Here is a 55,378-nt window from a genome sequence, read left to right as displayed (position 1 = left end):
GCCAGCCAAATGCAGGCCAGACCCATGAACAGCACGAAAGCCACGAAGATCGCGCGCCAGCCCCCATGCGAGATCAGGTAGGCCCCGACCAGCGGCGCCAGAGCGGGCACGATGGTGAAAACCATCATCACGAACGACATGATCTTGGCCATGCCGCGCCCTGCGTAAAGATCCCTAATCACCGCAAGCGCCACGATCCGCGGCCCTGCGGCCCCCAGCCCCTGAACCAGTCGTGCCGCAAGCATCAGTTCCAGCGATTGCGCGGCCCATGCGACCCCGGAGGCCAGAACGTAGACACCCGCGCCGACCAGCATCACCGATTTGCGGCCAAAACGGTCGGACAACATGCCGGTGAACAGCGTCCCCACACCCATGCCCAGCAGGAAAAACGTCAGGATCAACTGCGCCCGGTTTTCGGACCCCGCGCTAAGCTCCCCTGCGATCTCTGGCAGGGCGGGCAGCATCGCGTCGATCGAAAAAGCGATGGTGGACATGATCATTGCCATAAGGGCAACAAATTCGATCTGGGAAAGGCGGCGAGGCATTGAACAGTCCTGAACTTTTTGGAAAAGAGCCTGGTTTGCGGAAAATGCCGCGCGGCCCCTCCCGTGTTGCGTATGCCCATTGCGTGCAATTGGCCAGTCCGAAGGTCCGGCAAATCGGTGGCTTTAAAGTGCGTCAGCGCACAGCGCTATGTGCATCAGGGCCGGTCGGTTCTTTTTTCTTCGGCGTCGTCGGGGCTGCGGTCCTCGTTCGCCGGGTCTGCTTCGGCTTCGCCAAGACGTCCGATCAGCCATTCGGTGTGTTCTTCACGCTTTCGCATCGCAAAACTGCCAAACTGCTGAATGGCGACGGCAAAGACGCCCAGCCCAAGCAGGATGAAGATGGTTGTTCCGATCTTTCCGATGGCCGTTGCGGGCACCAGCTCGCCGTAACCGACAGTTGACAGGGTCACGACGGTGAAGAAGTAGGAATCCAGCCAGCTCCATCCCTCGACATGGTGAAAGAACACCGTGCCGATGGCGATGATCAAGGCGACGGTCGCCAGCAGGGTCAGGATGCGCAGCCCCCTCACGTCGCCGGGGCCCGTTGCCGCCACAGCAGATAGAACGCTGTCGCCCAGATCAGCATTTCCAGCAGGAAAACCGGGTGCAGGATGAAGTTCAAAACCCAATGCGGCCGGATTGCCGGAATTTCAATTAGTCGGAAGAACGTGTTCTGCCACGGCCAAAGCCACTTGATGTCCTCGGCAATCGTGTCGAGGCACAGATGGACAAAGATGGCGGCAAAGAAGGCCAGCGCGCAAAGCAGCCAGCCTTTCCTGAGTGCAGCGATCAGCGGCAGGGTCAAGGCCGCAACGACAGCCCAGAAAAAGGGGATGTGAACCCAGTAGTGATGGTGATGGAACGCCCGGTCGTCGACCAAGTAGAACCAGATCATGTCAAGATCAGGGAATACACCGCCCAACGTTGCCGCCAGTATGACAGGGCGCGATGCGGTGATGCTGCGCCCCGTCAGATATCCGGCGGGAAGGTGGGCGGTTATCATCGCTCAGGCCTGCTGGGCCAGCTCTTCGATGACCGTGGCCCACAGCTCTGGCGGTTGCGCGCCGGGCACCGCATGTTTGCGGTCAACGATGAAGGTGGGAACCGATGTGACACCCATCTCGCGCGCTGCGGTGTCCCTGTTGCGGATCTCTTCGATATCGGCATCCGAGTCCAGCAGCCGCAGGATGATCGCGGCATCCATTCCGCAACTATCGGCGATATCGGCCAGAACCTCGCGGTCGCCAATGTCACGACACTCGTTGAAATACGCCCGGAAGAGCGACGACACGATGGCCGTCTGCCGCCCTTCGATGGCCCCCCAGAGGATCAGCCGGTGGGCGTCCAACGTGTTGGGCGTGCGCTTGATACCATCAAGGTTCATCTCCAGCCCGGCGGTTTTGGCATGTTCGACCACGGGCATGTAGGATTTGACCGCACCCTTCTTGCCGCCGAACTTGCCCTCAAGATAAGCGCGCCGGTCCATGCCGCCTGCAGGCATGTCGGGGTTGAGCTGGAAGGGATGCCACTCGATCTCGAACGGATGGTTGGGATGCGCCTCCAGAGCGCGGTCCAGATAGGTCTTGCCGATGTAGCACCAGGGGCAAATCGGGTCGGACATGATGTCGAGCTTAACCATTCAACGGGCCTTGAATTGGTCGCGCAGCGCGCGACGCAGGATCTTGCCATTGGCCCCGGTGGGAAGCGCGGCCATATGCCTGTACAGACGCGGCTGCTTGTACCTTGCAAGTCGGGTTTGCGCAAACGCGGCCAATGCGGCGTCTGGTAGCGGGGCAGGACCGGTGTAAAACGCGGCGATCACGCGCACCCCGGGTTTGATTTCGACATCCGTCGCAGCCAGTGCATCAATGCCGGGGTAATTATGCAGCGCCGCTTCAACCTCGATGGGCGAGACGCGGTAGCCGCCTGCATTCATCATGTCGTCAGCGCGACCCAGATAGGTGATCAGGCCAGACTGATCCATCGAACCCAGATCGCCGGTCAGAAACCAGCCGTCGCGAAATTTCGCCGCCGTGGCCTCTGGCGCGTTCAGGTAGCCCAGCATTAGGCCGGGATCGCGCGCATCAATGGCAATGACGCCGGGTTGGGACAGCGGCACCGGGCCGTCATCGCCCAGAATGGCGATGCGGCGCCCGATCTGGGGCCGCCCGAGGCGGTCTGCGGGGGCGGGCTGGTCCGGCGAGGCGGAAATGAAGGTAGAGCATTCGGACATGCCATAGGCCTCGAAGATCGGTCGCCCGGTCGCTTTTTCCCAATCCTCGCGGATCTGGGGCGAGAGTTTCTCGCCTGCGGACAGGCCATGCCGAAGCTTTGGCAGATCAAAGGGTCCGTGCTTGAGGATATTGCGGTAAACGCCCGGTGCCGCTGCGAAAATCGTGGCATTGTGATCCCTGAGGAGGGCCGGGAGTTGCGCATGATCCGTTCCCGGTGCCGGGATCAATGCGGTGGCGCCCATGGTCCAGGGATCCATCAGCCCGGTGCCCAGCGTGTAGGTCCAGTTGAACGCGCCCGCATGGCACAGCCGGTCCTCTTCGCGCAGCCCGTACCAGCCCTGCATCATCATCTGGCGCGCCCAGATTGCACGGTGGGCATGTGCAACCGCACGAGGTGTGCCCGATGTGCCCGATGTGTAGATCACATATGCCATACGATCCGGGGTGCCGATGTCGGGGGTAGCTGCAGGCAGGTCGGACCAACCCGCGATGGCATTTGCGGGGATCACGCGGCAGGCTGGTTGCTTGGGGCAGGGGATCGCTTCGGCGTGCAGAACGGCGGTCGGGCGCAACGTCCCGAGGATATGGGACACTTCCGCCTCGGTCAGTTGGGACGATGTCGGCACCGGGACGATGCCCGCTGCGATAGCACCCAGATAGGCGATTGGAAAATCGACGGTATTTCCAACCCGCATCAACAGGGTATCGCCCGGACTTAAGCCTTCACGCAAAAGGCCGGTGGCCGCTCCCAGCACATGCGCGCGCAGCCTGCCGTAGCTCCAGCGCTCCACCTCCTGCGCGCCGATGATCTCCAGCGCGGTCTTGTCAGGATATGCGCGGCCACGCTCCAGCACGTGGGCGGCTAGGTTGAATGGCGCAGGGCAGGCGGGCGGGGCGCCTTTATCGAAGATTGACAGCATGAGGGAATGGGTAAGCCGGCCGTCGCCGTGGCGCAAGGCCCGGCACCGCACCTCAGGCCCTGTTGCGTGCTGCGAGAGATTGTGCAGACCGCTCGCGGCGCTTATAGAGCTACGTCATGACTGATCATGATCCCAAACGGCTGATCCGCATTGCCCGCGAGGGCGGCGGAGACGACAGCCCGGAGCCGTTGAACCTGGGCGAACGCGTGCGGGAATTGCGCAAGGCGCAAGGGTGGACGCTGGAACAGGCGGCAAAGCGCGCGGGGCTTGCGCGGTCGACCCTGTCGAAAATCGAAAACGGTCAGATGTCCCCGACCTATGACGCGCTGAAAAAGCTGGCCCTGGGGTTGGAGATCAGCGTGCCGCAGCTATTCACCCCGCCGGAGCGGGGGCAGGTCAACGGCCGTCTGGCGCTGACCCGGAGCGGTTCTGGCCATGCCCACGCAACAACGACCTATGAACACGAGTTGCTGGCAGAGACGCTGACCAAGAAATCGATGCTGCCCTACCGTGCCCGCATCCGGGCCCGCGCGATGGAAGAATTCGAAGGCTGGGTGCGCCATGACGGCGAAGAGTTCCTTTACGTGCTGACCGGTGTGGTGCGGCTTTATACGGAATTCTACGAGCCCTTCGAAATGCGCCGTGGCGACAGCGCCTATTACGACGCCACCATGGGGCACAACGTCATTTCCATCTCTGAAGAGGACGCGACGATCCTTTGGGTGACGTCGCTGACGTGAGGCGGCGCGGATCGGTCCGCGCCGGTCTCTGTGAATGCGCGGCTGCGCTGACGCCACGAGGGTGGGCGGCGAAGACACGGCCCCAGGCTTGCGTCTTCACCTGCCTTTCAGATCGCGACAGCGCCTATCAGAACCAGCTTTGGACATTGCGCGCGCCGGAAGAGATATCCTGCCCCACGCCGTCAACCGTGGCACAGCCCGCAAGCAGGGCCAGTGTCAGAAGGGCCAGTACGGCGGATTTTTTCGTTCTTGTCATGCTCAATTCTCTTCATACCACCAGACGTCGGGATTCCACCCGATCCAGTCGCCATACATCGGGATAGTTTCGGGGAATTTCAACTCTTTCGCATGTGCGATGCGGCTGATGTTCCATTGATAGATCGGGATGACATAGCGCCCGGTCGTCAGCACGCGGTCCAGCGCCTTGGATGCGGCCAGAAAATCCTCGCGGGATTCTGAGGTCAGAAGCCGGTCGATCATCGCATCTGCGGCGGCGGATTTCATGCCCATCAGGTTGCGCCCGCCGGGTGCGTCGGCCTCGGCCGAGCCCCAATAGAGCCGCTGTTCGTTGCCGGGGCTGAGCGACAGACCCCGGCGCATGTAAGTCATGTCGAAATCATAGGCATTCGTACGTTCGTTGTACTGCGCGCTGTCCACCACCGTGATCTGGGGGGTGATGCCCAGCCGTTCGAGCGCACGGGCGAAAATGTCGATGATCGCCTGTGCCTCACCCCCCGATTGCTGGAGGAGGATTTCAAAGGTGAGGGGCGTGCCGTCGGCATTTTTCATCTTGCCGTCCTGAACCGTCCAGCCGGCCTCGGCCAGAAGGTCCATCGCGCGGGCGATGTTGCGGCGGTTGCGCTCGGATCCATCGCCTTCGGGCAGGGTGTAGCCCTCCAGCGCGCCGGGCAGGAGTTCGTCCTCGAAAGGCTCCAGGAATTCACGCACGCGGCCTTCGGCGGGGCCGTGATCCATCGCCAGTACCGAATTCGAGAAATACGAAGAGATGCGCGGCTGCTGCGAACCGGTCATGGTCTCGTTCACATATTCAAAGTTGAACGCGTGCAGCATCGCGTCGCGTACGCGCCAGTCCGCAAAGATGTCGCGGCGGGTGTTCATCACGTAGCCGGTGATGCCCGAGGGGCGCTGATGCGCGACCACCGATTTGACAACATCCCCACTGGTGATCGCAGGGAAGTCGTATTGCGTTTCCCATTTCTCGACGTTGAATTCACGCGTCATGTTGAGCTGACCGGCCTTGAACGCCTCGAACATCACAGAGCCGTCGCCGTAGAATTCCATTCGGATTTCATCAAGATTGGCCTGTCCCGCCATGAAGGGCAGGTCCTTGCCCCAGTAATCGGGATTGCGGCGCAGCGACACGAAACGCCCCGCCTCGAAATCGTCGATCACATAGGGAGAGGTGGCGATGGGGATGATGTCGAGCCCGGATTCGCCGAAATCCTTGCCATCCCACTGCGCCTTTTTCAGGATCGGGCGCATGCCGATAATCAGCGCCAGTTCGCGGTTTTCTTCGTTGAAGGTGAAGCGCAGGCTGCGCGGGCCGGTCTGCTCCATGCTGGCAACCTGTTTCCAGCTGCCAAGATAACGCGGGTGGCCCTGGGTGCCCAGGGTCTCGTAAGACCACATCACATCCTCGACAGTGACGGGGGAGCCATCGGAAAAGGCAGCCTCCGGACGCAGGGTGAATTCCGCCCATTCCCGATTCGGCCCGACCTCTATCGATTCGGCCAACAGCCCGTACAGGGTGAAGGGTTCGTCCCAACTCCGGCCCATCAGGCTCTCATACCCGAGGTAGCGCAATTGCCACGGCGGCGAGCCTTTGAGGATATGCGGATTGAGGCTGTCAAAGCTGCCTGTTTCGCCGGTGACCAACCGCCCGCCCTTGGGCGCGTCGGGGTTGGCATAGGGCAGGGACACAAAATCCGGTGGTAGCGCGGGATCGCCATACATAGCTATGCCATGTTGCGGTTCAGCGATGACTGACGTTGCGGCAAGGCAAAGCGCGATTGCCGCCCCCTGACGCCGCAGAGAATGGAAAAAATCTGGTCCCATATTGGCAACAATCCTCGACTGCCCTTGTTTTATGGAACCGGACCGTAGCGATGGATTCACGCCTTTTCAAACTTTTAGCTTGGATGCCGGCGCAGGATTGCTTATAAAGAAGCCACTGCTCGATAGGTTTCTTGCCTGTATGAAACCTGCCTCAATAACTCAACGCCCGCTTCGCGCGGGCGTTTTTTTCTTTGGGACGGGCCTTGTATCCAGAGCCGTAGGTCCGTGCCCTGATCAACGCCATCGGGCTTGTGGGCAATATCCGGTGGGGTCTGATGGAATTGGCATCGCTCCGGGCACCGGTTTCCGGCCAACGCATGAGTGTGCGGCGGATGGTTCCGTCGGGTTGAGCGAATCAACCGTTCGGACCGGCGCCTCAGGACCGGCCATCGATCATCGACACGCGCGTTTGTCATGAGTTTTCACAAAAATCTCATTTGCCGCTGTAACTCCGCACCCCAGCAGCTAGATTGCTGCAAGACAGCATATCGCGGCCACACGAATCCACGGAGATCACGACATGAGCTTGAAGGGCAAGACCGCAATCATCACCGGATCGAACTCTGGTATCGGTCTGGGGGTTGCACGCGAACTGGCACGGGCAGGCGCGGATGTGGTGCTGAATTCATTCACCGACAATCCGGAAGATCACGATCTGGCCAAAGAGATCGCTTCGGAATTCGGGGTCAAGGCGCGCTACATTCAGGCGGACATGTCCAAGGGCGATCAGTGCCGCAAACTGATAGAGACCGCCGGTGTGTGCGACATCCTCGTGAACAATGCGGGCATTCAGCACGTGGCACCGATTGACGAATTCCCCGTCGAGAAGTGGGATGCGATCATCGCCATCAACTTGAGCTCTGCCTTTCATACGACAGCGGCTGCGTTGCCATTGATGCGCAAGGCGGGCTGGGGACGGGTGGTCAACATCGCCAGCGCCCACGGGCTGACGGCGTCGCCCTTCAAATCGGCCTATGTCACGGCAAAGCACGGCGTTGTCGGCATGACCAAGACCGTGGCGCTGGAAACCGCGCGCGAAGATATCACCTGCAACGCGATCTGCCCCGGCTACGTTCTGACCCCGCTGGTGGAGGCGCAGATCCCGGACACGGCCAAGAAATACGATATGACGGAAGACGAGGTGAAGCAGAAGGTGATCCTTGAACGCCAGCCGTCCAAGGAATTTGCCACTGTCGAGCAGATCGGCAGCACCACGGTCTTTCTGTGCTCTGACGCCGCCGCCCAGATCACCGGCACGACAATCAGTGTGGATGGCGGCTGGACAGCGCTGTGACCGGCGACAAGGAGTTCCGCGACCGCGACATGTCGGGCGCGGTGTTCGGCAATGTCGATCTGTCGGGGGCCAGTTTCCACGACGCCAAGCTGGCCGGGGCGCGGTTCACGAATGTGAACCTTGCGGGTGCTGCGTTTTCTGACGTCAACCTGTCGGATGTCGCGATTGACGATGCCAACCTGACCGGGACGACTATCAACGGCATCCCGGTAGAGGACATGCTGGCCCTATGGCAAAGAAGGTGAAAAAACGTATCAACCTTGCGCTTCAGGGCGGCGGTGCGCATGGCGCCTTTACCTGGGGGGTGCTGGACCGTTTGCTGGAAGAGCCGGAGCTGGAGATCGCCGCGATCTCTGGCACATCGGCAGGGGCGTTGAACGGTGCCGCGCTGAAGGCCGGTCTGATACGCGGTGGTGCACAGCAGGCCCGCGACAATCTGGAATGGCTCTGGGGGCAGATCGGGGCGGTCAAGGATTTGCGGATGCCTGCCTGGATGGGTCTGGCCGCGCCGGACCCCCGGATGATCTCTGGCGCGCTGGAATGGTCCTTGCCCTACATGATGGCGGATTCCTTCACGCGAATGGTGTCGCCCTATGTCTGGGGGCCGTTCTACCGCAACCCGCTGGACCCGATCGTCAGCCGTTTCCACTATGAGGATGTCTGCGAAGCGGGCGGCCCGGCGCTGTTCATCTGCGCCACCAATGTGCGCGACGGCAAGGTGCGCGTCTTTTCGGGCGAGGGCATCAACAAGGATGTGGTGATGGCTTCGGCCTGCCTGCCGACCCTGTTTCAGGCGGTCAAGCTGAGGGACCCACGCTCGGGCGAGATCGAGCCGTTCTGGGACGGTGGCTATACCGGCAACCCTGCGCTGTTTCCGCTGTTTGACAAGTTATTGCCCGCGGATCTGGTCATCATCAACATCAACCCGATCATTCGGGAAAAGCTGCCGGTGACACCGCCCGAGATCCAGAACCGCATCAACGAGATCAGCTTCAACTCATCTCTGCTGCGCGAGCTGCGGGCGATCAATTTTGTTCAGCGGCTGATTGCGTCCGGGTCCGTTTCGGACGGGACGATGAAGAACGTGCTGGTGCATATGATCGCCGATGACGAGCTGATGAACAGCCTGTCCGTGGCGACAAAGAATATTGCAATCCCCGCGGTTCTGACAACGCTGAAAGCGGCCGGCCGTGCGGCGGCAGAGGGGTTCCTGAACGACCATTGGGACGATCTGAACGTGCGTCAGACGGCGGATCTGCGCGAGATGTTCGACTGATTGCCGATCCGCAAGACGCTTGAGAACAGGGGCGTCAGGCGCTCAGGCGCTGTTTTTCTTCCTTGCGCAGCTTGGACTTCAGCACTTGTGCGGCGTCCTTGCCATTGGGATAGACAAGACCGGCCGAAATCACCAGCTTGGCCGCGTCCTCGACCGTCATGTCAAGCTCGACCACATCTTCGCGCGGGAAGAACAGCAGGAAGCCAGAGGTCGGGTTCGGCGTGGTTGGCACGAACACACTCATCAGATCGCCCGCAACCTCGGCCCGTGCGGCCACCTCGCCCTTGGCCTGGGTGGATACGAAGCCGATCGCCCAGATGCCTTTGCGTGGGTACTGGATCAGGCAGGCCTTTTCGAAGCTGCGATCGCTTTGGGCAAAGACGGTTTCGGCAATCTGCTTCACGCCGGAATAGATCGACCGCACCACGGGCACGCTTTCCAGCAGGCTTTCGGCAAAGCGCAGGATGGATCGTCCGATCAGCCCCTTTGCAATCCAGCCGACGATGATGGTGAAGATCAGGAAGATGATCACACCAACACCGCGCAGGTTGATGCCGATGTATTTTTCGGGCTGGAATGTATAGGGCACCAAGGGCAGGACCACGCCATCGACCCAGCCGATCAGCGTCCAGATCAGCCAGACGGTCAGGCCGACAGGCGCGATCACCACGATCCCGGTCAGAAAGCTGGAACGCAGGCTGGCGAACAGGCCGGGGCGGCGCGGGTCTTTGTCGAACGGGCTGGTCATAGATACATCCGCAAGGTCGGTCTCCCTGAAACTAGGGGGTCCGTGACGGCGCTACAATGGGTGGCACGGATTAAGAGGGCGCATTCGCGTGCTGTTTGCTCATTTCCTGCGCAATCCGGGCGGCAAGCCGGGCATTGTTGCGGACAAGTGCGATATTCGCCTCCAGCGACCGGCCCTCGGTAAGCTCGTAAATCCGTTGGAGCAGGTAGGGCGTGACGGCCTTGCCTGAGATGCCGTGGCGCTGCGCGTCGGATGTGGCCTGTGCGATGACGGGCTGAATTTCGGCCAGCGGAATCTCGGCGTCGGCAGGGATGGGGTTGGCCACCAACTGCCCCCCCGGCAGGCCAAGCGCGCGGCGCGTCAGGTGGGCTCTGGCGATGGCCGCGGGGTCATCCATGCGCAGCGGGGCGCGCAGGCCGGAATTGCGCGACCAGAAGGCAGGGAACCCATCCTGACCATAGGCAATGACGGGCACGCCATGGGTTTCAAGCACCTCAAGCGTCTTGGCAAGGTCGAGGATTGCCTTGGCACCCGCACAGACCACGGTGACCGAGGTCATGGCAAGTTCGTTGAGATCGGCAGAGACGTCAAAGCTCATCTCGGCGCCCTTGTGCACACCGCCGACACCACCGGTCGCGAAAACCGCGATCCCGGCCTGCGCGGCGCCGATCATTGTCGCGGCAACCGTGGTGGCGCCCGTACCGCCCTGAGACATGCAGACGGCCATGTCTGCGCGGCTCAGCTTTGCCACGCCCTTGGCCTGTGCCAGCTGTTCGAGCTGTGCTTCGGTCAGACCGACATGCAGAACACCGTCCAGCACGGCAATGGTTGCCGGTTCGGCGCCGTTATCGCGCAGCTCCTGTTCAACCTGACGAGCGGTTTCGAGGTTCTGTGGATAGGGCATCCCATGCGTGATGATGGTGCTTTCCAATGCTACGACGGGGCGGTTTTCGGCCAACGCTTTTTCAACGGCGGGCGACAGGGTGATCGTGGCGGTCATAGCGGTGTTTCTCCTGAGACGTAGTCGGCGGCAACCTGAAGGGCAGAGGACAGCGCCTCTTGCCTGTCAGCGCCGCGGCGTTCTGCGGCCATATGGGCGGCCATGAAAGTATCGCCCGCGCCGGTCACGCGGGTCACCAGCACCTCGGGCGGCATCTGCCGGATCAGCCCGGCGGGCGACGCGTCAGAGGCCATCTGCCCGCCATTGGTCACCAGCGCCCGCACGGCACCAAGTTTTACCAATGCCTGCGCTGCAGTGGCACTGTCGTCAAAGCTTTGATGGCAAAGCAGGCCGGCCTCTTCAAGGTTGACGTAGAGCATGCCGCGCCCTTTCAGAAGGAAGCTCCGCAGCCGTTCGGCCTTGCCCGGCGAGGCGGGTGCGATGCGCAGGTCGGCCTTTGAAAAGGCGGGGTCCTTGGCGATGTCTTCCAGAAGGGTCGTGGTCAGATTGCCGTCCAGCGCGATGATCCCGTCATAGGGCGCCGCGCCGCTGCCCAGTGTTCCGTCACGCAAGGGCGCAAGGATACGCGCGCCCGCGGCCTCCAGCGAATGGGCGTCAGCGATGGCTGCGATCAGCCCGTTTGCCCCCTCGACCGCCATATAAACATCGGTCGGCAGGTCTTCGGACCGGTAGAGGTGATCCGTCACCAGCCCGCGAGCGGCACAGGCGGTGACCAGCTCGTCACCCTCTGCGTCACGGCCCACGGCGGATAGAAGAACCGGGCGCATGTCGAACTGCGCCAGTGTCATCGCGATGTTGAGCGCCACACCGCCGGGCAGGCGGGTGATGCGCCCCGGCACGTCAGAGCCCTGACGCATATGGCTGGCGGCGCGGCCGATCACGTCCCAGAGGACGGAGCCGATGCAGAGGATGGTTCTGGACGCAGGTGTTGTCATGCAAGTCTTTTGACCGGTTCACAGCGCGGGTGCAACATCGCAAAGACGGGCAGCAGTTTGTGCTTGATCAACCCGGCCCCTGCAATACCTTGCGACCATAGTGTTTCCGGAGGGGTCATGCCGAAATTGTTTTTCCGAGTCCACCTGTTGGCGATTGTCGCGTGGTTTTTCGCCTTCGTGGCTGCACAGGCCCATGAGGTGCGTCCCGCCATTGGCGATCTTGTCACCCGGGATGGCACTCTTGAATTGTCGCTGACATTGAACGCCGAGGCGCTGGTTGCGGGGGTGAACCTTGACGGGGTGATCGACACGGATCAGCTTGACGCATCTGACGCCGTGGATGCACTGCGCGCGCTGGCCCCCGAAGACCTGTCCGAACGCATCAGGGCCGTCCTGCCTGAAGTGGTGAATGCACTTGATATACGCACGGGCGACGTGCGCCTTGACCCACAGGCGACGGAAATCGAGGTCGCACCGATCGGAAACACCGATTTGCCGCGTGACACTCGTATCCTGCTGCGCGCTGCATTGCCGCCGGGTGCGCAGACAGTAGCGATGTCCTGGCCTGCTGAATACGGCACGCTTGTGCTGCGTCAACAGGGGGTGGAAGACCCCTATACCGAATACCTTTCGGGCGGGCAGGGCAGTGGCCCGATCACGATCTCTGGCGGAGATGAGCGGAGCGGGCCTGCAACCTTCCTTGGCTATGTGCCGGTCGGGTTCGATCATATTCTTCCGCTTGGTCTGGACCACATCCTGTTCGTTCTGGGGCTCTTCTTCCTGTCGCCGCGTTTGCGCGTGCTGGTCTGGCAGATCTCGGCCTTCACGCTCGCCCATACCCTGACATTGGCGTTTGGCGCGTTGGGGGTGGTGACTGTCCCCCCCGCCATCGTAGAGCCGCTGATCGCCGCCTCCATCGCCTATGTCGCGTTCGAGAATATCCGCTCGCCCGAAATGACACGCTGGCGGCCGCTGCTGATCTTCGGGTTCGGGCTGCTGCACGGGCTGGGCTTTGCCTCTGTCCTTGGCGAGTTCGGGCTGCCGCAGGACCGTTTTCTCTGGGCGCTCGTGGGGTTCAATATCGGGGTGGAGCTTGGCCAGCTGACCGTGATCGGTGCGATGTTCCTGCTCGTCTGGATGGCTCTGCGCGTGGATGAAGGCCGGGCGCGGGTCGAGATCGGGCAGGGCGTCTATGCGGTCCTGATCCTCCTCTTTCTTGGTATCGCCTACGCTGTCGGTCAGCCCGGCTGGGCGGCCGGGCTGGAGGTTGATCCCATCGTCTTTCTCGCCCCGCTTGCGGTTCTCTCGGCACTTTGTCTTGCATCGGTGACGCTTGTCGACGATCTGGACGCCTATCGGCGCTATGTCGAGATCCCGGCCTCTGCCGTGATCGGGTTGATCGGCATCTACTGGGTGGTGGAACGCGTCTTTCTGTAGATGCCTTTGCAGGGCGGTGGCGCAAATATTCGCAACACCTTTGAGGGTCGCACGCCGTGCCACGCTCTGCTGACCCGGCAGGGGTTGCGCGTGTCTGAAAAGCGGTCTATACGCGCGCCACTCAATCCGCAGGTATGGGCGGGCTGATGGGGGAGAAATCCTCATCCGTCCACCGGTTGGCGCATTCCGCGCTGCACCCCGTACCAAGGCGAAAACCGGAAAGGATAAAGACATGGCTCTTCCAGAGTTCACCATGCGCCAACTGCTTGAAGCAGGCGTACATTTCGGCCACCAGACGCAGCGCTGGAACCCCCGTATGGGCGAGTTCATCTACGGTGCGCGCAACGGCATCCACATCATGGACCTGACGCAGACCGTCCCGATGCTGGACCAGGCGCTGAACGTCATCCGTGAGACCGTTGCGAAAAACGGCCGCGTTCTGTTCGTCGGCACCAAGCGTCAGGCAGCGACCCCAGTCGCCGAGGCCGCAGACAAATGCGCACAGTATTACATGAACCACCGCTGGCTGGGCGGCACGCTGACCAACTGGCAGACCGTTTCCAAGTCCATCAACCGTCTGAAGCATATCGACGAACAGATGGAAACCGGCGCCGAAGGCCTGACCAAGAAAGAGCGTCTTGGCATGGAACGCGAGCAGGCGAAGCTTCAGGCATCGCTGGGCGGCATCCGCGAAATGGGCGGCCTGCCTGACCTGCTTTTCGTCATCGACGTCAAGAAAGAAGCGCTGGCAATTGCCGAAGCCAACAAGCTGGGCATTCCCGTTGTGGCCGTGGTTGACACCAACTGCTCGCCCGATGGCATCGACTACATCATTCCGGGCAACGACGACGCGGCCCGCGCGATCAACCTGTATTGTGACCTTGCCAGCCGCGCCGCGCTGGACGGCATGCAGGCACAGCTGGGCGCCGCAGGCGTCGATCTGGGCGCGATGGAAGAAGCGCCTACCGAGGAAGTGCTCGCCGAAGAAGCGGCTCCTGCCGAAAGCTGAAGCCGCGCCGGTGTCGTGAGAACGACATAATCGCTTGATACCGGGGCGCGGCACCAGCCGCCCCCGACCCCCAAGAACATGAGGAGAGCCGATATGGCGATCACAGCATCCCAGGTGAAAGAACTGCGCGAAATGACCGGCGCAGGCATGATGGACGCCAAGAAGGCGCTGACCGAGACCGATGGCGACATGGAAGCCGCGATCGACTGGCTGCGCACCAAGGGTCTGGCCAAAGCCGCGAAGAAATCCGGCCGTACCGCCGCTGAAGGCCTCGTTGCCGTCAAGGTGGATGGTGGCAAGGGCGTCGCGATCGAGGTGAACTCCGAGACCGACTTCGTTGGCAAGAACGCCGAGTTCCAGGGCATGGTCGCTGCGATTGCAGATGCCGCGCTGAACGTGTCGAATGTCGAAGAACTGTCCGGCGCGGATCTGGGCGGCAAGACCGTCGCGGAAACCCTGACCGACAAGATCGCCACGATCGGCGAAAACATGACCCTGCGCCGGATGGCCTCTGTCGAAGCCGACACGGTTGTGTCCTACGTGCACGGTGCCGTGACCGAAGGCATGGGCAAGATCGGTGTTCTGGTTGCGCTGAAAGGTGACAACGCAGATTTCGGCCGTCAGGTTGCCATGCACATCGCAGCGGCCAACCCGCAGGCGCTTGACGAAGAGGCGCTTGATCCGGCCGTGATCGAAAAGGAACGTCAGGTCCAGATCGATATCGCGCGCGAATCGGGCAAGCCCGAGCAGGTGATCGAAAAGATGATCGTCGGCCGCATGAAGAAGTTCATGGGTGAAGTGACGCTGATGGGCCAGGCTTTCGTGATCAACCCTGATCTGACAGTAGAGGCTGCCGCGAAAGAGGCAGGCGTCGAGATCGTCGGCTACCAGCGTCTCGAAGTCGGTGAAGGCATCGAGAAGAAGGAAGAGGATTTCGCAGCCGAGGTGGCCAAGGCCGCACAGGGCTGATCCTGCCTTTCTTCGCCGTAAGGTGATTGCATAAAAAAATGGTGCCGCAGTGAAAGCTGCGGCACCATTCCGTTTCGGCCTCCCCATGACTGGGAACAGGTAGGGAGCACCGATGACATTCGGGCGAGCCAGTGAAAATGCGCTGGTCTCATCCGAACCGGCGGGGAGTGCCGGTTGGGACGACAGGGCCCAGTAATCGCCGGGATGCCGTCCCTTGTTCCTTTGGCTAAAGCCACCACTCACGGAACACCATCAGCATGCCCGCTAACCTTAGGTCAGGGAAGTCAGGTTTTCCCCACCTATGCGCAATGTCCGGCATTTGGTATGGTGAGGATATTGTTGTTTAGTGATTGTCAGGTTTGAACATCCAGAATGAACATCTGGTTCTGGAAGGAAGCCTTAAGTACGGCCTGCGCTGTAGTCTCCACGCTCAGTGCAGCGCGGGCCAATCTCAGGTGCTTTTCCACCGTTGCGGTGGTCAGCCCCATGAGGATCGCAATATCCTGCATTGTCTTTCCATCCCCGACCCATTCCAGCGCCTCGCGCTGGCGCGGTGTCAACGTGCGGTTGGGGGCCGAATAGGGCAGCGTCAGGATCTTGAGATGGGCAAGATTGTTCATGATCGTGATATCGTCGCCGTGGCGCTTCCAGATATCGTCGACCTCGTCCTGGGTCAGGCCTTTGCGCGCCGTCAGGGCGATGGCACCTTTGGAACGCGCAGAGACTGATTTGAAACTGAGCGTATAGCCCGCCGTGACACCCTGCGAGAGGTTGAAGTCAACCACCCGGCGCTCGGCCTTGCTCAGCGCATCGGCGCGCGCCATATCTGCGATCACACGCCAGCTGCAATCGCCTTCATTTTCCAGCGCCCAATTCACCATAGGCGCGTGATGATAGAATCCCTGACCGATGAACACATCCGTGTAGGCCTTGCTGTGATTGGTCAGCAGCAAGAAGTCATTGGGATCCCCCAAAGAGCTGGCACTGCGAAAACGGGTAAAGCCATACATGATCCGGTCAAAGCCGAACTCCGCCATGCGCTTGGTGTGCATGGACCAAAGCTCTTCGATACTGGGGGAATTGGTCAGGTCGATCAGGTACTTTTTATCGCCGACGTTCATGTCTGCCTCTTGTCATTTCGGATCAGCCGAGGTGCCGGATCGGTCCGTGGAGGCGGGATCTGGCAGGTCTCCTGAATCCGAACACTTGTGACTTGGATGCCTGCCGGACGGCACCCTTACAAAAATCGGATATAAACGGCATCCTTGATGGATGCGCATGAGCGTGACAGGTGGATTGTTGCCTGTCCAGTGCGATTTTTGATCAGAAGTTCAAATCGACGGTACTGTTTCCCTAAGGTCGCGTGTCGTGGCGGATGAACCGCCACAACAGCCAGGCCAGTACGCCAAAGGCCAGAAATCCGGTTGCGTTGCCAAGCGTTTCCGCGATCAACGACACGTAAGTCCCAAAGACATATCCCAGCCCCAGATAGGCCGTGACCCAGACGACTTCGCCCGCGATGTCATAGGGGGTAAACTGACGCATCGGCATGGCCACCGCGCCCGCCACGTAATTGACGCCCGGCCCCAGAGGCGCAAGCAGCCAGCGGGTCAGGAAAACGGCCGCGCCGCCGCGTTCTTCCAGCGTGTAGCGGGCGCGGTCCATCAGCGGAATGCGCCTGCGTTGCAGGTAGGGCCCGCCCCAGCGGCCAAGCGAATAGCCCAGATGGTCGAACACGATAGCGGCCAGCAGGCTTGTCAGGTAGACCGGTACTGCCTCGAAATCGCCTGATGCGATCAGTGATCCACTGATCAAAAGCGTCAGCGATGCCGGGGCAGGTGCGCCCAGGCAGCCCAGGCCGATGATCAGCACCAGCACCGGAAGCCCGTAGACTGGCAGCCATTGCAAAGCCGTCTCGGTCATTCAGCTACGGCTTTCTCCTGCAGGATCGTCTGCATGACGTCCTCTGCATAGGCGTCGAATTCCATGTTCCGGTCGTGGGCAAGCTGGCCAAGGCTCGATTTGTGGTCCGGCGCCGGGCCAAGCTCCAGCGCCTCGCGCAGGCTGCGCCGGTCTATGTCCCAGGATCGGGCGACGTAGCCAACCGTCATCCAGGGTTCGAGCTGCTGGTCATGGTGCCGGGGATCGTTCCAATAGACCATGTCAGCGGCCAGTCGAACCGCGAAAAAGACCATCGCCGCCAGCGACAGGCCCAGAAGCCAGCGTGCGGCGCGGCGATTGCGTTCGCGATTCTTTCCAAAGCGTCCCAAGCACGGCCCTCCGCAGTTTCGCACAGTTTGACGGATTGAAGGGCAAGGAACAATGGTGGCACGCGCAGGGCAGGTTCGCGGGCGTCAAGCGGGCGATCCATTGAATGGGATTGCACTTGGTGCCAGTGCCGCGCAGGTTACCCACCAAGGGGCGTGTCTGCATTCAACCGCGCCCAGTCGTCAGAGGGAGGAGAAATTCATGCAGATCGACAGTAGCAGGGTGGCTGTGGTCACAGGCGGCGCATCGGGGCTGGGGGCCGCCACGGCGCGGGCGCTTGCCACTGCCGGGGCGACGGTCGTGCTGTTTGACATGAACGACACGTCCGGCCCGGAGATGGCGAAAGAGCTGGGCGGCGCCTTTCACAAGGTCGATGTCAGCGATGCCGACTCCGTTCGTTCCGCCCTGGCGCAGGTCGAGGCAGAGCAGGGGCGGCTCGACATTCTGGTCAATTGCGCAGGCGTGGGCCCGGCGGCGAAAACCGTGGGACGCGACGGCGCACATGATCCTGCCATGTTCGCAAGGACGATTGGGATAAACCTCATCGGAAGCTTTAACTGCGCAAGCCAAGGCGCTGCATTAATGTCGAAAAATGAACCCGGCATGGCGGATGGAAGCCGGGGCGTGATTATCAATACCGCCTCTGTGGCTGCGTATGAAGGGCAGGTTGGACAAGTGGCCTATGCCGCCTCCAAAGGGGGGGTCGTGGGCATGACCCTGCCAATGGCACGCGATCTGGCGAGCCTTGGGATCCGGGTGTGCAGCATCGCGCCGGGTCTTTTCCTGACGCCGATGTTGCAGGGCCTTCCGCAAGAGGTTCAGGACAGTCTTGGCCAACAGGTGCCATTCCCGTCGCGTCTGGGGGATCCGGCCGAATATGCGGCGCTGGCCATGCATATCATCGAGAATCAGATGCTCAACGGCGAGGTGATCCGCCTTGACGGTGCGATCCGCATGGCGCCGCGCTAGGGGGGCATCTGTGGCGATATGGTAGGCCCGGCAGGACTTGAACCCGCAACCAAAGCGTTATGAGCGCTCTGCTCTAACCAATTGAGCTACAGGCCCGCCATGGCGCTTTGACTAAGCAGCCGCGTTCTGCCCGTCAAGGGGGGATGGAGAGGGGCCGCGGTAGCCTTTGGCGTTGAGATTGCCCCGCCAATCCAGTAAGGCGCGCGGAAGGCGACGTGGAGAGCAGCGATGAGCGACGGCAAGAACGGCATTACCTACGCGGATGCGGGTGTGGATATCGACGCGGGCAACGCGCTGGTGGACAGGATCAAACCGGCCGCCGCGCGGACGAAACGACCCGGCGTGATGTCCGGGCTTGGCGGGTTCGGCGCGCTTTTTGATCTCAAGGGCGCAGGCTATAGCGACCCGGTGCTGGTCGCGGCCACGGATGGTGTTGGCACCAAGCTGCGCATCGCGATTGACACTGGTCACGTCTCTGGCGTGGGGATCGATCTTGTCGCCATGTGCGTCAACGATCTGGTCTGTCAGGGTGCCGAGCCGCTGTTTTTCCTTGATTATTTCGCCACGGGCAAGCTGGACACCGATACTGCCGCGCAGGTGATCGAAGGCATCGCCGAAGGCTGCGCGCAATCCGGTGCCGCCCTGATTGGGGGCGAGACGGCCGAGATGCCCGGCATGTACCCGGCGGGTGATTTCGACCTCGCGGGCTTTGCCGTGGGCGCGATGGAGCGTGGTCAGGACCTGCCTTCGGGCGTGGCAGAGGGTGACGTGCTGCTTGGGTTGGCCTCGGACGGGGTGCATTCCAACGGCTATTCGCTTGTGCGCAAACTTGTGGACGTTTCCGGCCTTGGCTGGGAGGCCGATTGCCCCTGGGCCGAAGGCTCGGTGGGCCAGGTTCTGCTGACGCCGACGCGGCTTTACGTGCGCCAGGTGCTTGAGGCCGTGCGCGCGGGCGGCGTACACGCGCTGGCGCATATCACCGGCGGCGGGCTGACCGAAAACCTGCCGCGCGTGCTGCCCGAAGGCATGGGCGCCGAGATTGACCTTGATAGCTGGGAGCTGCCCGCCGTGTTTGGCTGGATGGCCGATACGGGCGGAATGGCAGAGGCCGAGCTGCTCAAGACCTTCAACTGCGGCATCGGCATGATTGCGGCCGTCGCCCCGGACCGTGCCGATGAACTGACTGCCATCCTGACCACTGCGGGGGAAACCGTCACCCGGCTTGGCACTGTGACAGCGGGGCAGGGCGTCACCTATTCCGGATCGCTTCGTTGAAACGAGTCGCCATCCTGATTTCGGGCGGCGGATCGAATATGCTGCGGCTGGTCGAGGACATGACCGGCGATCATCCTGCGCGCCCTTGCCTTGTGCTGGCCAATGACCCGGATGCGGGCGGGCTGGTCAAGGCCGCCGCCTTGGGCGTACCCACCGCGGCCATTGATCACCGCCCCTACAAGGGCGACCGCGCCGCGTTCGAGGCCGCTTTGCAGGCCCGACTGGAAGAGGCGGCCCCCGATATCCTGTGCCTTGCCGGTTTCATGCGGGTGCTGACCGCGCCTTTCGTGAATGGCTGGAAGGGGCGGATGCTGAACATCCACCCGTCGCTCTTGCCGAAATATCGCGGCCTGCACACCCATGCCCGCGCGCTTGAGGCGGGTGATACCGAACATGGCTGCACCGTGCATGAGGTGACGGCAGAGCTGGACGGTGGGCCAATCTTGGGACAGGCCCGTGTACCGGTCAATTCCGGCGACACCCCGGACGATCTGGCCGCCCGCGTTCTGCAAATGGAACATCGGCTTTACCCTGCTGTGCTGCGCCGTTTTGCGGCAGGCGACAGGACGCCTGTGCAGATGCCCTGACCGGCTGGCAATCCCCCGGATTGCCGGCTAACGTCGTAGTCCTGAGCGGACAAACCGCCACCCAAGCAGGAAGCTGAAGACATCGAATGCAGACCTTGACGACGACGCAGGCGCTTGCGGAATTTTGCGCCAGAGCACGGCAGAAGCCCTATGTCACCGTTGATACAGAATTTCTGAGGGAGCGGACCTATTATTCAAAGCTCTGTCTGATCCAGCTCGCTTTTGCCGGGGACGAAGAGGATAACGCGGTCCTCGTCGATCCTCTGGTCGATGGGCTTTCACTGGACCCGTTATACGAGCTGTTCCGCGACACCAATGTGGTCAAGGTCTTCCACGCGGCACGACAGGATCTGGAGATCTTCTATGTCGATGCAGGCGTGATCCCCGATCCGCTGTTTGACACGCAAGTGGCGGCCATGGTCTGCGGGTTTGGCGACCAGGTCGGGTACGAAACGCTGGTGCGCAAGATCGCCAAGCAGCAGCTCGACAAATCTTCACGCTTCACCGACTGGTCGCATCGACCCCTGTCAGAGGCGCAAAAGACGTACGCGCTGGCCGACGTCACCCATCTGCGCGAGATCTATGAATATCTCGCGGCGCGGCTGAAAAAGAGCAACCGGCAACATTGGGTGGCGGAGGAGCTCAAGACCCTTACCAGCCCGGAAACCTATGTCACGCGCCCCGAGGATGCCTGGGCGCGGATCAAGACGCGTTCCAATTCGCCACGTTTCCTGGCAATCGTGCGCGAACTTGCCACCTTCCGCGAGGCCTATGCCCAGCAGCGTGATGTCCCGCGCAACCGTGTGATCAAGGATGATGCGCTGGTCGAGCTGGCCTCGACCAAGCCCACCAACATGGCAGAGCTTGGCCGGTCGCGTCTGCTGCTGCGCGAGGCGCGCAAAGGCGAAATCGCCGATGGAATCCTCAAGGCGATTGCTGCGGGTGTGAACTGTCCGAAGGACAAGTTGCCCGAACCCGACCGCAGTCGTGACAAGCTGCAGGTCAACCCGGCGCTTGCGGATCTCCTGCGCGTCCTTCTGAAGGCCAAGACCGAAAGCTCGGGCGTCGCGTCCAAGCTGATTGCACCTGCCTCTGACCTTGACGCGCTGGCCGCGGGTTTGCGCGATGTGGACGCGCTGACCGGATGGCGGCGGGAAGTTTTCGGCGCTGATGCGCTGAAGCTTTGCGAAGGCCGTATCGCGCTGGCGGCGAAGGGAAACTCGGTCAAAGTGATCGAAATCTGATTACAGCGCCCCGGAGATAGCCGGGGCGTCAGCCTATCGGAAACCCTTGGTAGCCCGTCGTAAATTTCAGATGTAAATCATCGCGCGGGGTCCGTAATGCGGATCCTTCGCTGTCCTGCGACTGTCAAACTTGGCAGCTTCAGGGTGCCTCAGGCGGGATTACCGTCTGCTGGTCCGTACGTTGCGCGCCGCGTTGACCCGGATCTCGCGGACGTCGCGCAGCTCTTGATCGGTTAGGTGGACAGCGACGGTCACCGTGCGCGGCCAATCGCTTTGCGTGGTCGGGTTTGGCGGTTGATAGGCGCGCAGATCATAGGCCAGGGTGCCCGCCTGGCTTTGGTCTTCATTCTTGACCAGGCGCGCCTCGAACGGGCCCAGCCGGTCTGCAACACCGGTGACACGGATCACGGCGCCGCCGGGCCGGCGCTCGATCAGCAATTCGGAGACCTCGCCAAGAAGCTGCCCCGAATAGGCTGGCGCATCCGGCCGGAAGATTGACGCACGGCGTTGGGGGATCAGCGGATTGGCGGCACCCGTGCCGTCGGATGCAACGGCGGTGGATTGGCTGCGCCCGAACCAGTTGAATGGGTTGAGGCGCGAGTCGCGGATCGTTCCGCAGCTTGTCAGAACCAAAGCCGAAACCACCAGAGCCGAGAGTGCCTTTTGCATGCGCCGCCTGCCTTCATTGCCGTCTTCCTCCCGGTTATCGCATTGCGGGGCGCTTGAAAAGCGCGAAGGCGGGCTGGACCTTTGCCCGACAGCGACTTAGGTCTCGCCAGACACTAGCAGACAAGGGGTTCGCCATGGCGCAGGCCGCATTCGAGGATATCGCCGGGGATTTCGAATTTCTCGATGATTGGGAAGACCGCTACCGGATGGTGATCGATCTGGGCCGCGACATGGAGCCGCTGGCCGACGAGCTGAAAGTGCCCGCCACGAAGGTCGAAGGCTGCGCTAGCCAGGTCTGGCTATACCCGCGCTGGCAGGATGGCGTCTTTCACTTTGAGGGTGACAGCGACGCAATGATCGTGCGGGGGCTGATCGCGCTGCTGCGGACGCTTTACAACGGCCTGACCCCGGCAGAAGTGCTTCAGGTCGATGCCCGGGCAGAGCTTGGCCGTCTTGGCCTGAACGACCATCTCTCGGCGCAACGCTCCAACGGGTTGCGCGCAATGGTCGAGCGCATCCGGTCGGTCAACGCCGCCGAGGTTTGACCACGTCCTTGGGCCTGTCGGGCCTGTCGCGTTTTATGGGCAGGGGCTGTCATTCCAGCTCTGCCCGGATTTCGTGCGCGCTCTTCGGCCTGTCTGGCCAAGCGTTATAAGCCGACGCCGTCCCGGCGCGACGGTTGGTCGCAATCCTCTTTCGTTTTCAAGAGGATATTAATATTCAACTTACATTATGTATTGCGACGCCTATCTAGTGATCATCAGACCTGATGCCCTGTGAGGCGCGATGTTGCCTGACCCGTCCGCCGCATCCGACCAGTGCGTGACATGTCCAGACGGCGTTGGAACGGCATGGCGGGTGAGGGAGTTGCCCAAAGGGGCGGCCCGGTTTTTCGCCTTTGCGGTGATGTCGGGTGTCCAACCATTAAACCAGAACCGAACGGAGCAGACCGATGAGCAACCCTGTCGTGAAATCCTTCTGGGATGAACCCACCGGAAGCTGGCAATATGTGTTCCACGACCCTGATACGATGAAGGGCGCGGTGGTTGACCCGGTTCTGGATTTCGACCCGCTTGCGGGTGCCACCTCTACCGCCAATGCGCAGCGGCTGCTGGATTACATCAACGCCACAGGGATCGAGCTTGTCTGGATCCTTGATACGCATCCGCATGCCGATCACTTTTCTGCCGGCCCATGGCTCAAGTCGCAGACGGGTGCCACCACGGCGATTGGGGCAAAGGTGACGGCCGTGCAAGAGCTGTGGAAGGAGATCTACAACCTGCCCGATGATTTTGCGACCGATGGCAGCCAATGGGATCACCTTTTTTCAGACGGCGATGGGTTCATGGTGGGCAATGTGCCAGTGAAGGTGATGTTCTCGCCGGGGCACACGCTGGCCTCGATCACCTATGTCGCGGGTGACGCGGCCTTTGTCCATGACACGCTGATGATGCCGGACAGTGGCACGTCGCGTGCGGATTTCCCTGGCGGCAGTTCCAAGGCGCTTTATCACAGCCTTCAGGCGATCCTCGCGCTACCGGATGAGACGCGGGTCTTTGTTGGTCACGACTATGCGCCAGACGGGCGCGATGCTCAATGCGAGGCGACGGTGGCCCAGCACAAGGAAAGCAACATTCACCTCAAAGGCGCGCCGACAGAGGCCGAATACCGGGCCGTGCGTGACAAGCGGGATGCCAGCCTGCCATTGCCAAGGCTGATGCTTGCAGCGCTGCAGGTGAATATTCGCGGCGGTCGTCTGCCAGAAGCAGAGGAAAACGGGCGGTCATATCTGAAGCTGCCGCTGAACTATTTCGAAAGCAGGTAGCTGCCTGCGAGGCGCCTGACGTCAGTCCTGCGCCCATCGGGCCATGGTGGTTGCCAGATCGCCATAGCCCGTGGCCCGACGCTCAAAGCTCAGCCCCAGCCGTTCAGCGCAGTCGCGGGCGGTTTCGGTCAGGGCGGGGTCGTCGGTTTGCGCCAGATAGACCAGCTTTTCGTAATGGCCGAAATAGCTGTCGCGCAGCTGTGGATGGCGGTCGAGCCCGAGTGGGCGCCAGACGAAGGCGTCGAACTGACGGGTCAGGAAATCGGTCAGATAGAAGGCGGTGAATTCGTCCTCTGCCTGGGCCGAGAAAGCCTCATTCCCTTCAAAGAAACTGTAGCAATGCGGTCCTGCGATCATCGTCACACCCATGTCTTCACAAGCGGCCTGTAGCTGTCCGCCCGTTCCGCAATCGGCATAGGCAACATGGATCGTGCGGTAGTTTTCGCGGTGCCGTTCGACCGCCTGTCGCACGGCGTCCGTTATGCGCTCTGGATGGTTGTGCAGGATCGCGGGCAGGCATTGCAGGTCCACGTGGTCCCAGCCATTGAGTCGCGTCAGGGCAAGGATCTCTCGGGCCAGAGCACCGCAGGCAATAACCAGAACGCGGCCATTTCCCGATGCGGGCAGGCCGCCTTCGGTCAGGGTGTCGTCGCTGGGGAACGTGTCAGTCATAGCGGTGTGCCGTTCAGCCCGCCCCGGGATGGGACGGGCATAATCTCAATCAGCCCGCTGCCATCTGGTTGTGCTTGCGGGCCATGAATTCCTTGGCGGTCTCCACCGCGACGGCAGCATCGCGACAATAGGCATCGGCGCCAATGGCGCGGCCGAATTCCTCGTTCAGCGGCGCACCGCCAACCAGCACGATATAGTCGTCACGGATGCCCTGTTCGACCATCGTGTCGATCACGACCTTCATGTAGGGCATCGTCGTGGTCAGCAGGGCCGACATGCCGACAATATCCGCACCTTCGGTTTTCGCCGTGTCAAGATACGCGTCCACGGCATTGTTGATGCCCAGATCGACAACTTCGAAACCCGCGCCTTCCATCATCATGCCGACAAGGTTCTTGCCGATGTCGTGGATGTCGCCCTTGACCGTGCCGATCACCATCTTGCCGACGCGCGGCGCGCCGGTCTCGACCAGAAGCGGCTTGAGGATGGCCATGCCGCCCTTCATGGCATTGGCGGCGAGCAGCACCTCGGGGACAAAGAGGATCCCGTCGCGGAAATCGCGCCCGACGATGGTCATCCCGCCGACCAGCGCCTCTGTCAGGATGCGGTAGGGTTCCCATTTGCGTTCCAGCAGGATGTTGACGCCCTCTTCGATCTCTTCCTTGAGACCGTCATAGAGGTCATCGAACATCTGTTGGACCAACTCGTCGTCGTCGAGTTCCGACAGGATGATATCGTCTTCTTCTTCCGACATGGGTTATTCCTTGTACGCATCGGCGGGGCGTCTGCCCCGTAGTTTCAAGTTATCAATTCTGCTGTATTGCGGGTGTTTGACTACGCGATTTCCGACATGCGCCGCCATGCTACCGACTTGCAGGCGCGAATCTACGCAAGGGCAATTGCGGATGTTCCGCTTATGTTCTATTTTGGCGGCATGGAGCATAGCCAACCGAAGATCGCGCCAGAGCAGCGGCGCGGGCGCGCTGCGCCAAGCTGCGAAACGGGCCGTTTCGAGCGGCATTCCCGGCATGCGGAATGGGATGGCTGGGACATGGCCGAAGACCTGCCGGTCATCCGCACGCAAATCAGCGATGAACGGCCACGCAGCCTGATCATCTATAACCGCTCGCCCGACTTGCCCTTCGACCGCTCGATCAACCCCTATAGGGGGTGTGAACATGGGTGTATCTACTGTTTCGCGCGGCCCACTCATGCCTATCTGGGCCTGTCGCCGGGACTGGATTTCGAGACGAGGCTGGTGGCGCGTCCCGATGCGCCAGACATTCTGGCGCGTGAGTTGCGGTCCAAACGATATCGCGTTGCCACGCTTGCGATCGGCACGAATACCGACCCGTATCAGCCGGTCGAGAGGTCGCGCGAGATCATGCGCGGCTGCCTTGAAGTGTTGCGCGCCTTTCGCCATCCCGTTGCTATCGTCACAAAGGGCACGCTGGTGGAGCGTGACATCGACATTCTGTCGGACATGGCGGCGGATGGTCTTGCGCGGGTCGGGATTTCGGTCACGACGCTCGACCGCGTGCTGTCGCGCAAGATGGAACCACGCGTCCCGGCACCAAAACGCCGCCTTGCGACGATCCGCAGGCTGACAGAGGCGGGCATTCCGGTGCGCCTGATGGTGTCGCCGGTTGTCCCTGCGCTCACGGATCCGGAGCTGGAGGATATCCTGGAAGCGGGCGCAGAGGCGGGGGCGGATGCCGCAAGCTGGATCATGCTGCGCCTGCCGCTTGAAGTCTCGCCGCTTTGGCAGGAATGGCTGGCAGAACATTACCCCGGACGCGCCGCGCGGATCATGGCCCGGCTGCGAGAGATGCATGGGGGCAAGGATTACGACGCGCGCTGGGGGCGCCGGATGCGGGGCGAGGGGCCTTATGCCGAGATCATCGCGCGCCGGTTTGTGGTGGCCGCCAGACGGCTGGGGCTGGACCGCAAAACGCCAGCCCTGCGCTGCGACCTCTTCCGCGCGCCACCGCGCGCCGGGGATCAGCTCGACCTGTTCTGAAGCGATGTTCGCGGTCATGACCATTCTGCCGCCCGATCCGAAAGGGAAGGGCGCTCCTGCTTGTCTTGTCGTCTTTTAGCTGCGTCAGCTACGGGCGCGGCGCCTGCGCGGACGATCAGGCTTTGCCGCATCGCTGCCGGTGCCGTCGCTATCGGATGAGAAACCGCCCAATGTCCCGGCGATCACCTCCAGCGAGGGGCGTGGGCCGCGTGGCCGGGTTTCCAGCGCAACGCGCATGGCGCGAAGGTGTTCCGGCATGGTTCCGCAGCAGCCGCCGATGATTCGTGCGCCGCAATCGCGGGCCAGCACGGCGTATTCCGCCATCAGCTCGGGTGTGCCGTCGTAATGGATATGGCCTTCCTCGAACCGCGGGATACCGGCGTTGCCCTTGGCGATGATAGGCCGTTCGGTGCCCTGCGCGGTAAAGCCCAGCGTGGTGCGCAGCAGATCCGATGCGCCCACGCCGCAATTCGCCCCGAAAGCGATGGGCGGGTTGGGCAGGCTGTCGACAAGCTGAACCATGCCGGCGGAGGTCAGCCCCATCATCGTGCGCCCGGCTGTGTCAAAGCTCATCGTGCCGCACCAGTCCATCCCGGCATTGGCAAAGCCTTCGGCGGCGGCGCGGTATTCTTCGGGGGCAGAGATCGTTTCCAGCCACAAGACATCTGCGCCACCAGCCTTCAGACCCTTGGCGGTTTCCTCGAACATGGCAACGGCATCGGCATGGCTCAGATCGCCCACGGGCTGCATGATCGCACCCGTCGGCCCGACAGAGCCTGCAACGATCACCTTGCGCCCGGCCTTGTCGGCAACCTCGCGGCCGATCTCGGCTGCGATGCGCGACAGTTCGAAGGCGCGATCCTCCGCCTTGTGCAGTTTCAGGCGCGAGGCATTGGCACCGAAGCTGTTGGTCAGGAAGATATCGCTGCCCGCATCAACGGCCCCCTGATAAAGCTTTATGATCTTGGCGCGTTCATCGACATTCCAGAATTCCGGCGGCTCGCCCGATTCCAGCCCCATGTTGAAGAGGTTCGTGCCCGTCGCACCATCGGCCATCAGCCAGTCGCGTTCGCTCAGAAGCTTCGTCAGGGGATTTGTCATTGAACAGGGTACTCGTGGGTCAAGAGGAATGCGCCCATGTCCCATATTGCCGGGGTTGACGCAAATTCATAATCCTCATCTTCATTATGAGGATCGAGGCTAAGCCGTGCGGGACGGCAAGGGTGAACCGAAATGCCAAGCGCCCCGAACCGGTCGGGCCGGTGGGGCGCGTTGCAATCGCTTCCAACCCGCGTGACGGGCGGGTCGCTCAGGCTTCCTTGAGCAACTGGCCTTTGGCGACGATCAGCAGATCGGCCATTTTCGCGCGGATCTCGTCGGCGGTGGCAATGTCGCCCAGATCGCCTGCAACCTTGCGCACGACATCTTCGTGGCCTGCTTCCTCGAAATCCGCCTTGATCACTTCGCGGGCATAGGCGTCGGCATCGGCGCCGGTCTTGCCCAGCAATTCAGCCGCCCAAAGGCCCAGAAGCTTGTTGCAACGCGCCTCGGCACGGAACTTCATTTCCTCGTCATGGGCGAACTTGTTTTCGAAGGCGCTCTCGCGATCGTCAAAGGTGGTCATTGGGGCTGCTCCCTGATGCAAATCCGATTTATCCTGATATGCGTGACAAGAGGTCCAAGGGCAAGAGGGTTGAGCCATGCTTGCGACAATGCCGCCCATGCACTAAGAGGGCGCAATGCGGCGGGGACTCGGCCCTGCATGGCAAAGAAAGAGACAAGATGGCGCGGCGCAAGAAAATCTACGAAGGCAAGGCAAAGATCCTTTATGAAGGTCCGGAGCCGGGCACCATCGTTCAGTATTTCAAGGACGACGCGACCGCTTTCAATGCGCAGAAGAAAGACGTGATCGACGGTAAGGGCGTGCTCAACAACCGCCTGAGCGAATATTTCATGACCGGTCTGAACAATATCGGCGTGCCCACGCATTTCATCCGTCGGCTGAACATGCGCGAACAGCTCGTGCGCGCCTGCGAGATCATTCCGCTGGAAATCATCGTGCGCAACTATGCCGCGGGCAGCCTGTCCAAGCGGCTGGGGATCGAGGAGGGCACCTCGTTGCCGCGCCCGATCGTCGAATATTGCTATAAAGATGACAAGCTGGGCGATCCGCTGGTCACCGAGGAACATATCGCCGCCTTTGGCTGGGCCAGCCAGCAGGACATGGATGATATCCTGAGCCTCGCGCTGCGGGTCAACGATTTCATGTCGGGTATCATGATGGCGGTCGGCATCCGTCTGGTCGATTTCAAGATCGAGATCGGGCGCGTGTATGACGGCGATTTCCAACGCCTGATCATTGCCGATGAAATCAGCCCTGACAGCTGCCGCCTTTGGGATATCGAGACCGGGCAGAAGCTTGACAAGGACGTGTTCCGCCGGGATCTGGGGTCGCTGACTGACGCCTATACCGAGGTCGCGCGACGTCTGGGCGTGATGCCCAAGAACGCCACCCAGATGACAAAGCCGACATTGATCAACTAAGCCGCGCGCCCGGTGCGGGCGGCGGCTATCCATCATTGCAAGAAAAGGGGCAGGGCGCGGGTCTTGCCTCATTGACGACCGGAGAGCGAGATGAAGGCACGGGTTCATGTGATGCTGAAGGACGGGGTACTCGATCCGCAGGGAGAGGCCGTGCGTCATGCGCTTGGCTCGTTGGGGTTTGAGGGCGTCGACAAGGTGCGCCAGGGCAAGGTGATCGAGCTGGATCTGGCCGATGGCACCCCCGAAGAGACCGTGCGAGAGATGTGCGAAAAGCTGCTTGCCAACACGGTGATCGAACGCTTCGATATCGAACTGGTCTGAGGAGAGCCCGGACATGCGCGCAGCCGTCATCGTTTTCCCCGGCTCCAACTGCGACCGGGACATGGCCACCGCCCTGACAGCGGCTGGGCTGGATGTCACCATGGTCTGGCACAAGGACACGGATCTGCCTGCAGGTCTGGATCTGGTGGCACTGCCGGGCGGCTTTTCCTTTGGCGATTACCTGCGTTGCGGCGCAATTGCCGCCAATTCCCCGATCTGTCGGTCTGTAAAGGCGCATGCCGAACGCGGCGGCTTTGTCCTTGGGGTTTGCAACGGCTTTCAGATCCTGACGGAAACGGGTTTGCTTCCGGGGGCGCTGCTGCGCAATGCCGGGTTGAAATACATCTGCCGCACGACGCCGCTGAGCGTTGCGACGACGGACAGCGTCTACACCTCCGCCTATGAAAAGGGTGCGCAGATCAGCATCCCGATTGCCCATCACGATGGCAATTACACTGCCGATGCCGACACAGTCGCGCGTTTGCAGGGCGAGGATCGCGTGGCCTTTACCTATGCCGAGAACCCCAACGGATCGATGTCCGACATCGCGGGCGTCCTTTCTGCCAACCGCCGGGTGCTGGGTATGATGCCGCATCCCGAACGGGCGGCGGATGAACGCCATGGCGGGACCGATGGTGCGCCGTTTTTCGCTCATCTGACGCAGGCGCTTTCTGACGCCTGACTTGAGGAATTGCCGCCGGAAGCCTACTCTGGTCGGCATGGTCACGCGCGCCCCAACAGTTGAAAACAAGAAACGGTCCGCCCCGCTGAGCTGGCGGGTGCGGCTGGCGCTTGTCAGCCTGTTCATTCTGGCCGCCGTGACGGTCTATTTCACCAACCGTTTGCTGACCGACCGGTTCACCGAATCGACGCGCAACCGGGCGGAGCTGCGGCTGGCGCTCTATTCAGGCAACCTGCTGTCGGAACTGCGCCGGAACGCGATTGTCCCGCAGCTTCTGGCGCGTGACCCGGCGTTGATCGGGGCGTTGAACTCCAACGACTTTTCGCAATCGACCCAGCGGCTCATCTCTTTCGTGGACGAGATTGGCGCCGCTTCGTTGATGTTGCTGGATCGGGACGGGCGCACAGTGGCCGCGACCGACAGGAACCGTCTGGGATCTTCTCACCGGACGGCGAGCTATTTCGTCGAAGGGTTGCGATCCAACCAGACCGTGTTCACCACACTGCCGCGGGAAAGCGGCGGCTATGTCTTCACGTATTCGCGCCGCGTGGAAAGTGACGGCAATGTCGTCGGTGTGATCGTCGTCGAGGTTGATCTTGCAAAGTTCGAACGAGCCTGGGCCGGGATTTCCGACGCGGTACTGGTGACGAATAGCGAAGGGATCATCATCCTTGCGACAGAGCCGCGCTGGCGTGGGATGACAGAGGAAAAAGCGCTGGTTCTTGAGCCAGCCGAGAACGCCATCGAGCGCGCGATCAATTACACCGATAGCTGGAGAGGCGATCACCCCGATGCCTATATCCAGGGCGAGGCCGTGATACGCACCGAAAGCCGGATCAGCTTTCGCGGCTGGCGCATGGTCAGCTTCACCACCTTTGCTTCGGTGAGGGAGAAGGTGAACGGTGTAATCGCGTTAGAGATCATGGGCTTTGCGATCCTGCTGGCGCTCGCCTTTTACGTGCTCAGCCGAAAGACGGCGCTGCGCATGGCGCTGTTCCAGCGGGAATCGGCAGAGCTGCGCGAGTTGAACCTTCGGCTTCAACGCGAGATCGCGGAGCGCGAGAAGGTACAGGAAAACCTCGCCGTGGCTGAACAGACTCTGGCGCAAAGCTCCAAGCTGGCCGCACTTGGCGAGATGTCGGCGGCCGTCAGCCACGAGTTGAACCAGCCACTGGCCGCGATGAAGACCTATCTGGCAGGGGCGCGGCTTCTTCTGCGGCGCGAGCGTACCGAAGAAGCAATGTCGAGCTTCAATCGCATCGATGACCTGATCGAACGGATGGGCGCGATCACCCGGCAGCTGAAATCCTATGCCCGCAAGGGCCAGCAAGAGCTTAGCCCGGTAGACCTGCGCGATGCGCTGGTATCCGCGCTGTCGATGATGGAGCCGCAGTTGAAGCTGCGTCAGGTCAAGATCACCCGTATCCTGCCGGAACATCCGGTGATGGTCATGGGCGACCGGATGCGGATCGAGCAGGTCATGGTGAACCTGTTGCGCAATGCGCTGGACGCCACCAAGGCAGAGCCCGATCCGGAGGTCGACATTCTGTTATCCTCGGGTCAGGTTGCGCGCATGACGGTGCGCGACAATGGCCACGGGATCGAGGATCTGGAAGCGCTGTTCGAGCCTTTCTATACAACCAAACAGCCCGGCGACGGTGTAGGTCTGGGGCTTGCCATCTCCTCTGGCATCGTGACCGACCTTGGTGGCCGTCTGACGGCGCGGAATTCCGAAACGGGTGGGGCAGTATTCGAGATGCAACTGCCTATATTGAGCGAACAAAGTGAAACACGGGCCGCGGAGTAGAACTGATGTCCAAGGCAATGAAGATCGCCATCGTTGATGACGAACAGGATATGCGGCAGTCGATCAGCCAATGGCTGGCGCTGTCGGGCTATGACACCGAAACCTTTGCCAGCGCAGAGGATGCGCTTGGTACGCTTGGGGTGGATTACCCCGGCATCGTGATTTCGGATATCAAGATGCCGGGAATGGACGGGCTGCAACTGCTGAAAAAGCTGATGAGCACGGATAGCGCATTGCCGGTGATCATGATTACCGGCCACGGCGACGTTCCAATCGCCGTCGAGGCGATGCGCGTGGGGGCGTTCGATTTTCTGGAAAAGCCGTTCAACCCCGACAAGATGACCGAGCTTGCAAAGAAGGCGACGAATGCCCGGCGCCTGACGCTGGACAACCGCGCCTTGCGCAAGGAACTGTCCGACGGTGGCCAGCTTATGAAAAAGCTGATCGGCGCGTCGCCTGTGATGGAACGGCTGCGCGAGGATATTCTCGATCTCGGTCAGGCAGACGGGCATGTGCTGATAGATGGCGAGACAGGAACCGGCAAGACCCTGATTGCCCACGCCTTGCATGCTGTCGGGACGCGGGCGGGCAAGCGATTTGTATTGGTGCCCTGCGCCGCTTACGATGAGGATGCGTTGATCCGGCGTCTTTTTGGCCCCGTGCAGCCCGAGGATCCCGAACTGCCCGCGATGGAGCAGGCCCGCGGGGGCACGCTGGTTCTGGAAGACATTGAGACGCTGGGTGACAGTGCGCAGGCCCGTTTGCTGAGCGCCATCAATGAGCAGGGAAGCCCGCCGGAGACGCGGATTGTCGCGATCTCAAACCTTCAGAATGAAGGGCGCACCTGCGAGGACGCGCTGCGTTCCGGCCTGTTCTATCGGCTTGCGGCACTTCGGATCACGGTGCCGCCCCTGCGGCAGCGCGGCGAGGATATCCTGACGCTTTTCAACCGCCTGAGCGAGCAATTCGCAGAGGAATATGGCTGCGATGCGCCAGAGATCAGCGCGCAGGAGGCGGCCCAGCTTTTGCAGGCGCCCTGGCCGGGTAACGTGCGCCAGCTTATCAATCTGGCGGAGCGCGCCGTGTTGCAGTCGCGGCGGACCTCGGGGACCATCTCCTCGCTGCTGATGAACGACCACGACGACATGCAGCCGGTGATGACCACCGAGGGCAAGCCGCTCAAGGAATATGTTGAAGCGTTCGAAAGAATGCTGATCGACAACACGATGCGGCGACACAAAGGGTCCATCGCCAGCGTGATGGAAGAGCTTTGCCTGCCGCGCCGGACGCTGAACGAAAAGATGGCCAAATACGGATTGCAGCGATCCGATTACCTTTGATCGGGCAACCTCCCGGCGCGCAATATCGCGCCGGGGCGTCTCGTCTCTTTGCCGATAGGGTCACGCGGTCTATTCGTCGCGACCGCGTAGGGGGCAGGCCGCAACGCGCATCAATGCGCGCTGTTTGCGCAGTGCCTGAAGTTCCTCCGCCGATCCGCCGTCAGAGCAGGCGGGTGGTCGGGCGGTCAAATACGCGGCGCCCAAGTGCCGAGGCTGCAAGATCCACCATGAGCTGGGCAGTGCGCCCGCGTTCGTCCAAAGCGGGGTTCAGCTCCACAAGGTCGAGTGAGGTCATCAGCTCGCTGTCATGCAACATTTCCATGACGAGATGCGCTTCCCGGACGGTTGCACCGCCCGGAACGGTGGTGCCGACCGCCGGTGCCACCATCGGGTCCAGAAAATCGACATCCAGCGAGACATGGAGCGCGCCATTGGCACGTGAGACCTCTTGCAGGAAGGCTTCCAACGGTTTCGCGATGCCGTTCTCGTCAATATCGCGCATATCGTGGCGACGGATCTCGCTTGCCTGTAACGCTTCCTTTTCGGCCGCATCGACAGAGCGCAGCCCGATGATGCAGATGTTCTTTTGCGCAATCGGGTTGGTCACCGCTGGCAAGCCGGGAAAGCCGGGGCGCCCGGTCAGATAGCCCAGTGGCGTGCCATGCATGTTGCCGGAGCTTGATGTGTCGGGCGTGTGGAAATCTGAATGCGCATCGAGCCAGAGCACGAATTGCGGACGGCCCTCGGACGCGGCATGTTCGGCCACCCCATGGACAGAGCCCAGCGACAGGCTGTGATCGCCACCCAGAAAAATCGGCAGGGAATCGGCCATCGCCGCGCGGGCCACGCGCGACAGGGCATGGGTCCATCCGGCCGTTTCCGGGTAGGCGTGGATATGCGCCGGTACGTCACCGCCGGGAACATCATCGGGCGAGATATTGCCCATATCGGTCACGCTGAGGCCCAAATCCCGCAGGGCTTCGGCCAGTCTTGCAGTGCGCATGGCGTCCGGTCCCATCAGGCAGCCGCGGCCGCGACGTCCGCTGTCGACAGGTGCGCCAATCAGGCGGCAATGGGTTGTGGTCATGGCGTCCTCCGTTCGGTTGCGGCCTGTATATCTTCAATCCACGGTGAAATGGAGGTTCCATTTTGAGCAAATTGAAAGGCTGTATTCAGTTCCTGCTGGGGTTCTGTCGTTTAAGACGCATCGAAGTAAACCTGACTGCTGTGCTGCTTTTCAACACGCGAGAGCTGAATTCCGATCACCGCATCGAACCCGACCGCGTTTTTGTCAGTCCGCAGTGATGTCAGTCTCTTGCGCGATAGGCCGCGATCCATACTGCGGCCAGAAAGAGCGACGCAATGGCGTTCCAGCTTGCCATCGACAGGCCCAGCATCTCCCACGGTACATCGTCGCAGCGCACCAACGGGGCGGACATGATCTGGTTGAGCAAATCTTCCGTCGACAGCCCCTCGACAGGGCCAGAAGTGCAAGTGTCCGGCCCCGGCCACCATCCGCGTTCCACCCCGGTGTGATACATCCCGACGCCCGCCGTACCAAGAGCCGCCAGCGCGCCCAGCAATGTCAACCAGCGTTGCCCCAGTGCCAAGGCGAGCGCGGCAATTGCTACCGCCACGGCGTGTGGATAGCGTTGGTAGATGCACAGCTTGCAAGGCGCCATGCCCCCGATGTGCTGGAACCCGAAGGCGCCCAGGATCAATAGGGCCGAACCAAGCCCGGCAAGGATCGTCAGGGTCTTGCAGTTCATAGGTACTTCACCACCAGGAATCCTCCGAGAAGCAACACCACGAAGGCTGTAAAGACAAGCCCCAGACGCTTCTCGATGAAATCACGAATTGGTGCGCCAAAGATCCGCAGCAAACCGGCGACGATGAAGAATCTCAGCCCGCGCGCCAGAACCGATGTGGCAATGAACGTCACCAGCGGCATCCCGGTCCAGCCCGACATGATGGTGATGACCTTGTAGGGGAAGGGCGTGATGCCAGCCACGAGCACGGCCCAGAAGCCAAAGTCGTTGAACTGTGTGTTGAACGCGGCGACCGCATCGGCTTTGCCCAGAGATTGCAGGATCGGCAGGCCAAGCTGTTCGTAAAAAAGCGCCCCGATGGCATAGCCCAGCAAGCCGCCGACCACGGAACTGACCATGGCCACCCCAGCGATCAGCCATGCCTTGCTTGGACGTGCAAGGATCATGGGGATCATCAGAACATCGGGGGGAATCGGAAAGACAGAGCTTTCGATGAATGCGACGAAGGCCAGCACCCAAAGGGCCTGGGGATGGTCCGCGAGGCCAAGCATGCGGTCATAGGTACGGCGAAGCATCACAAATCTCACGTCATTCGGGTTGCTTGGCTAAGAACATGTGGCGCTTTGCAGGTCAACATATGACTTTGCCTCTGGACGAAGCCGTCGCGCTTGGTTAGAGAACACCGCGTTGCCCAAGTGGCGGAATGGTAGACGCAGGGGATTCAAAATCCCCCGCCTTAACGGGCGTGCCGGTTCGAGTCCGGCCTTGGGTACCAATCAATTCAAAGGCTTGCGCTCTGTGCAACAGAGCGTAAGCCGGGCCAAAAACTTCGCGTCGCGAAGGACAAGGCTACGCATTGAGAAGCACGAAGAGACTTTTTGGACCCCGTCGCAATTTTTTCCTCCGAGAGGTTAGGCGACACTGTGCCCCGGTGCCGTAGGGAACGGGGTAGGCGTCTGCGCCAGTAGTAACCGGCGCGGCGCGTTTCGAGGTGGGATGGTAGTCTCCGATTCCGGGGCATAGAAATGCCCTCCTGTGCACATGTCGTGCACCGCCGTGTGCACCTCGTCGTCGAGCTCCGACTCTGGATCTCGAAAACTCAATGTTTTCAGGGGGTAGCTGGTAAATTGGCTCCGGCGGTAGGGGCCGGAGACTATGGCAGAAAATCCAGCAAAATCAACGATGCGGCCTCTGCGAGCGCACCGTATCTATAAAAGTGTGCACAATCGCAGGCGGCACGCAAGTGCAATTCCTGCATCGGCTTTTGAATTCTGTTCAAGTCGAGTTTGGTGGGGTGCAGACTTTTGTTATGAATAAGGGACCAGCAGGGTGGGGGGACAGGAGCCGCGAGATATAGGTGTCGGGTATCGGGACAGGTCCGGACCTCGATGCGAGCGGCACAGAGGTCAGGTAGTAATGAGCCCCATCTCACTGAAATGGGCGGCCGAAAAACGTGAGTAAAAATATGGCAAGAAGATATAGGCTTATGAGCGACTGCACACCCGCCAATGTCCTCAGATAGCCTGTCGCGACATACTCCACCTTGTTCGCGCGCAGGCGTGAGACCCATTCGCCGACATTCACGTCCCGGAAGCCGACCCGAAACACCATGGCAAGGCTGAAGAGGGCCCCGTGCTTTACGGCCTGCGGCAGCGTCGCGGGATGCAGTCGCGTCACCTCGGCATCCCCGGCGCGCACGAAGGCCCGGTATGGTGGCTTGCGCAGCGAGCGGAGCACGATTCTGCCTTCCATCTGCGACTCGTAGAGCGCGAATTCGGCAGATCTCGGCGCTATCCTCAATGCCGCAGTGTATGCCGCCCCGAATAAAATCCACGAAAGCATGAGGCCCCACAGTGCGCCGAATGGGCGGGTCCCGTAGTCGACCGGAATATCGAAAAGTAACCTGCGAAAGATAGCGACGACGCCGTCCGTGAAATTTGACAGGGGGTCGGCCAAGAAATGCGCGACCATCAGGTCGTTTCGCATTTCCTCCCGCGCCGCAGTCGCGTCGCGCTCCGCCTGCCTGTGCCCAGCTTGCGACAACGTCTCGATCAAATGGTTGAGCCCGGAGAAATCAGGCTCTGCTACCGGCGTTTCGCAGTCCGCAATCGGCGCGCCGAACGAGGACTCGCAGAGATTGACGCGGAGACTGCGGACGCCGCGAAGGTTGCCGACATTCCCGCGGTCGAATTGACCGCGAGGTTGCCAAATGCTGTGGGCGAGTGTCGCCCCGAACAAATCGGCCCCCTCAAGGTTCGTGTTCACGAGCCAGGCTGCCGTCAGGTCCGACCGTGACAACGAAGCCCCGCTCAAGTTGGCCCCCGTCAGATCTGCGCCGGTGAACTTGGCTCCCAGAAGCGACGCTCCCGTCAGGTCCGCCGCCGCAAGGTTCGCGCGGGACAGGTCCTGTTGCCAGATTCGTGCATGAGCGAGTTCGGCGCCGGCAAGATTGGCACCGACGAGCAGCGAGTCGGACATCTGCACCTTGGACAGATCGACTTCAACCAATACAGCGCCTGTGAAATCGATCCCTTCCAGCTTTTTACCCCGCAGGAACCCGGGCTCCTCCGCCTCGATCAACGTCCGTCTGATATTGTGGCAGGACAGGTCCAGTCGCGGGCCAAATCGTGTCTCTGCGCGCTCTGCCGCATGCGACTTCAGCGCCGTCTGCAAATCTGTGAAGTCGATTTCGACGAACCGTTCACAGGCCCGCTCCCGCTGCGCGTGGACAGCGGTCGCAAAGAGTAGTGTCATGGCAATTACGACCCACCGAGCCCGCATCATTCCAGTGGAAGCCAGTCGCCAAGGTCGCCGATGCTGCCGTCCGGGTAGTAAGCCGGGCGTACGCCCCGACTGAGCGCGAGCTTTTTCTCTTGTGCAATGGGAAGGAGAGCCGAGTTATCCGAGAGGATGGTCTGAGCAGTCCTCATCAGTTCCACTCGTGCCTCAACATTGTCGGTGAAACTCGCTTTCTCCACGATATCGTTGTATTCCTCGTTCTGGAAACCCAGGGAGAAGAAGCCGCTGTTCTCCGTCGTGAAGGCCAAAAGGCTGGAAGTGCCATCGAGATTCTGCCCGGCGACGCGCCTGATCGCCAGATCGTAGACGTTTTTCTGGAAATCCGCGAAGAAGTCGGCGGCGGGTCTGGCGATAACCTCCGTCCTGATCCCGATCTCCCGAAGCTGCGAAGCGATGCTCTGCGCCATCTCGATCTCGGATTTCGTTTCCCGGGCACCAATGCGGACGACTTCGTCGAAGTAAGCGGCTTCACGAACCAGAACTTGCGCCTCTTCGGGGCTGAAGTTTTCCAGTCGCTCCGGTAGGGCGCCGAGCACGAAATCTGCTATAACGCCCGTTGCCTCTCGCGCGCCGTTCGGGCCGTAGCCCTCACGCAGCACAGTCCTGGGGTCTATTCCGAGAAGCGCCGCCCTGCGCAGGGAGGGATCGGAGAGGGGGCCGTTGGTCGAGTTGAAGGCGACGTAGCTCACTGTCGCTGTCGGGACGTCCGTTAGCACAACGTCGCGCTCCTCTGCGGCGATCTCTTCAAACGCCTGCGCCTTTTCCTTCAACACGTCCGGCGTTGCTTCTGTATGATGGATTTGGCCCGACCTGAAGCGTAACTCGGCCTCTTGCTCCGAAAGGATCACCAAGAAACGGGCGCCCGTGATCTCAGGCTGCTCTCCCGACCAGTTTGGATCTGCGTCGAGGTCCAGATGGCTCATCTCGTCGAGGTAAGCGATCTTATAGCGTCCGCTACTGTGGCCCGGACGTGTCGTGAACTGCCTGCCACTCATTGCCTCGACCCGCTCACGAGAGACGACACAGCCCGGTCCTCGCGCCAGGACACCGGTCATCATGCCCGTCACGGGACCTGCCATCGATACCAGGAGCGTTTTGTCGTCGTCGACCTCGACATTTGTTAATCCGCTCCAGCTTCGCGCGCGCAAAGCATTGAGAGGAGGGTCCGTCAACCCGGCGATCCGCTTAAAGGAGTAGGCCACGTCGTCGGCGGTAATCGCGGAGGATCCCCCAGACCAGGACTGGGCACGCAGGTCGAATTCGATCTCGGTAGGGCTCCGCTCGTTCCAAGCGGCGGCCAGTTGAGGCTCAACAGTCCACCCGCCTGAATTCTGCCGTTTCAACCTAACCAGCGGTGCGAGGATATTGCGAGTGATTATCTCGTCATGCCGGGCGAAGTTGGCGGGATCGAAATTATTGAAGTAGTCGGGATGACGAATGACAGTTCGACCGCTGCTGGCGGCGCGCACATGCGGTGTAGAGAGCGCTGCCGCAGATGCCGCAAGAAAAGTAAGTGTGTGCCTTCGCGTGACCATCATAAAGCACTCGTGCAGAGAAATCGAGTTTTCAAACAAATGCAGTTTAGCACGTTCCGTAGCCGATCTGGGAAATTTTCAACGAATGTACCGAAGTGCGTTCAAGGAGATTGCGGTGATTTGGGCGAGTTCGCTTGTCCCGAGGACGAAGGTCGAGTGGGGCGATGATGACAGTTCGTCCGAGCCCGAAGCACCAATCTTGTAGTCGACATGCAGGGTAGACGTTGAAAGCAATACGCGAATTCGCCCTTACTCATAGTCCTTGGGGTTGTCTTTCCTGCGTTGACACATCCCCGGTGGTTTGCAGCGGTACATGGGAGCTGTCCAACTGGTCTCTGAGCCTGTCGCCATCCGAGACTGCCTGCAGCATGAGACGGGGTAGGCGGCACGGACGATCCTCGTTGTCATCGGTCAGCCAACCGCGGGCGTGGCACGTCGCCAGAGGCCGAACGGCAGTCAATCTTGACGGTTCAGCGTTTTCTTTTCGGCATTTAACTCGAATTGTTGGCAACAACCGTTTTGAGTTAGGGCAAACCGCAACGAGGAGCGTGGGTGCGAACCGAAATTATGCGCATGACACATCATGCACACCCCACCACCGCCCCGTCCGCCGATGCCGTTCCTGCGTCGGCTCCCGTAATTCGCAACACGAAAGGTCAGTTCGCCGGCACGGACGTCGTGCCCTGGCCGCATCCCGCGCCGGTAACGAACTTCGCCAGTCTCGAGGAGGTCGGACGCACGATCGACGAGACTGTCTTCACCATCCTCGGCGATGCCGCCGCCCACGATTTTGAAAGCGAGGATCCGGCTCCGGCTCTTGCGCTCGCCCCCAGTCCGGGAAGCGGCAAGACGACCAGGACGCAGGCGATCCTCGCCGGAAACTCGCGAACCCGGATTGGCGGTGATGCGCTTTTCCTGTCGCCCACGACGGATCTTTCTGAGGAGGCGTGTGACAGGGCGCGTGCTCTGGCCACGGACACAAACGGCACTCTTACGGCACAGATCCGCGGACGTTCGTCCTTGGACCCCGAAAAACCGAGTTCCCGCATGTGCCAGAAGTGGGAACTGGCGGAGAAGGTGGCCGGTGCGGGCCTGAAGGTCGGCGACACGCTGTGCCAATTGCGCGAAGGGAAAGGCGCCGACGAGATCGTGCGGCGCTGCCCGCTGTTCGACAGCTGCGCCTATCAGCGGCAAAGCTTCGAGCTGCCCGAGGGTATCCCTGTCGACCGCTATGGCGCGCACAACTTCATCTATCTGCCGACGCCCACCGGACGCACAAAGGCACTGCGTGTTGTGGACGAGAAATTCTGGCCCAAGATGCTGCGCCCGACCTCGGTGTCGGTGGAATCCTTCACCCGGGACCGGCGATTTCCCGAACCAAAAGACGAACCGGCAGAAAGCAACATCATTCTGCGGGCTGCGAAAAAAGTCATCGACGTCCTCCGCTCGGGTCGCGACTTTTCGAGCTTGCCCTATGATGGAACGCAATACCGTCGTTTTGCATTGGAGGAGCGGGAAAACGTCGAACAGCTGCCTGCGATCAAGCCAGACATGACGACAGAGGAGCAGATCAAGGCGTTCGCGCGGTTCCAGGCCTGCAAATCCAACGCCCACCGATACGCGCGGATCTGGGAAGCCTTGGCAGATGCCCGAGATCTTGGCCGGGTAACACCGGATCGGATCTCGCTTCGCCTTCGGCGATATATGGCGGATAATGGCGACACCACGGAAGTCGAGGAGATCGTCTGTCACGGCGCGAGGAAAGTCCTGGGCAACATTCCGACGCTCATCCTCGACGCGGATGCAAGCGAGACCATTCTCCACACCTTCTTTCCCGGGATCGAGGTCAGCGCCCAGCGGTTGCAGCCGAACGCGGAGATCACTCAGGTCTCGAACCTGCGGATGAGTACGACGCAGCTGCTCGGATCCGGTAAACTTCGACAAGAGTGCCGGTTGCTAATCGAGACCGAAGTCGAACGGGACAGGAATGACCGCGTCGGCGGTGTTCTTGTCGGTTGCACGAAAAAGGTGGCCCGCAAGTTCTTCGAAGAAGCCGGACTAATTTCGCGGTCGACGCCGGATTGCGAGGCCGTTAGGATCATGCTCGATCGCAAGCTTTTCGGCGCGAGCTGGCTATGGTTCGGTGACAGGGCACTCGGGTCGAACCGTTACGAGAATTACTCGACGGTCATCGTTCTGGGCCGGAACGAGCTGCCGGTGGAGGCGCTGGAGGATCAGGGCCGCAGCCTTTTCGGCGACCGGGACGAACGGCCATTGCAGTTCGTAAAAGCTGACGAGAATGGCCGCCGCCAGATGCCCGAGGTTCTTGTCCCCTACGAGATGTCGTCCGGAGAGAGCGTGGCGGCGTCAGTTCGTGTGCACCCTGACGACCGGATCCGGGAAATCCAGATGCAGCACCGGGAATGCTGCACGCGGCAGTTGGTCGAGCGCCTGCGGCTTGCACGGGCGCCCTATCGCAAACGGGTGATCTTGGCCTGTAACATCCCCATTCCGGGCATTCCGGTAGACAATTTGGTCCGGTTCGATGATCTTTTGCCCCGGATCGGTCGTTTGGGTAAGGCGCTTCGGGAGGCCGCGAGCGGAAACCGGGCTCTGGTCCTGACTGCCAAGGAACTGCCGAAATGCACCCCTGGTGCGTTCAAGAGCGACAAGGCCGCGGAAACCTGGCTGGCCCGCACCCGGAAAAACCCTCGCGCCGCTATGAATGACATCAATAGCGGTGTGAGGGGTTTAGAACTGCATGCGATCCGAATCCGACGGGACTTGCCGCGCGCCCGGGCCGAGACCTGTCTCGTCTTGGCCCGGGCGGGGGAATGTCCGCGACAGGTGGCCGAAGTGGCGCATGGGCCGCTACGTGATTCCACCCCGATCTCGACGTTGAATGCTGCGAGTGTCTTCAGCAGCAAGGCTATTTGACCCGCGAATATCGGGGCCGACGGGCGCTGGCATCTGCGCTGGCAAGCAAGTTGAGGCCGTCGGGCGCCGTGCTTGGTTCCCTGTCAGGGCCGGTTGACCCATCTCGACCGGGTTCCTCGCCCCTTGGCCCCGAAGATCGAAGAGCGCCGACATGACGCGCAGCGCAGCGCAACTTTGCGGTTCCCGGCTCCGCGGCGCGTGTCAAAAAAGGGGCCGATGTTGCGAAACCGGAAACAGTGAGTTTCTGCGCCACGCCCACCGATGCGTTTCCGCAACGACGCAATCGAAACGATCTCCTGTTCAGAACAAGAAAAGGAGATCAAGATATGAAGACCAAGAGGAAACCCAGTGCTTACAATGGCGATAAAAGCTGGAAAACGTGGAGCATCTCAATGGAGTTCAGCAACGACTATGGTCTTTATCAAAAGACATGCAGGCTCGTCGAAGAATTCGGAATCAGCTGTGCCGCTGCGTTTCTTTGCGAGGAACTCGCTGGTCAGACGACGGCCGATGGTGCGGTATTCAACAAGACTGCCATTTGTCTCGCATTGTGTGATTGGCGCTGAACCCCTGCGGAACTCGGCACGGTGTCGCCGCACGTCCAGAAGAAAGGAAAGTTGACATGGTCATTGCTATCGGAGGTCAAATCGCGTTCGACGTGGACCAGCATTGCGCCCTCGACGTTGAAGCGACTGCGTCAGACGTAATCGCCGCAATAGAAGACGACGACAGAGGACTTGCGCCTTTCTTAACTCTGTCGGCCAGTTTAGCATTGATAGCGGAGTTCGAGGGAACCGGGCCTGATGAGCCGACATGGCTCACGACTTCGACCGATCAGGGCGAAATCGCCTGTCTCGAGGACGAGGGCTAAGCGGGGCGATGAAGGCGGTTCGTCCCAGCCCACAGCACCAGTTCCTACGCAGAGTTGAGGCGCCGACGTGGAAAACACCACGCCAACTCGCCCTGCTCATTATCTCTGGGGTTGCCTGTCCCGCGTTGACGTATCCGCGGTTTGCTGCGCTGCAAGGGAGCTGTCCACGAGGTTTCTAAGCCTGTCGTCATCCGAAACTGCCTGAAGCATCAGACGAGTCAGGTGCCACGGAGTAACCTCAGTGTCACCGGCCAGCCAGCCGCAATCGAAGCACATCGCCAGCGCGCGCTTCAAAAGTTGGTCGACCTTCGCGATGTCGGGCGGGGCTTCAGAAGTTGCGGTCGCCAGCTTTCGCGTGATCGCCTCCAGGCCGTCTGCGTCACCGCATCCTGGGTCGATGAATGTCACCATCAGGCGTGCGGCGAACTCGATACTATCTTCGAGGATTTCCATTTCTTTTTCGACATCCATCATGGCGGAGATGCGTTCGAAGCCTTGTGTTTGGCGGGAGTGACGGGTCATGTTGCGTGTCCTTCCTTGGCATCCATTCGAGACGCGGGTGCATGAGGGCGGCTCGGTGATGTAAGTGGGCCCGCGTTTCGGGAGCCCATTCAGCGGAGAACTGCACGGATGCATTTTTTGGGCGGGCGCGCCGACAACTGTAGCAGCAGAAGGATCGTCGGCACGCCCTGACGCGGGTGTTCCCGCTCGCGTGCTCAATCAGGCCGCGGCACGCATCTCTTCCAGTGCCTTTTCCGCGCGCAGGACATCGTGCACCGCCGAGAGTGTGGCGTAGAGCTCGTTCAGCACCGCGAGCGCGCTGGTCAGCCTCTCGGCATCGGGTGTGAGACGTTCCCGGCTCCAGCTCTGGTTCTCCGATACGTTCTCCGGGCTGTGATCGTAGCAGGTCTCCACATAGGTACCCTCGACGATCTCGGAGTCGAGCACGCCGACGATCTCGTGCAGCATCGCAAGGATGCCTTTCTCGAAGATCGCCCCGCTCTGAAGCCGGGCCGCCAGTTTCTTGGCCTCGCGCTTGGGTGCAGGCGCAATGAGGTCGAGCACATCCTGCTCGATGCCGGTCGCGGCGGCGCGGGCCAGCGGGAAGCAGGAGGCGGCCATAGTGGTGAGTTCGTCGGCGGAGGTGCAGGGAAGTTCCATTGTCTGTATCCTTGTTTTGTTGGGGGTCTGGGAGTGCCAGAAGGCGCGGTTCCCTATCGGAAACCGCGATCTTCGTGCGCCTATCGCGCCTTTTACCGGCAATTTTCCTCACGGTAGTGTGCGGCAATATCCGCTTCCGCCTGGATCCGTGCGCGGACGGCGTTCATGCGCGCCAGGAGCGCGTTATCGAGGTGACCGATCACTTTCATCCCTTCGGCCAAGCAATCAGAGCCGCTGTCGTTGATGTGCACGATGGTCCGCCGGGCCCCGACAAAGCGTGTCGGTTTGTCCAGCCCTGCGGACGCGCGAGAAGCGGCCTGCTTGACCAAGATCTCGTAGCCGCGGTTCGCCTTGGTCTTGGCCGACGTGCCGTAGGCGAGTTCGACGAAGCGCTCACCGCCGCAGTCGAAGGTGTCGAGCACCAGGCAGGGTCGACGCTTGGGCCCGTCGACCTCGTCTTCCCCATCGTTGACCGGAAAACGGAACAGGACGACATCGCCGCGCTCTGGCTGGCAAGTATCGTCATCAGCGGGCAGAATTGGGTGGGATTGGTGATACATTGAAGTCTCCTCTTGGCGTGTGAAACGACACCAGCTGAACAACCTTCGAGACCAGGGATCTCTGTTCCGCCGCGCGTCACAGCGACTGCGCGGCGGAACCGATATCCCTTGTGTCCACCCTACTTTACTTGCTGGTCTGCAAGACCAGCATGATTGTCTGAGCCGCAAATCCTTACCCCAGACACTCCTCGAGCAGGGTATCGACCATGTCCTGTCCTTTGCGGCGACGGGCGGCGGCGACGGCCTTGCCCTGGTAGTGGGAGGCGGTGCGCGGGTCCCGCTGCGCAGCGAGTGCCAAGGCCGCCTCCACGCCTTCCGGGCCAAGCTGACCCATTTCCGTATGCACCTGGCTGCGCGAGATATGCGCGCCGGTCCGGAAATGCGTCCGCCAGACGGTCGAGGGATAGCAGGCCGCGAGTTGGCGGCCATCCACGGAACGGAAGAGCGGCGGTCCCTCGGCCATCGCCCGGTCCCGCATCTCCTCGAGCCAGATCGGATCGAGCCCGCGCAGAACCAGCGCGTCGAGGAACGGGGTGAGCACGCCGTGCAACGCTCCGCGCAGCGGCTCATCTTCCTTGGCGGTGACAATATCTACCCGGTAGCGAGTGCCATCGAACAGCACATCCCGACCCCACAGCAGCTGTCCGTCGCGCAGGCGCAACGGCAGCAGGGTCCAGAGCGCCACGATCACTGCCTCGTTGAGCAGGCGCAGCCGGGTCTGGCGCCGGGGCGCCTCGACACTCTCGGCCAGCAGGCGTGTAGCCGTTGCCCAGGTGGCCTTGAGACCAGGCAGTTTGTCGAGCTTGGCAAACTTCAGCGGCACCACCGTGCCGATGTCCCGCCGAAGCAGGGCTTCATGTTCGCGCAACGCGACGAGAAGCAGCGGATCGAGCCCGAGGGCCGCGCCGAACTGCCGCAGGCGCATCACGGCGGTGTGCCGTGTCGCCGGGCGGTTGCCATGGTCACGATACTTCGGATCCTTGCGCGCAGCCGCATGTGCCGCGCGTGACGCTTCGAACCGGCGCACGCCTTCGATGCTGATCGCGACGTCTGCCCCGGCATCCCGCTGCACCTTCACGTATTCGCGCAGAGTCTCCTCCATGCTGTCGATCACGGACGCCGCCGGGACGGCCGTGTGCATCGGCAGCGCCCCGAGGCGCATCCTGGCGAGCAAGGCCCGCCACGCTTCCGGAAGCTCCGCAGCATCGACGCGACGCGTCGCCACGGCCCGAGGAGTGCCAGGGCCTTGACCCGACCGCGGGGGGCTTTTCGCCTCGATCGCTTCCGCCAGAACGACATGGACTGCCGGATTGCCCGGCAGCAGGCGATCGAGCGCGGACTTCAGACTGCGCAGGCGCCGACTCGACCTGGTATCGGCGGTGAAGGCCAAGAAGTCCGCCTCTGTCGGCACGTTGATGCCCCGCGCCTGTGTGAAGGTCAGGAATCGAGCGAGCACGCGCAGATCCTCGAGCGGCACGTAATTAAAGGCGGGCATGTCGCGGTAGGGCGCCAAGAGAGGATCATCACGCAGTTCCTCCCGGCTTCGCCAGTCGCAGGACCGGCTGCGTGGGCGCTTTTCACGGATCGCCGCGCGCACGGTCTCCCGCACGGGGGTCCCGTCCGGCAGGAGCCGGTCGAGGGCCGTGCGTAGATCGTCGAGCCGGCGGGTTGAGCGGTCCCCCGCGACGAAGGCCAGGAAGTCGGCGACGGCGGGCACGGCGATGCCGCGTTCGGCGGCGAAAGTGAAAAACCGATCGAGCGTTCGGAGCTCGCGCCGCCCGACCTGCGTCATCCCCGGCGCCGCCCGTAAGGTGTCGAAATGCGGGGCCGCCAGGATCTCCTCGCGGGGTCTCGTGTCATAGGCCATGTCAGTCCTCCATGAGTCCGACCAGCAGATCCTGACCGTGTTCGACGAGTTTCATCGAGTTTAGCCAGCCGTAGAACTGGCGCAGGGTGCCCAGCGTGTCGTCGATCCGCTTGGCAATCACCTCGATCTCGTTCGGATGCCGATCAAGCAGCAGCGAGGTTTGCCCATGGCGCATCTGGTGTGGCGTCATCGGCATGTTGACGACCGTCCGCATAAGGCCTGCGAACTCGGCCCCGAAGAAGTCGGGATTGAAATGTGCGCCTTGGGTCTTGATGGCCGGGAACAGGAACGGGCTTGTTGCCGCGTGCGGAAACATCGGCCTGATAACCTGCAGATACCAGCGGATCGTGTCGTGACAGCCATGTTTATTTGCCCGGACCGGGAACGCGATCTCGGCCTTATTTTTTGTAAGTTCTGCCGGGATCAGCACCTTGATCGGCTTCTTGCCCGACTCCGGGATTCGGATCTGGGCATCCTCGCCGACACAGGTCAGCCGCATCGCGTTCTCAACGCGGATTGGTGCGCCGCCGATCTCGATCGCGGCGAAACAAGCCGCGGCGCCCAGCATCCGCACGCGCGCGATCTCTCTCGGTGTGGGCTTGCGGTCCTCCGCGGCGATCTGCGCCGAGATGGACTGGGCGGTCGCGCGCAGTTCCTTGAACGCGCCGAGAAACCGCCGACGCAGGGCAGGTTTTTCCACCACGCCCTCACAGAACTTGCGGTTTGTCGGCGTCATGCAGCGGTCGGCCTTCTTGCCCATTCGTGACACCGAGTTGTTGGCCAACACCAGCTTCATCATGGTGGTGTCGATGCCGAGATGCGCGCGGACCTGGTTAAGCCCCTTGAGATACTTGCGTGAGGTGCGCGGCTCGAGGCGGCCGTTCCTGCGGGTCCGCAACCGCCGCGCGAACATCTCGCCGGCGATAGCGCAGAGAATCTCGTCCTCTGCGAGAATGGCTTTCAGATCAGGCTGGTCGGGCCCGATCGCGCCGATCTCGACACCGATGCGCAACGCAGTGCGGAAGGCTGCGCGCAGGACATGCGCGTGTCCTGCATGATCGTCGGCGAAGACCTTGCCCACCGGATCCCAGCCGGTCCTGGTGACCGCCTCGATCCAGGGCAGAAACTGTGCCTCCCAAGAGGGGTGGAGTGCCGTCAGTAGTGGCGCACGGCGCTTGGCTGAAAACCCGATCGGATGGGGCGGCAGAAGCGGTAGGATCTGCGGAAACTCCCGCAACTCGTCAAGCCGCCGGAGCGCGCGGGCGTTGGCCTCCCGTTTGTTGCCGCGGAAATCAGCGTCGATCCTCTGCGCTTCGGCCAGTGTCAGGTCGCGCGGCTGCCAGCCATACGCGCGCGCCACGATCGCAAAAGTTCGGAGCATGGATAACTTCATCGGATGCCATCTGGCGGTCCTGCCGACCTTTCCCTTGCTCAGCGGTTCGATGGCCGCGAAGAGAATGGTCCAGTCATCTTCCTGCGCCCGCAGTGCGGCCTGCTTCTTATGCACGCCCAAAAATTCCCGCAGCGGCGCTTGGAGCCGACGGCGAAACAGCTGATATGCGGTATCGGTGGACCAATGCGTGGGATCGAAGCCGTCGAGCGGAAATCGCTCCTCGAGAAGTGCTAATTCGGCCGGGATCACGGCCAGTGGCTTGTTGAGGCGCTCGCCGGCCTTCGTGATGGCGCTGAGATATCTGTCCCGCGTCTTGTCCGAGATGTCCCTTCGCGCGGCCACATGGGCGTGCATATCGTCGAGCGTTGGGCCGGGTTGGCCCGACACCGCGGGCACCGGTCCGATAGCGGCAGCGGCGTGTGTTGAAGTTCTTGGATGGCTGGTCAGATCAAGCATGCGATGTCCTTTCCGGTCCTGCTTGCGTCAAAATCGAGAGGGTGGGGGTGTGGGTCGCTTGCGTGCGCTTTAAGTCGCCAAAGCGCGCGCGGGACACACACACCTCCGAGGTTGCCGCCCGTGAAACCGGGCGGGTGTCTGTATCCCGGTCGTTTGCGTGTGGGGCAGGTCGTCTGGTTGCATTTGTGTGTGTCCGCGGGTGTCGAAGTCATGGGTGCCGACCTCAATTCGCGGGGGTTAGGGAGCCAAAAGCCGTTATAGCCTTGGCGTATTGTGGAATGGATTGACCCCTATGCCATGCCAGCACCTCGGCCCGGCGCCAGCGTTTGGCGCGGGCCTGCTTGCGCCCGTTCGAGAGGTCGATGACGGCCGGGAACGGTGGCATGCCGACCGCCAACTCGCCCTTCCCCCAGCGGTAGATGATGGAGGTGTCGGCCAGACCGAGCTGCGCCGCCACGTCGTCCGCTGTGAGCAACGGCGCCTTCAGATCGGCCCAATGCGCCGGATCCTGGGTCTCGGATAGGCCGATCGCGTGCAGCACGACAGACCACCGCGTGGTCCCGCCTCGTAACTGGATGCCAAGCGCGCGAAGCACTTTGTTCAAGGCCCGCCGATCAGTGCCGCCAGTCTTCTTCCGGATGCGGAAGAAGTCCTCAAGGTCGTCACGGGTGAGCGGTTGATCCAGCATGGCCCGAGGCAATTAGACCCGGGCGCCGCAGTTCCCAAAATCGTGCGCGGCGTAGGAGACCGATCTTTCGTGCACAACGCTGAATTTTCTCGAATTCGTGACGGCAGCGCGGGGCGCTGTTGCGTTTGCAAGTCGGCCCACAACCGACCTCCAGCCACTCAACTTTGCCGCATCGCGGCGTCTCTGGAGCGGACGTCGGGGCCTTGACGCTACATTCGCGCCCCAAGAGCTGCCTCTGTATAGACCTGCTTCGTTGGAATGATATGAAAAAGGCTGGAAATCAGTTCGAGTAGAGCCATTAGAGGGGAGCGCCTTGTCGAAGGTGAAACGCCAACACTACGTGCTACAGTTCCTGCTGAGAGCATTTTCAGACGACACCGAAAAGTTGAGTGTTTTTGTGCGCGGCAAGGGACTGTCGTTTCGGGCCTCTCCAAAAGATGTCGCATGTCAGCGCTACTATAATGCAGCCAAGCTGGATTCCGGCGAAGTTGACACGCAGACTATTGAAAAGGAATTAAGCCAAGTTGAAGGGGCTGGACCAGCCGCGGTTCATGCACTGCTTTCCGGAGCCAAGCCCACGGTCGAACAACGTGAAGACTTTGCGTTATTCCTGACGTCACAGGATTTTCGTTCGCCGCGGAAAAGGCAAGAATTTGCGGATATGCTGCTCGGGATCGAGCACAATAAGTTTGGCGAAGAAACGGGAAAATCTGTAGAAAGCTACGTTCGGGAAATTACTCAAGCTTCAGAAAGAAGAGACGAGTTTGATGTCGCAAAGCTAACGGACGAGAGCGGGCTGAGAATAGATGAAGACGGGACAATCTCAGTGAGCTTCGAGGCGACCATTAGGTCTTTATCAGCTGCTAAGCATTTTGCCCCCGTAGTATCGAAAATGGACTGGCACCTCTTTCGCGCGCCGCGAGGTATGAGATTTATCATCTCCGATAGCCCGGTGCAGTTATACGAGAGTCCGGAGACACTCGAGAAATTCAGCGGGCCGGCATACTGGCGGCAAGGTAGCTACATTTCTTTACCCTTGACCCCTGAAGTATGTTTCGTGGCAAGTCACCGTCCCAAATCAAGCGGAGTGGAACTGCCTCCCCAATTTGCCGTGAGGGAGGCGAAAGGTTCCGATATTCGCTTCTTCAATCAGCTCCAACTGGCTGGCTGTCTGAAGCAGGTATACGCGACCTCTGATTATCCCTGGCTTCACAAGAAGAGCGCTGAGCTTCCGGAACCGAATACCAACTTGAGCTTCATGCCCGTAAGCGCGGAGGGAGTTCGCATTTCTGTCACTGCCAAGCGCTGAAACAGCGATATACCCTTGAGCGCGCGCCGACGGCAGGTGCACAAGCTGACGAGACTGGGGCAGCTTTCACTCAGGCGGCGGAAGTTCCACCTCCGTCTGCCGATCCTGCCAGATTCGTCTGGAGCTGAGCATATTGTAAGATCCAAATTGGCTGCGACACTTGCGCCAGAGCCTTGATCGCACATGACCTGCCCTTCGCTGCCTTTCATCGTTCGTCTCTGTTGCAGCGTTTGTTTTCCTGCTTAGCGGACATTGGCTTTCGTGATCACCGCCTCTATTCTCTGCCGAAGACCAACGAGGTATTCAGATGCAAAGCGAACCAAACATCGTCATATCCAGCGCCTCGCAGCGCATTGTAGAGGATGGGGTGCCATTCAAGGTGGATATCTACAAACTCGAAGGCGGGGAGGGCTGGACGCTGGAGGTTGTGACCGGAGACGGCACATCCATCGTTTGGGATGATCTCTTCGACGATGATCGGGCAGCTTTCGACGAGGCGCTTAATACTATCCGCAGCGAAGGCGCCGTTGCGTTCGCCAACGGCGGATCGAACGTCATACCGCTCAAACAATAAATGCGGCCCTCTCCGGTCATTCGCCAGACTGGCCATAGGTGCGTCGCAACTTCCCCGAACCGGTCTTTCGCAGCACTCGCGTCACCGCTGTCGCGGCCCGTGATGTTTTCTCGTCTAAGCTTCGTGCCAGTCTCGGATGGAGCGGCATAGGTCGCTCATGGCCATACCGGTCCGCATGCCACTACTCAAAACGGGAACATTTTCGGTGAACATCGGCTCACTTTCCCCGTCTGCAAAAAAGTGAAGCACACCAGTTTCGTTGTCTTCATCCTTGATAAATGTCCAAACGCCGAGATACTCGCCATCGCGCGTAAGTACGTCACCGCGCTCGATACCGTTCTCAAAACCGATGAGATTGATAGGGTATGTGAGTTCCATGATCGCAAGATTATGTGAGTTCTATGATCGCAAGATACAGTGCCACAACGAACATGCAACGCCTCTGCGACTTACCTGGGCGAACACACGTTCACTTGCGGCCCAAACTGGACGTTGACTTGAGCATCGCCAGCGCTCCGACGAGCAAGAGCTTGTACGAGATCATCATATATCTTTCTGCTTGCAAAGATGGAGGTAAAGGAAGACCGTAACGAGGGGGTACCTTTCAAAGGATTAGATCTTCTATCCTGACAAATTCTGCTTTGAAAAGGATCGTGAAAGGAGCATGTTGGAAGGCGTTCAATTAGAAAAGAGTGAAACGAGCTCATTATGTTTCACCATTGACGATATCTCCGATGAGTTAAAAAACGTTATCCGGGCGCGCCTGTCGGAGATTTGCTATGGCGCAGCCAAGGCATCGAGAACATCGGTTATCTATTCATACGAGAAGACGCTCACAGCTTTCCTCGACAAATTCGACACCAAATCCGCCGACACACAAAAGGGCATGATCGGCGAGCTGCTTACCCACGTACTGTTCTTGCATTACGAAGACGAGTTTCGTGCGGCCTCACCATTTTTCAACATGGAGGAGGACTCGATCAAAAAGGGATTTGACCTCGTCTTACATCATAAGGGCACGAGCGAAATCTGGTTTGTTGAGGTGAAAGCTGGCGAGTGCGGTGTGGAAACAAGCATCAACAAGCTGGGCGGTCTTTTGTCTCTTGCAAAAAATGGCCTGAAGACCGCTTTGAATAGCGAACGACACACGCTTTGGCAAAACGCGGTAAACGGGGCCAGTTTGGTCATTCAGGATTCAGGGCTCAAGTCACAAATCGAGACGCTGCTTGAGAGTTTCAACGAAAAGGCTGTAGCAGGTAAATCAGCAAGTCAGGACTACAACGCTGTCCTGGTGGCTGTGTGTTTTTCCGGCGGTCAGGCGTTCGCTACCGGAGCGGAGTTTGAAGGAAGGCACACCACACAGAAGGATATGAATGAGTTCCGGGATTTGATGTCAATTGCGCTGCAAAAGGACACCATCCAAAGCGTCGTAGATTTCCTACGGAGCGAGGTTGACGATGGCTAAGGCACCGCTCAAAACACTCAGAAACTCGGGTTTCTTTGAGCTTTATCAATCGCTGTTAACTCGTGGTGAATTGAGCCGGGCGCAAGCGGAAACACTTCTGGCCGCGGCTGTCCTGTTCCTGAACAATGACAACCCGGATGTCACCGCGTTGGGATACCGGATTGTTGTGATGTATGCGAACCTTACGGGCGACTACGTTCCGCTATACGACGTTGCGATTGGCCGAGGGTTCATGCCGATTGTGGACAGTGTACAATCGGGCTTGGCGGCGGAGGACGAGACCGCCCATTTTTTCCCGGAATATCTTTCATCACTGCTGGAGTTGTTCGAAGTCGAAGGCGCGGTCTTCACTCAACAACAACTGGATTTGGGAAACTTCTTTTTCGAGCACAATCTGACGGACGTGACGGTTACGGCTCCTACATCTTATGGGAAGTCCGAGCTGATTTCCGGGTTCTGCAATCGCAATCTCCAGAGCAATATCTGCGTCTTGGTGCCGACCAAAGCTTTGCTGGCCCAAACCAAGCAACGCTTGCTGAGAAAGCTCGTTGCTGGAGACAACCGTCAAATCATCACCCACGCCGAGATGTTTCAGGGTGGTGATCGCAAATTTCTGGCGGTCTTGACCCAAGAGCGGTTACTTAGGTTTTTCATCAAGCATCCAAGTGTCAATTTTGACTTTGTCTTTGTAGATGAAGCGCACAACTTGCTTGGGGAGGACACACGGGCTTTGTTGTTGGCTAAGGTGATCATCCTGCAAAAGCGGCGAAATCCGGCGGCGCGTTTCAAGTACCTGACACCGTTTTTAGTCGATCACAAGAACTTGCGACTTCGATACGCTGAAATCCAGCCAGAGGAGTACAAGGTCAAGGAAGGCCTGAAGACCGAGCGGTTCTACTTGGTTGACTGCCGGGAGGACGAAGCTGTCCAACTTTACGATCAATATTTCGACAGATTCGTTCAGTGCGGTGAAGATGCCTTCGATGACGAACTTGAGTTGATTTTGCAGAAGGCCGCCAAGAAGAATATCATTTTCTTCAACCTGCCCAAAAAGATTGAGCAGTTCATGCGTGCTTTTCTTCCGCGCAATGACAGTGTCGAAAGCGATAGTGTCGCGCGGGTGTGTGAGAGCATTTCAGATTTTCTCCACAGTGAGTATTTGCTTGTTGAGGGTCTGCGCAAAGGCGTCTTGTACCACCATGGTTCAGTCCCGGACATCGTGAAGCTTTACATTGAGCGCGCCTATAGCGAGATCCCTGAAATCCGCCATATCGTGTGCAACTCAACTTTGCTTGAAGGAGTGAACATCCCAGCAGAGAAGATGTTCATTTTTGAAAACAAAAAGGGACCAAGAAACCTATCCAAGTCCGAGTTTCGAAATCTGGTAGGCCGGGTGTGCAGGTTCAATGAAATATTCAACGGCGAGACTGGGAATCTCAGAATGCTCGAACCGGAGATATACCTGGTTGGAAGCGATGCCTATCTGGATGGTCGGGCCAATTTGAAAAAGTTCATCAAGACCGTCGCACAGGTTGATTTGAAGCTTCAAGATGAGATCGATAACGTGTTGCTGGAAGAGCGGTTGATCGAAGATGACGACGCTGAAGAGCGTAAGCGCGAGGCCGATGAATTTCTTGAGAACGTCCTTCCGGGCACCACAGGGCTGGACGTCGCCCGCGCCGCTACGCCGGTAGGCCGCGCATGCTTTCTGAACAACGTCTCTGAGATAGAGGTTCTACAGCACGAGGTAGAAATCCAGGGTATACTCGACGGTCTTGTTGAGCCGCTTCAGAATTCAAATGAAGTCATGGAGTTGATTGCTGCTGCGTTTGTGCCGTTCCTCAAGGACGGTGCGGCCTTCGACATTCTTCGCCGTTTACAGGAGGAGAACGCCCAGACCTTCTACGCCATGCTCATTGACTGGAAGATCAAAGGCGCGTCCTACGCGGAAATGATCAGGAACTTCCTTCGCTATTGGGAGGGTATGGGCGGCGATGAAGTGTATGTCGGGAAGTGGGGTGATATCGCCAGGGAAGGCTCTTTTCGCCAGAGCTGGGTTGTCATCAGCGAGAAGACGCATGCCGAACAAGTGAATCTGGCGATAGTGCGGATCAAGGAGGAGCAGGATTTCGTTGATAATCACTTGCTCAAATACGTGGAGCTTCTGCACGATCTCGGGAAGCTTGATGAAGAGCTGTACCTAAAGGTTAAGTACGGAACGACCAATCAGGACAAGATCAGATTGATGAACTTCGGGGTGAACTCGATACTGGCGGGAAAGCTCATCGACAACTACTCAGAGTTTGTTGATGTCCAGCAAGACGCTGGCATTGTCAATCTCAGACTCGAATTGATAGAGCGAATGCGACAGGACGGCGAGAACGAAATCTTGGTGTTCGAAGCTGAAATGCATATGGGGCTAAACCACAACTTCTAAACCCGCAATAGATGTTCCGCCACTGCTATCGAATGACCGCTCAGGCATAGCTCGCATATCAATTCGCGCATGCAGCGAAGGTCTCCTTCCCGCCGATTCTGTGGAAAAACAACGTGTTGCGGTCGCAGAAAGTAGTGCGCTGAACTGACCGCGAGCGCCTTTCTGATCAGGCTTTGCGCGTTTGCTGCGG

Annotated in this window: 56 protein-coding genes, 2 tRNA genes and 1 pseudogene (1 of these 59 cut by a window edge); 28 read left to right on the top strand and 31 right to left on the bottom strand. The window is 60.5% G+C overall.

Translation table 11 applies throughout. The features are described 5' to 3' along the window. The 5 genes from EDD52_RS17380 to EDD52_RS17360 form a co-directional block, all read right to left on the bottom strand. Nucleotides 1–545 carry the 5' portion of a multidrug effflux MFS transporter gene (locus EDD52_RS17380; protein WP_132247328.1) on the bottom strand. The gene continues 664 nt to the left of window position 1, outside the view, so the window shows 545 of its 1,209 coding nt (coding positions 1–545); the start codon lies at nt 543–545; its stop codon lies beyond the left edge, outside the window. Between the two features lie 155 nt (nt 546–700). Beyond that, the gene (locus EDD52_RS17375) at nt 701–1,075 is read right to left on the bottom strand and encodes a potassium channel family protein (protein WP_132247326.1); all 375 of its coding nucleotides are present in this window, start codon (nt 1,073–1,075) and stop codon (nt 701–703) included. Beyond that, nucleotides 1,072–1,548, bottom strand: a complete 477-nt coding sequence (locus EDD52_RS17370) for a metal-dependent hydrolase (protein ID WP_132247324.1) — start codon at nt 1,546–1,548, stop codon at nt 1,072–1,074. The genes EDD52_RS17375 and EDD52_RS17370 overlap by 4 nt, the downstream gene beginning before the upstream one ends. A gap of 3 nt (nt 1,549–1,551) precedes the next feature. After that, complete coding sequence (locus EDD52_RS17365; RefSeq protein ID WP_132247322.1) at nt 1,552–2,184, bottom strand: DsbA family oxidoreductase; 633 nt, start codon at nt 2,182–2,184, stop codon at nt 1,552–1,554. Next, entirely contained in the window at nt 2,185–3,699 is a 1,515-nt protein-coding gene (locus EDD52_RS17360) for a class I adenylate-forming enzyme family protein (protein WP_132247402.1), read from the bottom strand. It lies immediately after the preceding gene. A 116-nt stretch (nt 3,700–3,815) separates the two neighbouring features. Between EDD52_RS17360 and EDD52_RS17355 the strand changes: the two genes are divergently transcribed. After that, the gene (locus EDD52_RS17355; protein WP_132247320.1) at nt 3,816–4,439 is read left to right on the top strand and encodes a helix-turn-helix domain-containing protein; all 624 of its coding nucleotides are present in this window, start codon (nt 3,816–3,818) and stop codon (nt 4,437–4,439) included. Nucleotides 4,440–4,566: 127 nt separating this feature from the next. On the opposite strand, the gene EDD52_RS17350 is transcribed toward EDD52_RS17355, so the two are convergent. Both EDD52_RS17350 and EDD52_RS17345 read right to left on the bottom strand, forming a co-directional pair. After that, the gene (locus EDD52_RS17350) at nt 4,567–4,695 is read right to left on the bottom strand and encodes an entericidin EcnA/B family protein (RefSeq protein ID WP_132247318.1); all 129 of its coding nucleotides are present in this window, start codon (nt 4,693–4,695) and stop codon (nt 4,567–4,569) included. 2 nt (nt 4,696–4,697) lie between these two features. Beyond that, nucleotides 4,698–6,515 (bottom strand): extracellular solute-binding protein, encoded by a 1,818-nt coding sequence (locus EDD52_RS17345; RefSeq protein ID WP_132247316.1) that lies wholly within the window; start codon nt 6,513–6,515, stop codon nt 4,698–4,700. 520 nt (nt 6,516–7,035) lie between these two features. On the opposite strand from EDD52_RS17345, the gene EDD52_RS17340 reads away from it, so the two are divergent. From EDD52_RS17340 to EDD52_RS24400, 3 genes and pseudogenes are all read left to right on the top strand, one after another. Next, nucleotides 7,036–7,809: a 3-hydroxybutyrate dehydrogenase gene (locus tag EDD52_RS17340; protein ID WP_132247314.1), complete on the top strand. Its 774-nt coding sequence runs from the start codon at nt 7,036–7,038 to the stop codon at nt 7,807–7,809. Continuing rightward, the gene (locus EDD52_RS17335) at nt 7,806–8,054 is read left to right on the top strand and encodes a pentapeptide repeat-containing protein (protein ID WP_243651990.1); all 249 of its coding nucleotides are present in this window, start codon (nt 7,806–7,808) and stop codon (nt 8,052–8,054) included. Before EDD52_RS17340 ends, EDD52_RS17335 begins: the two co-directional genes overlap by 4 nt. Beyond that, nucleotides 8,039–8,662 (top strand): annotated as a pseudogene (locus EDD52_RS24400) (patatin-like phospholipase family protein); the annotation flags it as partial. The gene EDD52_RS17335 and the pseudogene EDD52_RS24400, both read left to right, overlap by 16 nt. Before the next feature lie 457 nt (nt 8,663–9,119). On the opposite strand, the gene EDD52_RS17325 reads toward EDD52_RS24400, so the two are convergent. The 3 genes from EDD52_RS17325 to EDD52_RS17315 form a co-directional block, all read right to left on the bottom strand. After that, nucleotides 9,120–9,833 carry a DUF502 domain-containing protein gene (locus EDD52_RS17325; protein WP_132247310.1) on the bottom strand — a complete coding sequence of 238 codons (714 nt, stop codon included), beginning with the start codon at nt 9,831–9,833 and terminating at the stop codon, nt 9,120–9,122. Between the two features lie 70 nt (nt 9,834–9,903). Then, nucleotides 9,904–10,833, bottom strand: a complete 930-nt coding sequence (locus EDD52_RS17320; RefSeq protein ID WP_132247308.1) for a pseudouridine-5'-phosphate glycosidase — start codon at nt 10,831–10,833, stop codon at nt 9,904–9,906. After that, nucleotides 10,830–11,729 (bottom strand): PfkB family carbohydrate kinase, encoded by a 900-nt coding sequence (locus EDD52_RS17315; RefSeq protein WP_132247306.1) that lies wholly within the window; start codon nt 11,727–11,729, stop codon nt 10,830–10,832. Before EDD52_RS17315 ends, EDD52_RS17320 begins: the two co-directional genes overlap by 4 nt. 117 nt (nt 11,730–11,846) lie before the next feature. Between EDD52_RS17315 and EDD52_RS17310 the strand changes: the two genes are divergently transcribed. The 3 genes from EDD52_RS17310 to tsf all read left to right on the top strand — a co-directional run bounded on the left by EDD52_RS17310 (nt 11,847) and on the right by tsf (nt 15,144). Next, nucleotides 11,847–13,166: a HupE/UreJ family protein gene (locus EDD52_RS17310; protein WP_132247304.1), complete on the top strand. Its 1,320-nt coding sequence runs from the start codon at nt 11,847–11,849 to the stop codon at nt 13,164–13,166. 232 nt (nt 13,167–13,398) lie between these two features. Further along, a complete protein-coding gene (rpsB, locus tag EDD52_RS17305; protein ID WP_132247302.1) occupies nt 13,399–14,175 on the top strand; it encodes a 30S ribosomal protein S2 in 777 nt (258 codons plus the stop codon). Nucleotides 14,176–14,268: 93 nt separating this feature from the next. Continuing rightward, nucleotides 14,269–15,144 carry a translation elongation factor Ts gene (tsf, locus tag EDD52_RS17300; RefSeq protein ID WP_132247300.1) on the top strand — a complete coding sequence of 292 codons (876 nt, stop codon included), beginning with the start codon at nt 14,269–14,271 and terminating at the stop codon, nt 15,142–15,144. Nucleotides 15,145–15,497: 353 nt separating this feature from the next. On the opposite strand, the gene EDD52_RS17295 is transcribed toward tsf, so the two are convergent. The 3 genes from EDD52_RS17295 to EDD52_RS17285 all read right to left on the bottom strand — a co-directional run bounded on the left by EDD52_RS17295 (nt 15,498) and on the right by EDD52_RS17285 (nt 17,414). Then, the gene (locus EDD52_RS17295; protein WP_132247298.1) at nt 15,498–16,265 is read right to left on the bottom strand and encodes a LuxR family transcriptional regulator; all 768 of its coding nucleotides are present in this window, start codon (nt 16,263–16,265) and stop codon (nt 15,498–15,500) included. Nucleotides 16,266–16,497: 232 nt separating this feature from the next. Beyond that, nucleotides 16,498–17,067, bottom strand: coding sequence for a DedA family protein (locus EDD52_RS17290; protein ID WP_132247296.1), 570 nt, complete (start codon nt 17,065–17,067; stop codon nt 16,498–16,500). Next, complete coding sequence (locus EDD52_RS17285; protein ID WP_132247294.1) at nt 17,064–17,414, bottom strand: hypothetical protein; 351 nt, start codon at nt 17,412–17,414, stop codon at nt 17,064–17,066. The genes EDD52_RS17290 and EDD52_RS17285 overlap by 4 nt, the downstream gene beginning before the upstream one ends. Before the next feature lie 199 nt (nt 17,415–17,613). Here EDD52_RS17285 and EDD52_RS17280 point away from each other — a divergent pair, with 199 nt between their 5' ends. Beyond that, nucleotides 17,614–18,381: an SDR family NAD(P)-dependent oxidoreductase gene (locus tag EDD52_RS17280; RefSeq protein ID WP_132247292.1), complete on the top strand. Its 768-nt coding sequence runs from the start codon at nt 17,614–17,616 to the stop codon at nt 18,379–18,381. Between the two features lie 19 nt (nt 18,382–18,400). Here the strand turns inward: EDD52_RS17280 and EDD52_RS17275 are convergent. Next, nucleotides 18,401–18,477, bottom strand: a tRNA-Ile gene (locus EDD52_RS17275). Nucleotides 18,478–18,609: 132 nt separating this feature from the next. Between EDD52_RS17275 and purM the strand changes: the two genes are divergently transcribed. The 3 genes from purM to rnd all read left to right on the top strand — a co-directional run bounded on the left by purM (nt 18,610) and on the right by rnd (nt 21,487). Continuing rightward, nucleotides 18,610–19,656, top strand: coding sequence for a phosphoribosylformylglycinamidine cyclo-ligase (gene purM / locus EDD52_RS17270; protein ID WP_132247290.1), 1,047 nt, complete (start codon nt 18,610–18,612; stop codon nt 19,654–19,656). Then, entirely contained in the window at nt 19,653–20,243 is a 591-nt protein-coding gene (purN, locus tag EDD52_RS17265; RefSeq protein WP_132247288.1) for a phosphoribosylglycinamide formyltransferase, read from the top strand. Before purM ends, purN begins: the two co-directional genes overlap by 4 nt. Before the next feature lie 86 nt (nt 20,244–20,329). Beyond that, the gene (gene rnd, locus EDD52_RS17260) at nt 20,330–21,487 is read left to right on the top strand and encodes a ribonuclease D (RefSeq protein ID WP_132247286.1); all 1,158 of its coding nucleotides are present in this window, start codon (nt 20,330–20,332) and stop codon (nt 21,485–21,487) included. A 159-nt stretch (nt 21,488–21,646) separates the two neighbouring features. Here the strand turns inward: rnd and EDD52_RS17255 are convergent, their stop codons facing one another. After that, a complete protein-coding gene (locus EDD52_RS17255) occupies nt 21,647–22,156 on the bottom strand; it encodes a hypothetical protein (protein WP_132247284.1) in 510 nt (169 codons plus the stop codon). Between the two features lie 134 nt (nt 22,157–22,290). Between EDD52_RS17255 and EDD52_RS17250 the strand changes: the two genes are divergently transcribed. Both EDD52_RS17250 and EDD52_RS17245 read left to right on the top strand, forming a co-directional pair. Beyond that, nucleotides 22,291–22,701, top strand: a complete 411-nt coding sequence (locus EDD52_RS17250; RefSeq protein WP_132247282.1) for a SufE family protein — start codon at nt 22,291–22,293, stop codon at nt 22,699–22,701. A gap of 407 nt (nt 22,702–23,108) precedes the next feature. Continuing rightward, complete coding sequence (locus tag EDD52_RS17245; RefSeq protein ID WP_132247280.1) at nt 23,109–23,981, top strand: MBL fold metallo-hydrolase; 873 nt, start codon at nt 23,109–23,111, stop codon at nt 23,979–23,981. Between the two features lie 21 nt (nt 23,982–24,002). On the opposite strand, the gene EDD52_RS17240 is transcribed toward EDD52_RS17245, so the two are convergent. Beyond that, nucleotides 24,003–24,653: a DUF1638 domain-containing protein gene (locus tag EDD52_RS17240; protein WP_132247278.1), complete on the bottom strand. Its 651-nt coding sequence runs from the start codon at nt 24,651–24,653 to the stop codon at nt 24,003–24,005. A 49-nt stretch (nt 24,654–24,702) separates the two neighbouring features. Beyond that, the gene (locus EDD52_RS17235; protein WP_132247276.1) at nt 24,703–25,407 is read right to left on the bottom strand and encodes a corrinoid protein; all 705 of its coding nucleotides are present in this window, start codon (nt 25,405–25,407) and stop codon (nt 24,703–24,705) included. Nucleotides 25,408–25,569: 162 nt separating this feature from the next. Here EDD52_RS17235 and EDD52_RS17230 point away from each other — a divergent pair, with 162 nt between their 5' ends. Next, complete coding sequence (locus tag EDD52_RS17230) at nt 25,570–26,673, top strand: PA0069 family radical SAM protein (protein ID WP_243651989.1); 1,104 nt, start codon at nt 25,570–25,572, stop codon at nt 26,671–26,673. An 84-nt stretch (nt 26,674–26,757) separates the two neighbouring features. Here the strand turns inward: EDD52_RS17230 and bmt are convergent, their stop codons facing one another. Together bmt and EDD52_RS17220 are read right to left on the bottom strand one after the other, a co-directional pair. Further along, on the bottom strand, nt 26,758–27,774 hold the full coding sequence (gene bmt / locus EDD52_RS17225) for a betaine--homocysteine S-methyltransferase (protein WP_132247274.1): 1,017 nt from the start codon (nt 27,772–27,774) through the stop codon (nt 26,758–26,760). A 208-nt stretch (nt 27,775–27,982) separates the two neighbouring features. Then, a complete protein-coding gene (locus EDD52_RS17220) occupies nt 27,983–28,297 on the bottom strand; it encodes a DUF1476 domain-containing protein (protein ID WP_132247272.1) in 315 nt (104 codons plus the stop codon). Nucleotides 28,298–28,455: 158 nt separating this feature from the next. On the opposite strand from EDD52_RS17220, the gene purC reads away from it, so the two are divergent. From purC to EDD52_RS17195, 5 genes are all read left to right on the top strand, one after another. Further along, nucleotides 28,456–29,217: a phosphoribosylaminoimidazolesuccinocarboxamide synthase gene (gene purC / locus EDD52_RS17215; protein ID WP_132247270.1), complete on the top strand. Its 762-nt coding sequence runs from the start codon at nt 28,456–28,458 to the stop codon at nt 29,215–29,217. 90 nt (nt 29,218–29,307) lie between these two features. Next, nucleotides 29,308–29,538, top strand: coding sequence for a phosphoribosylformylglycinamidine synthase subunit PurS (gene purS / locus EDD52_RS17210; RefSeq protein ID WP_132247268.1), 231 nt, complete (start codon nt 29,308–29,310; stop codon nt 29,536–29,538). Between the two features lie 13 nt (nt 29,539–29,551). After that, complete coding sequence (purQ, locus tag EDD52_RS17205; RefSeq protein ID WP_132247266.1) at nt 29,552–30,220, top strand: phosphoribosylformylglycinamidine synthase subunit PurQ; 669 nt, start codon at nt 29,552–29,554, stop codon at nt 30,218–30,220. Nucleotides 30,221–30,257: 37 nt separating this feature from the next. Then, the gene (locus tag EDD52_RS17200; RefSeq protein ID WP_132247264.1) at nt 30,258–32,027 is read left to right on the top strand and encodes a sensor histidine kinase; all 1,770 of its coding nucleotides are present in this window, start codon (nt 30,258–30,260) and stop codon (nt 32,025–32,027) included. A gap of 5 nt (nt 32,028–32,032) precedes the next feature. Then, on the top strand, nt 32,033–33,367 hold the full coding sequence (locus EDD52_RS17195) for a sigma-54-dependent transcriptional regulator (protein WP_132247262.1): 1,335 nt from the start codon (nt 32,033–32,035) through the stop codon (nt 33,365–33,367). Between the two features lie 160 nt (nt 33,368–33,527). On the opposite strand, the gene rocF is transcribed toward EDD52_RS17195, so the two are convergent. Beyond that, nucleotides 33,528–34,454 carry an arginase gene (gene rocF, locus EDD52_RS17190; protein ID WP_132247260.1) on the bottom strand — a complete coding sequence of 309 codons (927 nt, stop codon included), beginning with the start codon at nt 34,452–34,454 and terminating at the stop codon, nt 33,528–33,530. Nucleotides 34,455–34,516: 62 nt separating this feature from the next. Here rocF and EDD52_RS23730 point away from each other — a divergent pair, with 62 nt between their 5' ends. Next, nucleotides 34,517–34,672 (top strand): hypothetical protein, encoded by a 156-nt coding sequence (locus EDD52_RS23730; protein ID WP_165907573.1) that lies wholly within the window; start codon nt 34,517–34,519, stop codon nt 34,670–34,672. Between the two features lie 2 nt (nt 34,673–34,674). On the opposite strand, the gene EDD52_RS17185 is transcribed toward EDD52_RS23730, so the two are convergent. Next, complete coding sequence (locus tag EDD52_RS17185) at nt 34,675–35,136, bottom strand: disulfide bond formation protein B (RefSeq protein WP_132247258.1); 462 nt, start codon at nt 35,134–35,136, stop codon at nt 34,675–34,677. After that, nucleotides 35,133–35,711: a YqaA family protein gene (locus EDD52_RS17180; protein WP_132247256.1), complete on the bottom strand. Its 579-nt coding sequence runs from the start codon at nt 35,709–35,711 to the stop codon at nt 35,133–35,135. Before EDD52_RS17180 ends, EDD52_RS17185 begins: the two co-directional genes overlap by 4 nt. A 114-nt stretch (nt 35,712–35,825) precedes the next feature. Here EDD52_RS17180 and EDD52_RS17175 point away from each other — a divergent pair. After that, a tRNA-Leu gene (locus EDD52_RS17175) sits at nt 35,826–35,911 on the top strand. Between the two features lie 653 nt (nt 35,912–36,564). Here EDD52_RS17175 and EDD52_RS17170 read toward each other — a convergent pair. Beyond that, entirely contained in the window at nt 36,565–37,890 is a 1,326-nt protein-coding gene (locus EDD52_RS17170) for a pentapeptide repeat-containing protein (protein ID WP_207906046.1), read from the bottom strand. 26 nt (nt 37,891–37,916) lie between these two features. Continuing rightward, on the bottom strand, nt 37,917–39,473 hold the full coding sequence (locus EDD52_RS17165) for an ABC transporter substrate-binding protein (RefSeq protein ID WP_132247252.1): 1,557 nt from the start codon (nt 39,471–39,473) through the stop codon (nt 37,917–37,919). A gap of 570 nt (nt 39,474–40,043) precedes the next feature. Between EDD52_RS17165 and EDD52_RS17160 the strand changes: the two genes are divergently transcribed. From EDD52_RS17160 to EDD52_RS17150, 3 genes are all read left to right on the top strand, one after another. Continuing rightward, entirely contained in the window at nt 40,044–42,407 is a 2,364-nt protein-coding gene (locus EDD52_RS17160) for a DEAD/DEAH box helicase family protein (RefSeq protein WP_132247250.1), read from the top strand. A gap of 326 nt (nt 42,408–42,733) precedes the next feature. After that, nucleotides 42,734–42,973 (top strand): DUF7249 family protein, encoded by a 240-nt coding sequence (locus tag EDD52_RS17155; RefSeq protein ID WP_132247248.1) that lies wholly within the window; start codon nt 42,734–42,736, stop codon nt 42,971–42,973. Nucleotides 42,974–43,029: 56 nt separating this feature from the next. Further along, entirely contained in the window at nt 43,030–43,278 is a 249-nt protein-coding gene (locus EDD52_RS17150) for a hypothetical protein (RefSeq protein ID WP_132247246.1), read from the top strand. Nucleotides 43,279–43,377: 99 nt separating this feature from the next. Here the strand turns inward: EDD52_RS17150 and EDD52_RS17145 are convergent, their stop codons facing one another. From EDD52_RS17145 to EDD52_RS17120, 6 genes are all read right to left on the bottom strand, one after another. After that, the gene (locus tag EDD52_RS17145; RefSeq protein ID WP_132247244.1) at nt 43,378–43,800 is read right to left on the bottom strand and encodes a hypothetical protein; all 423 of its coding nucleotides are present in this window, start codon (nt 43,798–43,800) and stop codon (nt 43,378–43,380) included. Nucleotides 43,801–43,998: 198 nt separating this feature from the next. Further along, nucleotides 43,999–44,439, bottom strand: a complete 441-nt coding sequence (locus tag EDD52_RS17140; protein WP_132247242.1) for a hypothetical protein — start codon at nt 44,437–44,439, stop codon at nt 43,999–44,001. 92 nt (nt 44,440–44,531) lie between these two features. Beyond that, a complete protein-coding gene (locus tag EDD52_RS17135; RefSeq protein WP_132247240.1) occupies nt 44,532–44,999 on the bottom strand; it encodes a hypothetical protein in 468 nt (155 codons plus the stop codon). A 172-nt stretch (nt 45,000–45,171) separates the two neighbouring features. Further along, nucleotides 45,172–46,866: a hypothetical protein gene (locus EDD52_RS17130; RefSeq protein WP_132247238.1), complete on the bottom strand. Its 1,695-nt coding sequence runs from the start codon at nt 46,864–46,866 to the stop codon at nt 45,172–45,174. A gap of 1 nt (nt 46,867) precedes the next feature. Then, the gene (locus EDD52_RS17125) at nt 46,868–48,715 is read right to left on the bottom strand and encodes a hypothetical protein (protein ID WP_132247236.1); all 1,848 of its coding nucleotides are present in this window, start codon (nt 48,713–48,715) and stop codon (nt 46,868–46,870) included. 223 nt (nt 48,716–48,938) lie between these two features. Beyond that, the gene (locus EDD52_RS17120; RefSeq protein ID WP_132247234.1) at nt 48,939–49,403 is read right to left on the bottom strand and encodes a helix-turn-helix transcriptional regulator; all 465 of its coding nucleotides are present in this window, start codon (nt 49,401–49,403) and stop codon (nt 48,939–48,941) included. A 322-nt stretch (nt 49,404–49,725) separates the two neighbouring features. Between EDD52_RS17120 and EDD52_RS17115 the strand changes: the two genes are divergently transcribed. Together EDD52_RS17115 and EDD52_RS17110 are read left to right on the top strand one after the other, a co-directional pair. After that, nucleotides 49,726–50,712: a DUF4238 domain-containing protein gene (locus tag EDD52_RS17115; protein ID WP_243651996.1), complete on the top strand. Its 987-nt coding sequence runs from the start codon at nt 49,726–49,728 to the stop codon at nt 50,710–50,712. Nucleotides 50,713–51,019: 307 nt separating this feature from the next. Next, nucleotides 51,020–51,286, top strand: a complete 267-nt coding sequence (locus tag EDD52_RS17110) for a hypothetical protein (protein WP_132247230.1) — start codon at nt 51,020–51,022, stop codon at nt 51,284–51,286. Nucleotides 51,287–51,400: 114 nt separating this feature from the next. On the opposite strand, the gene EDD52_RS17105 is transcribed toward EDD52_RS17110, so the two are convergent. Beyond that, nucleotides 51,401–51,664: a hypothetical protein gene (locus EDD52_RS17105; RefSeq protein WP_132247228.1), complete on the bottom strand. Its 264-nt coding sequence runs from the start codon at nt 51,662–51,664 to the stop codon at nt 51,401–51,403. A gap of 286 nt (nt 51,665–51,950) precedes the next feature. Between EDD52_RS17105 and EDD52_RS17100 the strand changes: the two genes are divergently transcribed. Then, nucleotides 51,951–52,751 (top strand): Hachiman antiphage defense system protein HamA, encoded by an 801-nt coding sequence (locus tag EDD52_RS17100; RefSeq protein WP_132247226.1) that lies wholly within the window; start codon nt 51,951–51,953, stop codon nt 52,749–52,751. Next, complete coding sequence (locus EDD52_RS17095; RefSeq protein WP_132247224.1) at nt 52,744–55,188, top strand: DEAD/DEAH box helicase; 2,445 nt, start codon at nt 52,744–52,746, stop codon at nt 55,186–55,188. The genes EDD52_RS17100 and EDD52_RS17095 overlap by 8 nt, the downstream gene beginning before the upstream one ends. Nucleotides 55,189–55,378: the final 190 nt, after the last annotated feature.

It is taken from the genome of Primorskyibacter sedentarius, from assembly GCF_004342065.1.
Lineage (GTDB): Bacteria > Pseudomonadota > Alphaproteobacteria > Rhodobacterales > Rhodobacteraceae > Primorskyibacter > Primorskyibacter sedentarius.
This window is presented reverse-complemented; position numbering and strand designations above follow the sequence as displayed.

Bases quoted from the DNA above. Each gene is read 5' to 3' on its own strand.
- EDD52_RS17310 (WP_132247304.1), top strand. From the start codon at position 11,847: ATGCCGAAATTGTTTTTCCGAGTCCACCTGTTGGCGATTGTCGCGTGG.
- rnd (WP_132247286.1), top strand. From the start codon at position 20,330: ATGCAGACCTTGACGACGACGCAGGCGCTTGCGGAATTTTGCGCCAGA.
- EDD52_RS17320 (WP_132247308.1), bottom strand. From the start codon at position 10,833: ATGACCGCCACGATCACCCTGTCGCCCGCCGTTGAAAAAGCGTTGGCC.
- purQ (WP_132247266.1), top strand. From the start codon at position 29,552: ATGCGCGCAGCCGTCATCGTTTTCCCCGGCTCCAACTGCGACCGGGAC.
- EDD52_RS17095 (WP_132247224.1), top strand. From the start codon at position 52,744: ATGGCTAAGGCACCGCTCAAAACACTCAGAAACTCGGGTTTCTTTGAG.
- EDD52_RS17105 (WP_132247228.1), bottom strand. From the start codon at position 51,664: ATGGAACTCACATACCCTATCAATCTCATCGGTTTTGAGAACGGTATC.
- purS (WP_132247268.1), top strand. From the start codon at position 29,308: ATGAAGGCACGGGTTCATGTGATGCTGAAGGACGGGGTACTCGATCCG.
- EDD52_RS17155 (WP_132247248.1), top strand. From the start codon at position 42,734: ATGAAGACCAAGAGGAAACCCAGTGCTTACAATGGCGATAAAAGCTGG.
- EDD52_RS17355 (WP_132247320.1), top strand. From the start codon at position 3,816: ATGACTGATCATGATCCCAAACGGCTGATCCGCATTGCCCGCGAGGGC.
- EDD52_RS17360 (WP_132247402.1), bottom strand. From the start codon at position 3,699: ATGCTGTCAATCTTCGATAAAGGCGCCCCGCCCGCCTGCCCTGCGCCA.
- EDD52_RS17370 (WP_132247324.1), bottom strand. From the start codon at position 1,548: ATGATAACCGCCCACCTTCCCGCCGGATATCTGACGGGGCGCAGCATC.
- EDD52_RS17365 (WP_132247322.1), bottom strand. From the start codon at position 2,184: ATGGTTAAGCTCGACATCATGTCCGACCCGATTTGCCCCTGGTGCTAC.
- EDD52_RS17255 (WP_132247284.1), bottom strand. From the start codon at position 22,156: ATGCAAAAGGCACTCTCGGCTCTGGTGGTTTCGGCTTTGGTTCTGACA.
- EDD52_RS17295 (WP_132247298.1), bottom strand. From the start codon at position 16,265: ATGAACGTCGGCGATAAAAAGTACCTGATCGACCTGACCAATTCCCCC.
- EDD52_RS17340 (WP_132247314.1), top strand. From the start codon at position 7,036: ATGAGCTTGAAGGGCAAGACCGCAATCATCACCGGATCGAACTCTGGT.
- EDD52_RS17245 (WP_132247280.1), top strand. From the start codon at position 23,109: ATGAGCAACCCTGTCGTGAAATCCTTCTGGGATGAACCCACCGGAAGC.
- purC (WP_132247270.1), top strand. From the start codon at position 28,456: ATGGCGCGGCGCAAGAAAATCTACGAAGGCAAGGCAAAGATCCTTTAT.
- EDD52_RS17145 (WP_132247244.1), bottom strand. From the start codon at position 43,800: ATGACCCGTCACTCCCGCCAAACACAAGGCTTCGAACGCATCTCCGCC.
- EDD52_RS17130 (WP_132247238.1), bottom strand. From the start codon at position 46,866: ATGGCCTATGACACGAGACCCCGCGAGGAGATCCTGGCGGCCCCGCAT.
- EDD52_RS17195 (WP_132247262.1), top strand. From the start codon at position 32,033: ATGTCCAAGGCAATGAAGATCGCCATCGTTGATGACGAACAGGATATG.
- EDD52_RS17280 (WP_132247292.1), top strand. From the start codon at position 17,614: ATGCAGATCGACAGTAGCAGGGTGGCTGTGGTCACAGGCGGCGCATCG.
- EDD52_RS17315 (WP_132247306.1), bottom strand. From the start codon at position 11,729: ATGACAACACCTGCGTCCAGAACCATCCTCTGCATCGGCTCCGTCCTC.
- EDD52_RS17125 (WP_132247236.1), bottom strand. From the start codon at position 48,715: ATGCTTGATCTGACCAGCCATCCAAGAACTTCAACACACGCCGCTGCC.
- EDD52_RS17185 (WP_132247258.1), bottom strand. From the start codon at position 35,136: ATGAACTGCAAGACCCTGACGATCCTTGCCGGGCTTGGTTCGGCCCTA.
- EDD52_RS17230 (WP_243651989.1), top strand. From the start codon at position 25,570: ATGTTCTATTTTGGCGGCATGGAGCATAGCCAACCGAAGATCGCGCCA.
- EDD52_RS17220 (WP_132247272.1), bottom strand. From the start codon at position 28,297: ATGACCACCTTTGACGATCGCGAGAGCGCCTTCGAAAACAAGTTCGCC.
- EDD52_RS17150 (WP_132247246.1), top strand. From the start codon at position 43,030: ATGGTCATTGCTATCGGAGGTCAAATCGCGTTCGACGTGGACCAGCAT.
- rocF (WP_132247260.1), bottom strand. From the start codon at position 34,454: ATGACCACAACCCATTGCCGCCTGATTGGCGCACCTGTCGACAGCGGA.
- EDD52_RS17200 (WP_132247264.1), top strand. From the start codon at position 30,258: ATGGTCACGCGCGCCCCAACAGTTGAAAACAAGAAACGGTCCGCCCCG.
- purM (WP_132247290.1), top strand. From the start codon at position 18,610: ATGAGCGACGGCAAGAACGGCATTACCTACGCGGATGCGGGTGTGGAT.
- EDD52_RS17160 (WP_132247250.1), top strand. From the start codon at position 40,044: ATGACACATCATGCACACCCCACCACCGCCCCGTCCGCCGATGCCGTT.
- tsf (WP_132247300.1), top strand. From the start codon at position 14,269: ATGGCGATCACAGCATCCCAGGTGAAAGAACTGCGCGAAATGACCGGC.
- EDD52_RS17350 (WP_132247318.1), bottom strand. From the start codon at position 4,695: ATGACAAGAACGAAAAAATCCGCCGTACTGGCCCTTCTGACACTGGCC.
- EDD52_RS17100 (WP_132247226.1), top strand. From the start codon at position 51,951: ATGTTGGAAGGCGTTCAATTAGAAAAGAGTGAAACGAGCTCATTATGT.
- EDD52_RS17140 (WP_132247242.1), bottom strand. From the start codon at position 44,439: ATGGAACTTCCCTGCACCTCCGCCGACGAACTCACCACTATGGCCGCC.
- EDD52_RS17235 (WP_132247276.1), bottom strand. From the start codon at position 25,407: ATGTCGGAAGAAGAAGACGATATCATCCTGTCGGAACTCGACGACGAC.
- EDD52_RS17165 (WP_132247252.1), bottom strand. From the start codon at position 39,473: ATGATGGTCACGCGAAGGCACACACTTACTTTTCTTGCGGCATCTGCG.
- EDD52_RS17135 (WP_132247240.1), bottom strand. From the start codon at position 44,999: ATGTATCACCAATCCCACCCAATTCTGCCCGCTGATGACGATACTTGC.
- EDD52_RS17240 (WP_132247278.1), bottom strand. From the start codon at position 24,653: ATGACTGACACGTTCCCCAGCGACGACACCCTGACCGAAGGCGGCCTG.
- EDD52_RS17120 (WP_132247234.1), bottom strand. From the start codon at position 49,403: ATGCTGGATCAACCGCTCACCCGTGACGACCTTGAGGACTTCTTCCGC.
- EDD52_RS17325 (WP_132247310.1), bottom strand. From the start codon at position 9,833: ATGACCAGCCCGTTCGACAAAGACCCGCGCCGCCCCGGCCTGTTCGCC.
- bmt (WP_132247274.1), bottom strand. From the start codon at position 27,774: ATGACAAATCCCCTGACGAAGCTTCTGAGCGAACGCGACTGGCTGATG.
- EDD52_RS17110 (WP_132247230.1), top strand. From the start codon at position 51,020: ATGCAAAGCGAACCAAACATCGTCATATCCAGCGCCTCGCAGCGCATT.
- EDD52_RS17250 (WP_132247282.1), top strand. From the start codon at position 22,291: ATGGCGCAGGCCGCATTCGAGGATATCGCCGGGGATTTCGAATTTCTC.
- rpsB (WP_132247302.1), top strand. From the start codon at position 13,399: ATGGCTCTTCCAGAGTTCACCATGCGCCAACTGCTTGAAGCAGGCGTA.
- EDD52_RS17290 (WP_132247296.1), bottom strand. From the start codon at position 17,067: ATGACCGAGACGGCTTTGCAATGGCTGCCAGTCTACGGGCTTCCGGTG.
- EDD52_RS17180 (WP_132247256.1), bottom strand. From the start codon at position 35,711: ATGCTTCGCCGTACCTATGACCGCATGCTTGGCCTCGCGGACCATCCC.
- EDD52_RS17170 (WP_207906046.1), bottom strand. From the start codon at position 37,890: ATGACACTACTCTTTGCGACCGCTGTCCACGCGCAGCGGGAGCGGGCC.
- EDD52_RS17345 (WP_132247316.1), bottom strand. From the start codon at position 6,515: ATGGGACCAGATTTTTTCCATTCTCTGCGGCGTCAGGGGGCGGCAATC.